The organism is Streptomyces sp. NPDC090445 (genome assembly GCF_044769385.1).
Taxonomy (GTDB): domain Bacteria; phylum Actinomycetota; class Actinomycetes; order Streptomycetales; family Streptomycetaceae; genus Streptomyces.
Window position 1 is genome coordinate 302,206 of record NZ_JBIVXV010000007.1, and the last position, 56,237, is coordinate 358,442.

The 56,237-nt window shown below is 72.5% G+C and carries 49 protein-coding genes and 1 pseudogene (2 of these 50 only partly in view); 25 read left to right on the plus strand and 25 right to left on the minus strand.

The window, feature by feature from the left end:
* A protein-coding gene (locus ACIQUT_RS18265) for an MMPL family transporter (protein WP_403563912.1) crosses the window boundary here: on the plus strand, positions 1–2,148 show its 3' portion. Its footprint begins 132 nt before the window's first position; only the last 2,148 of its 2,280 coding nucleotides appear in the window; its start codon lies beyond the left edge, outside the window; its stop codon occupies positions 2,146–2,148.
* A gap of 39 nt (positions 2,149–2,187) precedes the next feature.
* Here ACIQUT_RS18265 and ACIQUT_RS18270 read toward each other — a convergent pair.
* Positions 2,188–2,469 (minus strand): annotated as a pseudogene (locus tag ACIQUT_RS18270) (hypothetical protein); the annotation flags it as partial.
* 76 nt (positions 2,470–2,545) lie between these two features.
* The gene (locus ACIQUT_RS18275) at positions 2,546–3,781 is read right to left on the minus strand and encodes a DUF1266 domain-containing protein (RefSeq protein ID WP_403563913.1); all 1,236 of its coding nucleotides are present in this window, start codon (positions 3,779–3,781) and stop codon (positions 2,546–2,548) included.
* 453 nt (positions 3,782–4,234) lie between these two features.
* Here ACIQUT_RS18275 and ACIQUT_RS18280 point away from each other — a divergent pair, with 453 nt between their 5' ends.
* Positions 4,235–5,392: an IS701 family transposase gene (locus ACIQUT_RS18280; protein WP_403563914.1), complete on the plus strand. Its 1,158-nt coding sequence runs from the start codon at positions 4,235–4,237 to the stop codon at positions 5,390–5,392.
* A gap of 37 nt (positions 5,393–5,429) precedes the next feature.
* Here ACIQUT_RS18280 and ACIQUT_RS18285 read toward each other — a convergent pair whose 3' ends face one another.
* A complete protein-coding gene (locus ACIQUT_RS18285) occupies positions 5,430–7,340 on the minus strand; it encodes a helix-turn-helix domain-containing protein (RefSeq protein ID WP_403563915.1) in 1,911 nt (636 codons plus the stop codon).
* 316 nt (positions 7,341–7,656) lie between these two features.
* Here ACIQUT_RS18285 and ACIQUT_RS18290 point away from each other — a divergent pair, with 316 nt between their 5' ends.
* Both ACIQUT_RS18290 and pabB read left to right on the plus strand, forming a co-directional pair.
* On the plus strand, positions 7,657–8,397 hold the full coding sequence (locus tag ACIQUT_RS18290; RefSeq protein ID WP_403563916.1) for a methyltransferase domain-containing protein: 741 nt from the start codon (positions 7,657–7,659) through the stop codon (positions 8,395–8,397).
* A 23-nt stretch (positions 8,398–8,420) separates the two neighbouring features.
* Positions 8,421–10,610: an aminodeoxychorismate synthase component I gene (gene pabB, locus ACIQUT_RS18295; protein WP_403563917.1), complete on the plus strand. Its 2,190-nt coding sequence runs from the start codon at positions 8,421–8,423 to the stop codon at positions 10,608–10,610.
* On the opposite strand, the gene ACIQUT_RS18300 is transcribed toward pabB, so the two are convergent.
* Complete coding sequence (locus tag ACIQUT_RS18300) at positions 10,537–11,565, minus strand: transaldolase family protein (RefSeq protein ID WP_403563918.1); 1,029 nt, start codon at positions 11,563–11,565, stop codon at positions 10,537–10,539. The genes pabB and ACIQUT_RS18300 overlap by 74 nt on opposite strands.
* Before the next feature lie 297 nt (positions 11,566–11,862).
* Between ACIQUT_RS18300 and ACIQUT_RS18305 the strand changes: the two genes are divergently transcribed.
* The 5 genes from ACIQUT_RS18305 to ACIQUT_RS18325 are packed head-to-tail and all read left to right on the plus strand — an operon-like array spanning position 11,863 to position 16,776.
* The gene (locus ACIQUT_RS18305) at positions 11,863–13,032 is read left to right on the plus strand and encodes a 3-deoxy-7-phosphoheptulonate synthase (protein WP_403563919.1); all 1,170 of its coding nucleotides are present in this window, start codon (positions 11,863–11,865) and stop codon (positions 13,030–13,032) included.
* A gap of 28 nt (positions 13,033–13,060) precedes the next feature.
* The gene (locus tag ACIQUT_RS18310; RefSeq protein ID WP_403563920.1) at positions 13,061–13,834 is read left to right on the plus strand and encodes a 2,3-dihydro-2,3-dihydroxybenzoate dehydrogenase; all 774 of its coding nucleotides are present in this window, start codon (positions 13,061–13,063) and stop codon (positions 13,832–13,834) included.
* Between the two features lie 58 nt (positions 13,835–13,892).
* On the plus strand, positions 13,893–14,567 hold the full coding sequence (locus tag ACIQUT_RS18315; protein WP_403563921.1) for an isochorismatase family protein: 675 nt from the start codon (positions 13,893–13,895) through the stop codon (positions 14,565–14,567).
* Positions 14,564–16,447, plus strand: coding sequence for an anthranilate synthase family protein (locus ACIQUT_RS18320; RefSeq protein WP_403563922.1), 1,884 nt, complete (start codon positions 14,564–14,566; stop codon positions 16,445–16,447). Before ACIQUT_RS18315 ends, ACIQUT_RS18320 begins: the two co-directional genes overlap by 4 nt.
* On the plus strand, positions 16,444–16,776 hold the full coding sequence (locus ACIQUT_RS18325; RefSeq protein WP_403563923.1) for a hypothetical protein: 333 nt from the start codon (positions 16,444–16,446) through the stop codon (positions 16,774–16,776). Before ACIQUT_RS18320 ends, ACIQUT_RS18325 begins: the two co-directional genes overlap by 4 nt.
* 19 nt (positions 16,777–16,795) lie before the next feature.
* Here ACIQUT_RS18325 and ACIQUT_RS18330 read toward each other — a convergent pair whose 3' ends face one another.
* The gene (locus tag ACIQUT_RS18330; RefSeq protein ID WP_403563924.1) at positions 16,796–17,296 is read right to left on the minus strand and encodes an AtaL-like protein; all 501 of its coding nucleotides are present in this window, start codon (positions 17,294–17,296) and stop codon (positions 16,796–16,798) included.
* 221 nt (positions 17,297–17,517) lie between these two features.
* On the opposite strand from ACIQUT_RS18330, the gene ACIQUT_RS18335 reads away from it, so the two are divergent.
* The 5 genes from ACIQUT_RS18335 to ACIQUT_RS18355 all read left to right on the plus strand — a co-directional run bounded on the left by ACIQUT_RS18335 (position 17,518) and on the right by ACIQUT_RS18355 (position 22,176).
* The gene (locus ACIQUT_RS18335; protein WP_403563925.1) at positions 17,518–18,222 is read left to right on the plus strand and encodes an SDR family NAD(P)-dependent oxidoreductase; all 705 of its coding nucleotides are present in this window, start codon (positions 17,518–17,520) and stop codon (positions 18,220–18,222) included.
* A 127-nt stretch (positions 18,223–18,349) separates the two neighbouring features.
* Positions 18,350–18,913: a transketolase-like TK C-terminal-containing protein gene (locus tag ACIQUT_RS18340; RefSeq protein ID WP_403563926.1), complete on the plus strand. Its 564-nt coding sequence runs from the start codon at positions 18,350–18,352 to the stop codon at positions 18,911–18,913.
* The gene (aroA, locus tag ACIQUT_RS18345) at positions 18,910–20,205 is read left to right on the plus strand and encodes a 3-phosphoshikimate 1-carboxyvinyltransferase (protein ID WP_403563927.1); all 1,296 of its coding nucleotides are present in this window, start codon (positions 18,910–18,912) and stop codon (positions 20,203–20,205) included. The genes ACIQUT_RS18340 and aroA overlap by 4 nt, the downstream gene beginning before the upstream one ends.
* A 25-nt stretch (positions 20,206–20,230) precedes the next feature.
* Positions 20,231–21,424: a 3-hydroxybenzoate 6-monooxygenase gene (locus ACIQUT_RS18350; RefSeq protein WP_403563928.1), complete on the plus strand. Its 1,194-nt coding sequence runs from the start codon at positions 20,231–20,233 to the stop codon at positions 21,422–21,424.
* A gap of 191 nt (positions 21,425–21,615) precedes the next feature.
* Positions 21,616–22,176, plus strand: a complete 561-nt coding sequence (locus ACIQUT_RS18355) for a DUF4291 domain-containing protein (RefSeq protein ID WP_403563929.1) — start codon at positions 21,616–21,618, stop codon at positions 22,174–22,176.
* Here ACIQUT_RS18355 and ACIQUT_RS18360 read toward each other — a convergent pair.
* Positions 22,166–23,095 carry an NADP-dependent oxidoreductase gene (locus ACIQUT_RS18360; RefSeq protein ID WP_403563930.1) on the minus strand — a complete coding sequence of 310 codons (930 nt, stop codon included), beginning with the start codon at positions 23,093–23,095 and terminating at the stop codon, positions 22,166–22,168. The genes ACIQUT_RS18355 and ACIQUT_RS18360 overlap by 11 nt on opposite strands.
* 151 nt (positions 23,096–23,246) lie before the next feature.
* On the opposite strand from ACIQUT_RS18360, the gene ACIQUT_RS18365 reads away from it, so the two are divergent.
* Positions 23,247–24,272, plus strand: coding sequence for an aldo/keto reductase (locus ACIQUT_RS18365; RefSeq protein ID WP_403563931.1), 1,026 nt, complete (start codon positions 23,247–23,249; stop codon positions 24,270–24,272).
* A 2-nt stretch (positions 24,273–24,274) separates the two neighbouring features.
* Positions 24,275–25,132: an arylamine N-acetyltransferase gene (locus ACIQUT_RS18370; protein WP_403563932.1), complete on the plus strand. Its 858-nt coding sequence runs from the start codon at positions 24,275–24,277 to the stop codon at positions 25,130–25,132.
* A gap of 255 nt (positions 25,133–25,387) precedes the next feature.
* On the opposite strand, the gene ACIQUT_RS18375 is transcribed toward ACIQUT_RS18370, so the two are convergent.
* From ACIQUT_RS18375 to ACIQUT_RS18395, 5 genes are all read right to left on the minus strand, one after another.
* The gene (locus tag ACIQUT_RS18375; RefSeq protein WP_403563933.1) at positions 25,388–25,873 is read right to left on the minus strand and encodes a hypothetical protein; all 486 of its coding nucleotides are present in this window, start codon (positions 25,871–25,873) and stop codon (positions 25,388–25,390) included.
* Positions 25,874–26,101: 228 nt separating this feature from the next.
* Positions 26,102–26,914, minus strand: a complete 813-nt coding sequence (locus ACIQUT_RS18380) for an arylamine N-acetyltransferase (RefSeq protein ID WP_403563934.1) — start codon at positions 26,912–26,914, stop codon at positions 26,102–26,104.
* Between the two features lie 35 nt (positions 26,915–26,949).
* Positions 26,950–28,341 carry an FAD-binding oxidoreductase gene (locus ACIQUT_RS18385; RefSeq protein ID WP_403563935.1) on the minus strand — a complete coding sequence of 464 codons (1,392 nt, stop codon included), beginning with the start codon at positions 28,339–28,341 and terminating at the stop codon, positions 26,950–26,952.
* 26 nt (positions 28,342–28,367) lie between these two features.
* Positions 28,368–29,627 (minus strand): MFS transporter, encoded by a 1,260-nt coding sequence (locus ACIQUT_RS18390; protein WP_403563936.1) that lies wholly within the window; start codon positions 29,625–29,627, stop codon positions 28,368–28,370.
* A 71-nt stretch (positions 29,628–29,698) separates the two neighbouring features.
* Entirely contained in the window at positions 29,699–31,318 is a 1,620-nt protein-coding gene (locus ACIQUT_RS18395; RefSeq protein WP_403563937.1) for a carboxylesterase/lipase family protein, read from the minus strand.
* Positions 31,319–31,551: 233 nt separating this feature from the next.
* Between ACIQUT_RS18395 and ACIQUT_RS18400 the strand changes: the two genes are divergently transcribed.
* The 6 genes from ACIQUT_RS18400 (at position 31,552) to ACIQUT_RS18425 (ending at position 37,223) form a co-directional block, all read left to right on the plus strand.
* Positions 31,552–32,355: an arylamine N-acetyltransferase gene (locus tag ACIQUT_RS18400; RefSeq protein ID WP_403563938.1), complete on the plus strand. Its 804-nt coding sequence runs from the start codon at positions 31,552–31,554 to the stop codon at positions 32,353–32,355.
* 111 nt (positions 32,356–32,466) lie between these two features.
* Positions 32,467–33,570: a phenazine antibiotic biosynthesis protein gene (locus tag ACIQUT_RS18405; protein WP_403563939.1), complete on the plus strand. Its 1,104-nt coding sequence runs from the start codon at positions 32,467–32,469 to the stop codon at positions 33,568–33,570.
* Positions 33,570–34,943, plus strand: coding sequence for an aldehyde dehydrogenase family protein (locus tag ACIQUT_RS18410; protein WP_403563940.1), 1,374 nt, complete (start codon positions 33,570–33,572; stop codon positions 34,941–34,943). Before ACIQUT_RS18405 ends, ACIQUT_RS18410 begins: the two co-directional genes overlap by 1 nt.
* Before the next feature lie 137 nt (positions 34,944–35,080).
* Positions 35,081–36,271 (plus strand): acyltransferase family protein, encoded by a 1,191-nt coding sequence (locus ACIQUT_RS18415; protein WP_403563941.1) that lies wholly within the window; start codon positions 35,081–35,083, stop codon positions 36,269–36,271.
* Between the two features lie 260 nt (positions 36,272–36,531).
* Positions 36,532–36,831: a hypothetical protein gene (locus ACIQUT_RS18420; RefSeq protein ID WP_403563942.1), complete on the plus strand. Its 300-nt coding sequence runs from the start codon at positions 36,532–36,534 to the stop codon at positions 36,829–36,831.
* Positions 36,828–37,223: a fic family toxin-antitoxin system, toxin component gene (locus ACIQUT_RS18425; protein WP_403563943.1), complete on the plus strand. Its 396-nt coding sequence runs from the start codon at positions 36,828–36,830 to the stop codon at positions 37,221–37,223. The genes ACIQUT_RS18420 and ACIQUT_RS18425 overlap by 4 nt, the downstream gene beginning before the upstream one ends.
* 136 nt (positions 37,224–37,359) lie before the next feature.
* On the opposite strand, the gene ACIQUT_RS18430 is transcribed toward ACIQUT_RS18425, so the two are convergent.
* From ACIQUT_RS18430 to ACIQUT_RS18450, 5 genes are all read right to left on the minus strand, one after another.
* Entirely contained in the window at positions 37,360–37,779 is a 420-nt protein-coding gene (locus ACIQUT_RS18430; RefSeq protein ID WP_403563945.1) for a hypothetical protein, read from the minus strand.
* Between the two features lie 31 nt (positions 37,780–37,810).
* Positions 37,811–38,701: a S41 family peptidase gene (locus tag ACIQUT_RS18435; protein ID WP_403563946.1), complete on the minus strand. Its 891-nt coding sequence runs from the start codon at positions 38,699–38,701 to the stop codon at positions 37,811–37,813.
* 72 nt (positions 38,702–38,773) lie between these two features.
* The gene (locus tag ACIQUT_RS18440; protein WP_403563947.1) at positions 38,774–39,241 is read right to left on the minus strand and encodes an NUDIX domain-containing protein; all 468 of its coding nucleotides are present in this window, start codon (positions 39,239–39,241) and stop codon (positions 38,774–38,776) included.
* Positions 39,228–39,923: a YdcF family protein gene (locus tag ACIQUT_RS18445; RefSeq protein ID WP_403563948.1), complete on the minus strand. Its 696-nt coding sequence runs from the start codon at positions 39,921–39,923 to the stop codon at positions 39,228–39,230. Before ACIQUT_RS18445 ends, ACIQUT_RS18440 begins: the two co-directional genes overlap by 14 nt.
* Positions 39,924–39,970: 47 nt before the next feature.
* Positions 39,971–40,285 (minus strand): 4a-hydroxytetrahydrobiopterin dehydratase, encoded by a 315-nt coding sequence (locus tag ACIQUT_RS18450; RefSeq protein WP_403563949.1) that lies wholly within the window; start codon positions 40,283–40,285, stop codon positions 39,971–39,973.
* Positions 40,286–40,389: 104 nt separating this feature from the next.
* Between ACIQUT_RS18450 and ACIQUT_RS18455 the strand changes: the two genes are divergently transcribed.
* Both ACIQUT_RS18455 and ACIQUT_RS18460 read left to right on the plus strand, forming a co-directional pair.
* Positions 40,390–41,613 (plus strand): helix-turn-helix domain-containing protein, encoded by a 1,224-nt coding sequence (locus ACIQUT_RS18455; RefSeq protein WP_403563950.1) that lies wholly within the window; start codon positions 40,390–40,392, stop codon positions 41,611–41,613.
* Between the two features lie 118 nt (positions 41,614–41,731).
* Positions 41,732–42,043 carry a DUF6415 family natural product biosynthesis protein gene (locus ACIQUT_RS18460; protein ID WP_403563951.1) on the plus strand — a complete coding sequence of 104 codons (312 nt, stop codon included), beginning with the start codon at positions 41,732–41,734 and terminating at the stop codon, positions 42,041–42,043.
* Between the two features lie 145 nt (positions 42,044–42,188).
* Here ACIQUT_RS18460 and ACIQUT_RS18465 read toward each other — a convergent pair whose 3' ends face one another.
* The 9 genes from ACIQUT_RS18465 to ACIQUT_RS18505 form a co-directional block, all read right to left on the minus strand.
* The gene (locus tag ACIQUT_RS18465; RefSeq protein WP_403563952.1) at positions 42,189–43,424 is read right to left on the minus strand and encodes an FAD-dependent oxidoreductase; all 1,236 of its coding nucleotides are present in this window, start codon (positions 43,422–43,424) and stop codon (positions 42,189–42,191) included.
* Positions 43,421–44,839, minus strand: coding sequence for an FAD-dependent oxidoreductase (locus tag ACIQUT_RS18470; RefSeq protein ID WP_403563953.1), 1,419 nt, complete (start codon positions 44,837–44,839; stop codon positions 43,421–43,423). Before ACIQUT_RS18470 ends, ACIQUT_RS18465 begins: the two co-directional genes overlap by 4 nt.
* On the minus strand, positions 44,836–46,938 hold the full coding sequence (locus tag ACIQUT_RS18475) for a molybdopterin oxidoreductase family protein (protein WP_403563983.1): 2,103 nt from the start codon (positions 46,936–46,938) through the stop codon (positions 44,836–44,838). Before ACIQUT_RS18475 ends, ACIQUT_RS18470 begins: the two co-directional genes overlap by 4 nt.
* Before the next feature lie 73 nt (positions 46,939–47,011).
* Positions 47,012–48,445: an MFS transporter gene (locus tag ACIQUT_RS18480; RefSeq protein ID WP_403563954.1), complete on the minus strand. Its 1,434-nt coding sequence runs from the start codon at positions 48,443–48,445 to the stop codon at positions 47,012–47,014.
* 81 nt (positions 48,446–48,526) lie between these two features.
* Positions 48,527–49,969, minus strand: coding sequence for a 3-carboxy-cis,cis-muconate cycloisomerase (gene pcaB, locus ACIQUT_RS18485; protein ID WP_403563955.1), 1,443 nt, complete (start codon positions 49,967–49,969; stop codon positions 48,527–48,529).
* Entirely contained in the window at positions 49,966–51,975 is a 2,010-nt protein-coding gene (locus tag ACIQUT_RS18490) for an FAD/NAD(P)-binding protein (RefSeq protein WP_403563956.1), read from the minus strand. Before ACIQUT_RS18490 ends, pcaB begins: the two co-directional genes overlap by 4 nt.
* The gene (locus tag ACIQUT_RS18495) at positions 51,975–53,237 is read right to left on the minus strand and encodes an FAD-dependent oxidoreductase (RefSeq protein ID WP_403563957.1); all 1,263 of its coding nucleotides are present in this window, start codon (positions 53,235–53,237) and stop codon (positions 51,975–51,977) included. Before ACIQUT_RS18495 ends, ACIQUT_RS18490 begins: the two co-directional genes overlap by 1 nt.
* Positions 53,237–54,826 carry a class I adenylate-forming enzyme family protein gene (locus tag ACIQUT_RS18500; RefSeq protein ID WP_403563958.1) on the minus strand — a complete coding sequence of 530 codons (1,590 nt, stop codon included), beginning with the start codon at positions 54,824–54,826 and terminating at the stop codon, positions 53,237–53,239. The genes ACIQUT_RS18495 and ACIQUT_RS18500 overlap by 1 nt, the downstream gene beginning before the upstream one ends.
* A 108-nt stretch (positions 54,827–54,934) precedes the next feature.
* Positions 54,935–55,489 carry an SRPBCC family protein gene (locus ACIQUT_RS18505; RefSeq protein ID WP_403563960.1) on the minus strand — a complete coding sequence of 185 codons (555 nt, stop codon included), beginning with the start codon at positions 55,487–55,489 and terminating at the stop codon, positions 54,935–54,937.
* Between the two features lie 182 nt (positions 55,490–55,671).
* On the opposite strand from ACIQUT_RS18505, the gene ACIQUT_RS18510 reads away from it, so the two are divergent.
* On the plus strand, positions 55,672–56,237 hold the 5' portion of the coding sequence (locus tag ACIQUT_RS18510) for a TetR/AcrR family transcriptional regulator (RefSeq protein WP_403563961.1). The gene runs 115 nt beyond the window's last position; 566 of the gene's 681 nt are visible here — the first part of the coding sequence; it begins with the start codon at positions 55,672–55,674; its stop codon lies beyond the right edge, outside the window.

The following is a 56,237-nucleotide window of genomic DNA, read 5'->3' on the forward strand; positions in this document are numbered from 1 at the left end:
TCGATGACCGCTCCGGGACTGGACTCCCAGCGGGCCGCGGAACTGATCGAGCGGGCAGGCACCGGCCAGGAGGGGATGACCGCCCAAGTGGTCGTCACCCCCCTCGACGGCGGTGCGACGTTCTTCGACGACGACGGCGCGCGCACCGCTCTCACGCGGCTGCGGGCCGAGGTGAAGCGTCTGCCGCACGTGCTCGGCACGAGCGACCCGGCGGGGGCGCTCGACGCGGGCGGGGACACCGCCGTGCGCGGCGGCCTCGTTTCGGCCGACGGGCGGATCGCGGTCGTCCGGGTGCAGTACCCCGACCAGAGCCGGCTGTCGGCCGAGGACCTCGACGCCCTCGTCGAACTCGGCGACCGGCTGCGCGCCGAGCTGCCGCTGCGCATCGAGATGGGCGGGAGCCTCTTCTACGCCTTCTCCGACCCCGACGGCGGCGTGAGCGAGCTGATCGGCCTCCTCGCCGCGGCCGCGATCCTGTTCCTGGCGTTCGGTTCGCTCGTCGCCGCCGCGCTGCCGATCGGCATGGCGGTCTTCGGGCTGACCGTCGGGGTCGCCACGATGACGGTACTGGCGGGGGTGACGGACGTCCCCGCCTTCGCACCGGTCCTGGGCAGCATGGTCGGGCTCGGAGTGGGCATCGACTACGCGCTGTTCGTGCTCGCCAGGCACCGGGAGTACCTCGCGTGCGGGCTCGATCCGCAGGCGGCGGCCGGACGAGCGGTGGCCACGGCGGGGCGGCCGGTGGTCTTCGCCGGCGGCATCGTCGTCGTGTCGATCCTCGGCCTGGCGGTCGCGAACGTGCCGTTCATGACGGTGGGCGGGGTTGCCGTCTCGATCGTCGTCCTGACGATGGTGCTCGCGTCGGTGACGCTGCTGCCGGCCTTCCTCGGCGCGGCGGGCCCGCGCCTGGCCCGGGCCGGCCGGATCGGCCGGATCGGCCGGGCTCTGCAGACCAGGAAGCCGGGCCGGCTCGCACGGCGGCGGGACCCGGCGGCAGGCGCCGCCCACGCCGCCGGGTGGCGTCGCTGGATCGGGCACGTCAGCCGGCACCCGGTGCCGTACGCGATCGGCGCGGCGGGGCTGCTGCTGACCGCGACGCTGCCCGTGCTCGGCCTGCGCGTCGGCCTGCCCGACGACGGCTCACTGCCCCACAGCCGTACCGAGCGCCGCGCCTACGACCTCGTCGCCGAGGGGTTCGGCCCGGGCACCAACGGTCCCCTCGTCATCGCCGCGGACCCCACCGGTGATCCGGGAGTGCTGGACCGACTCGTCGGGGCGGTCGCGGCGGATCCGGGCATCGCATCCGTCGCGCCGACGCACATCGATCGGGCCACCGGCATCGCGACCCTCGTGGTGTTCCCGACCACCAGCCCTCAGGACAAGGCCACGGCCGACACCATCGCCCGGCTGCGCACCGACGTGCTGCCCACGGCGATCGGGCACGGCCCGGCCAGGGCCCACGTCGGCGGCGCCGCCGCGAGCCTGTCCGATGTGGGCCAACGCACCAGCCAACGCCTGCCGGTGTTCGTCGCCGCCGTGCTGGCGATGTCGTTCCTGCTGCTGATGCTGGTCTTCCGCTCGATACTCGTACCGCTCAAGGCGGTACTGCTGAATCTGCTGAGCATCGGCGCGGCCTACGGCATCATGGTCGCGGTCTTCCAGTGGGGCTGGGGAGGCGCACTCATCGGGCTGGAAGCGACGGTTCCGATCGTGTCGTTCATCCCGATGTTCCTGTTCGCCATCCTGTTCGGCCTGTCGATGGACTACGAGGTGTTCCTCCTGTCCCACGTACGCGAGGAGTACCTGCGCACCGGCGACAACGGCACGGCGATCGTCGAGGGCATCTCGCGCACCGCCCGGATCATCACCTCGGCCGCCCTCATCATGGTGGCGGTCTTCCTGTCCTTCGCCGTCGCCGACGACCCCTCCGCCAAAATGTTCGGGCTCGGCCTGGCCGCCGCGATCTTCATCGACGCCACGGTCGTACGCATGGTGCTGGTACCGGCGACCATGACACTCCTCGGCCGGACCAACTGGTGGCTGCCGAAGTGGCTGGACCGGATGCTTCCCCGCGGCCCGGTCGGCACCGACGACACCGACGCGGAATCCACGGGTGAGGCCCCGCGTCCACGGCTGGCTGACCGTTGACTCAACTCCTGCCCGCCCTTGGCGTCCGGCACCTCAGCGCCGGATGCGGGGTCGGCCGACGGGCCCGCGTACCCGTACCTTCTTCAGGACGGGGATGAACCGCGGGCCGTCCGCTGCCTGGTCTGTGGCCAGGATGAACGCCGGCGGGCGGCACTTGCGGTCGGCGGCGAGGTGGACCTTGCCGGTCCGCCCGCCTCTGGAACGTCCGAGGAGGGCGGCCTTCAGCCGGAGTTTCCGCCGGCGCCGGATGCGTCGTCGTTCTTCCAGCGCGGGATCACTTTCGGTCTCCTGCCCGTTTTGCTCTTCGAGGCCGCCCCCTTTGACCTGGCCGTCTCCGTCGGCATCTCCCGCCACTGCCCGCCCGTCTTGAACCTTTGGTCACGACTCGATGCGCGCACTAGCGGTCGGTCTGGTTCCAGGGGAGGTTCAGCCAGGGGCTGCCGGGGTCGGTGGTGAGGGCCTGGTGGACGGCGGCCATGTCCGTGTACCAGTGCCCGTACTCCTCCTCGTCGAACTGGAGGCAGCGCCCCAGGATGAAGCCCGCCGAGAGGTCCTCCCAGGAGCGGTAGGCGAGCCGGCACACGCGGCCGGCGCGGACGACGGCGTCCTCGGTCTCCTCGACCGTGCCGAAGCGGGCGCCGAGGCCCCAGCGGGCCATCTGGGAGGCGCGTCCGTAGTCCCAGGCCTCGACGGAGCGGACGTACTTGCCCTCGCCGAGGATCCCGTCGGCGCGGAAGCGCTGCTCGTAGCGGGCGATCCGGCCGATGACCCGCTGGACGCCCGCGATCTCGCCCTCGATCTCCGCGGCCGAGCGCGGCCGGGCGGTGGTGACGCCGTCGGGGGTGATGCGGGGTTCGGCGGCGCGTTCGGCGTTGGCGCGGAGGGTGGCCTCGGTGGCGTGGCGCCAGTGCTCGATGTCGACGGGGCCGGCGAACTCCTTCGCGAGTGCGACGCGGATCCGCAGCGTGAATTCCCACACCGAGCTGACCATGTCGGCGGCCAGCAGCCGCTCGGTGGTGGCGAGCCACTGCTCGCGGGTGGTGACCCCCCACCAGTCCCGGAGCTTCTCGCGCTCCTTGAGGTAGCCCTCGCCGTGGTAGCCGAGGGCGTTCCAGAACAGGCCGTTGTGCACGGAGAGGTGGGCGCCGCAGGCGAGCCCGAAGGCGGCGGCCCCGTGCAGCGGGCCGCCGACGTGCAGGGCGTGGACGGTGTTCTGCTTCAGGCCGTACTCGGTGGACCGGTTCCAGTGGAACTTCCACACCTCGCGGTCGGCGGGCGAGGACGGGAGGAACGCCTCGCACGGGCTGCCCGGGTTGATCGCCAGGTACGGGGGGTCGCCGGGGTCGATGCGGTGCGCGAACCAGCTGAGGCTGTGGCGCGAGAACACCTGGTCGCCGGCGGGGGCGGGGAGCATGCCGGCCGTGTAGGCGACGTAGCAGGGGGCGGCCCCGGCCTGCGGGAAGCGGACGGGCTGGAGGTACACGGCGTTCGGCTGCTGGTCCAGCCGGGCGCGGGACTGCGGGACGAACAGCTCGGCGCGGGCGAGGGCGTCGAAGTAGGCGGGCCAGTCGTTGGCGGTCTTGGCCTCGTACAGCTGTCGTTCGATGATGCTCGGCGCGTTCCAGGTGCCCATGTGGGAGAACCCTAACGGGGGCCTCCACCGCCCGCGGACCGGCCCGTACCGCCCGGTCGGCGGACCGCGTGCGGGTGTGGGCCTACGCAGGAGAGGGGCCTTCCGCTTGGGCTGTGCGCGACGGTGCGGGTGGTGGTCCCGCCACCGTGCGCGGACGCGGCGGTGGTGGTGGGGTCACCATCCCGTGGCGCATCAGGCCTGGTGGGGCGGTCGGGCCGGTGGTCCACCGCGCCCCCAGCCCCCTTCCTGGAGCATGCGGTCCGCCTCTCCCCTGGCCAAGGGCACCGGGGGCACGCCACCCGGTGGCCACGCGGCCGGTCCGGTCCGCTCGGCGTGATGGTCCGCCCTGCACGTGCGGGCGAATGTGTGTGACGGCTCCACCTGTTCCGGCAACTCCCCCAGCCCCAGGGTTGAAGCGATGAGGAGGAAGCCGGGGGAAGGGATGGATGCATCATGAGCGCACCAAGTCTCGAACGACTGGAGACGCTGAGCAGCCGGTTCGTACCGGACCTGGTCGTCGACGAGCTCTGCGCCGAGCTGTTCGCCTCGCTGCCGCGCAGCGACCAGCGCCGCAAGGGCGAGGTGTACCTGCGCGGGCTGCTCAAGGCCGAGGGCCGCAAGTCGATACGGAACATCGCGGCCCATGTCGGCGACCGGGCGGCCGAGCAGAGCCTCCACCACTTCGTCGTGTCCTCCACCTGGGACTGGGGCCCCGTACGGGCCGCCCTCGCCCGGTACCTCGAACGCGCCCTGCGGCCCCGCGCCTGGGTGGTCCAGCCGGTGGTCATCTCCAAGGCCGGGACCGAGTCGGTGGGCGTCGCCCGCCGCTTCGTCCCGGAGCGCGGGCAGATGGTCAACAGCCAGGTGGCGTTCGGGGTGTGGTCCGTCGCGGAGGAGCAGGGCTTCCCCGTCAACTGGCGGCTGGCGCTCACCGAGAAGTGGCGCGACAGCGTCGGACCGCTGTCCCCGAACGTGCACCGGTCGGAGCTGGACACGAGCCCGCTGGAATGCGCCGCCGGGGCCGTGGAGGAGCTGCGGGACTGGGTGGGGCAGCCGCACCGGCCGGTGGTGTTCGACCTGCCCGACGTCGATCCGGCGGCGGTGGCCCGGCGCTTCGGCCCGGCCGGCCTGCACTTCGTGGCCACGGCCCGCGGCTCGATGCGGGTGCGGTGCGCCGACCCGGTGCTGCCGAGCAGCGGGAACCGCGAACTGGCCGCGCACCAGCTGCTGCTGATGGCCCGTACGCTGCGCCGGCCGGTGACCTGGCCGGACCCGGTGACCCTGCGGCCGCGCACCTCGCTGGTCGTCGGGGTGCGGGTGGAGCTGCCGCAGGCACCGTCTCCGGTGCTGCTGTTCGGCGAGTGGACCGACCCGCGCGGCTGGCCCGAGCGGTGCTGGGTCAGCGACATGATCCAGGCGCCTCCCGGGGCGCTGCTGCGGCTGGCGAAGCGGTCCCGGAACGTGGAGCACGACTTCGCGACCGTCTCGCAGAAGGTGGGGATGACCGACTTCGGCGGGAGGTCCTTCGGCGGCTGGCACCGGCACACCACACTGGCGTCGGCCGCGCACGCGGTGCGGATGCTCACGGAGCGCAGGGGCGGCGAGCGGTAGCTCTCCGCCCCTGCGGCGCCGGATCGGCCCGCCCGGCTCAGCCGATCGCGTGGCGGGGCGGTGCGGTGCGGCGGCCCGGACGGAGGGCCTGGCGGGTCCGCTGGAGCTGGAGGGCGAGCTGCACCTGGAGGGCCTGGGCGGGCTTCTGCCAGTCCTCGCCGAGGATCTCGGTGATCCGCTCCAGCCTGCGGGAGACCGTGTTGGGGTGGACGTGCAGGGACTCGGCGGCCCGGGAGGGGCTGTTGGCGGAGGCGAAGTACGCCTCCATGGTGCGGATCAGCTCGGTGTACTGCTGGTCGTCGTAGTCGAGGACCGGGCCGATGGTGTCGCTGATGAACCGGTCGATGTTCGGCTTCTCGGAGAGGAGGACGCCGAGGAACCCCAGCTCCTCGGGGGAGGCGGTGCTCCCGGCACCGTTGAGCGCGGTCACCGCGTCCAGGCAGCGGCGGGCCTCCTGGTGCATGCGGGCGACGTCCGACGGGTTGTCGACCGGTCCGGCCGAGCCGGCGGTGACGGGCCGGCCGAGTACCTCGGTGAGCTCCCTGGCCGCCGCGCGGGCGATGGCGCCGGCCCCGGTGCCGGGGAGCAGCAGCACCACGCCGTCGCCGTCGACGCTCTTGAGGCCGTGGTGGCGGTTGGCGTACGAGGCGGCCCAGGCGGCGACGCGGCCCTGGACCCCGCCCTCGGGCCGGGCGATGACGAGGACGTGGGGTTCGTCGAGGTTGAGGGCGAGGCGGCGGCTCTGCTCGGCGGTCTGCACCGGGGACAGGGAGGTGCCGCGCAGCAGGTCCTGGAAGAACTCGTCCCGCATGTGGCCCTCGGCGGCGGCCATGCCCTGCTCCATCAGCAGGACCACGGCCGTCACCTGGGCGGTGAGGGCGAGGAGCTGGACCTGGAGGTAGGAGGCCGGCTCCCGGGTGGTGAGGATGAGGGTGCCCAGCATCGCGTCGCCGGCGGCGATCGAGGCGACCCATATGCCGCCCGAGGTGCTGCGGGGCTGGCGGTCGGTGTGCGCGTCGAGCAGGACGGTGCGGATCTCCGCCTCGTCCAGGTCGGGGGGTTCGCCGGCGGGGCAGGCCAGGGTCCGGCCGGCGGCGTCGCGGACGACGAGGGTGCCGTCGAGTCCCTTGACGGCCTCGGCGGCGAGGCTGCCGAGGCCCACGCCCTGGAGGACGAGGTCGAGGAGGCGGCCGTGGGTCTCCCGCAGCTGGCGGGCGGTGGTGGAGGAGTCCAGGGCGCGCGAGGTGTCCTGCTCCAGCTCCTCGACCTCGTACCGGGTCTGCTCCAGCAGGCGCGCCTTCTCGATTGCAACGGTTGCGAGGTCGGCGAGCGAACTCATCAGCGAGACCTCGTCCGGGGTGAAGTGCCGGACGTTGCGGTCGGCGACGTAGAGGGCGCCGAGGCTGGCGCCGGCGTGCCTCAGCGGGACGGCCATGACGGCGTGCAGCCCCTCCGCCTGCACCACCTCGTCGATGATCGGGCTGTGGTGGAAGCTCGCGTCGTTCATGTAGTCGGCCGACCAGAACGGGGCCGAGCCCTCGGCGGCGCGCCGGCCGACGCCGCCGCCGGTGAGGGGGATGGCGAAGCCGATGGTCAGGGCGGAGGCGTGGCCGTCGGCCGAGCGCACCCGCGAACAGCCCTCCTCCAGGTCGTCGAAGCTCACCCAGGCCATGTCGAGGCCGAGCAGGAGCCGGGCCCGGCGGGTGATGACCTTCAGCAGTTCGTCGAGGTCGTAGGGAAGGGTGAGGTCGCGGGCGGTGTCGACGAGGGCGGCAAGTCCCGCCTCGCGCTGCTGGCGTCGTACGAAGAGGGCGCGGATGCCGAGGCTCTGGTCCCGGGCCCTGGTGAGCTGGACGAGTTCTTCTCCGGACAGGCCTGACTCGCGCGCTTTGCGGACCACCTCGTCGAAGGCGGCTGCGGGCGCCTCTCTGTTCAGCAGTTCCAGCATTTCGTAAGCGTGGTCGACCACGATTTTCCCCCCGACCCCCATTAAAGCCGTTCAGTTTTCACGAACTTGGGTGCAAGCAATCCCACATGGCCCGCCAGAAAGTATCTCTTGGGGCAAGAACCGGTCAAGAATCGCTCGAGATTCGCTCCAGGTCAGACGCCCCGAGGGTGGCCCGATCACCACGCCCCGAGAGGGACGCTGTCATCTGGGCACCTTCTGGTCGGGGTCCACTCAAGGGCAGGCTGATCACCGAGCGTCCCGGTGGCGTCACCACCACGGGGCGCCCTCAGCCACGGTGCTTCCTTGAGGAGTTCGCATGACCCAGCTGACCCAGCTGTCTCAGCTCCAGAGCTACGAGCGGTCGCTGCTGCGCAGCAGGCTGTCCCTGACCAGGTCGGACCGTCCGCGGGTGTTCACCCTGGCGGGTCGCGAGTGGGACCTGTTCGACGAGGTCTTCGCACCGGTGTACTCCCCCTCGACGACGGTGGCCCTGGAGCTCCTCGGCCTCAACGTCGGTGACGCGGCGGCCCGTTCGGGCTCGTTCCTGGAGATCGGCTGCGGCACGGGCGTGATCGCCGTGACCGCCGCCCTGGCCGGATACGACCGGGTCGTCGCGGCGGATATCAGCCCCTCGGCCGTGGAGAACGCGGCTGTCAACGCGGAGCGGCACGGGGTGACGGGCCGCCTGCAGGCCTTCCACAGCGACCTGTTCTCGGGCCTGCGCGAGCAGGAACGTTTCGACACGGTCTTCTGGAGCTCCAACTACGTGATGGGGCCCGCGAGTTACGAGTACAAATCGGTACACGAGCGGGCGTACGTGGACACCGGATACCAGGCGCACCGCCGGTTCCTGGAGCAGTCCGTGCACTGGACCGAGCCCGGGGGCCGGGTCCTGCTCCACTTCAGCGACCGCGGCGACACGGAGGCGCTGTACCGGATCGCCGACGCCTGCGGGCGCGAGCTGGAGACGGTGGCCAGCCGGCGGGTGCGCGAGGGGGAGTACGGAGAAGACATGGTCGAGCACATGCTGATCGAAATCAGGCCAGTCTCGGCTTGATTTGAACGGGGGGATATTTCGTCGTGCGTACGCTACTTGTCGACAATTACGACTCGTTTACGTATAACCTCTTCCACTATCTGGCCGAGGTGAATGGGCGGGAGCCGGAGGTCGTCCGAAATGACGACCCGAACTGGAAGATCGCACAACTCTCGGCGTTCGACAACGTCGTCGTCTCACCCGGCCCCGGAACCCCGCGCCGGTCGGCCGACTTCGGCCTCTGCGCGGAGCTCATCGAGCGCTCTGACCTGCCCTTGTTCGGCATCTGCCTCGGCCACCAGGGAATCGGCCACGTCCACGGCGCCACGGTCGACCGGGCCCCCGAGCCCCGCCACGGCCGCACCTCGCCGGTCCTGCACGACGGAACCGGCCTGTTCGCCGGACTGCCCTCGCCGCTGGAGGCGGTCCGCTACCACTCGCTCACCGTGACGGACCTGCCCGCCGCCCTCGAGGCCACCGCGTGGACCCCGGACGGCGTCCTGATGGGCCTGCGGCACCGCACCCGGCCGCAGTGGGGGGTGCAGTTCCACCCCGAGTCGATTTGCAGTCAGTACGGAATCCAGCTGTTTGCAAACTTCGCCGACCTGACCCGCGCCCACCAGGCCGGGCAGCACTCCGGGCAGCGCTCCGGGCACCCCGCGGCCCGCCGCCGCACGCCCGCCGCACACCCCGAAACCGCCGCGCAGCCCGCGCCCGCCGCGCCCGCCACGCCCGCCGCGGAGCCCGCCGCCGAGGCGCCGGTGCGCCGGCTCCGGCTCGTCGCCCGCACGCTGCCCACCCGCTGGGACGCCGAGACCGTCTACGACCGGCTCTTCCGCGGCAACGACCACGCCTACTGGCTGGACAGCAGCCTGCCCGGGGACGACCGCGGCCGCTTCTCGGTCATGGGCGACGCCACCGGCCCGCTCGCCCGGGTCGCCTCGGCCGACGTGTGGAGCAAGGTCGTCACCGTCGACTCGACGGACGGCCGCAGCGAGCTCGTCGCCGCCCCCTTCCTGGAGTGGATCGACCGGGACCTGCGCTCCCTGCACACCGTGTTCCCCGAGCTGCCCGAACACCGTGCCCTCCCCTTCGACTTCACCCTCGGCTGGGTCGGCTACCTCGGCTACGAGCTCAAGGCCGAGTGCGGCGGCGACCTCGTGCACCGCTCGCCCGCCGCCGACGCCACGATGGTCTTCGCCGACCGCGCCCTGGTCTTCGACCACACCGAGCGGACCACCTGGCTGCTCGCCCTCGTCGAGGACGGCGCGGAGGCGTCCGCCGCCGCGGCCGACGCCTGGCTGGCCGGCACCGCCGAACGCCTCGCCGGCCTCGCCGGGTTCAAGCTGCCGGCCCCGCGCCCGCAGGAGGGCGGCGGCGAGATCCGGCTGCGCCACGACCGCCGCGCCTACCTGGACCTGATCGACACCTGCCTGGAGGAGATCGCCGCCGGGGAGACGTACGAGGTCTGCCTCACCAACATGGCCGAGGCCGACACCGCCCTCGACCCCTGGGCGGCGTACCGCACCCTGCGCCGCACCAGCCCGGCGCCGTTCGGCGCGCTCCTGCAGTTCGGCGGGCTGAACGTGCTCAGCACCTCGCCCGAGCGGTTCCTGCGCGTCTCCCCGGACGGCGTGGTCGAGTCCTCGCCGATCAAGGGCACCCGGCCGCGCGGCGCCACCGCCGAGGAGGACGCGGCCCTCGCCGAGGACCTGCGGGGCGACGAGAAGGACCGCTCCGAGAACCTCATGATCGTCGACCTGGTCCGCAACGACCTCGGCCGCTGCGCGGTCCCCGGCACCGTCGAGGCCGAGGAGCTGTTCCGGATCGAGAGCTACGCCACCGTCCACCAGCTCGTGAGCACCGTACGGGCCCGGCTGCGCCCGGAGCTGACGGCCGTGGACTGCGTCCGCGCCGCCTTCCCCGGCGGGTCGATGACCGGCGCCCCGAAGATCCGCACCATGCAGATCATCGACCGGCTCGAAGCGGGCCCGCGCGGGGTCTACTCCGGCGCGATCGGCTACTTCTCGCTCTCCGGCGCCGCGGACCTGAGCATCGTGATCCGCACCGCCACCATCACCGCCGACCGCGTCGCCTACGGGGTCGGCGGGGCCGTGGTCGCCCTGTCCGACCCGGACGCCGAGTACGAGGAGACCGCCGTCAAGGCTGCTCCGCTGCTGGCGCTGACGCGAACCCGGTTCCCGGATCGGAGGCCGGCACGGATCCCGTCCTGACCGCCCGGCGGCCGTGCCGGAGGCGCGTGAGCTCCGCCACCTCCAGCACGGCCGCCACCTCACCGGCGTGCACCCCCAGCCGCTCCAGCGCGCGCAGCGCGCACGCCGCCTCGGCGTCGGCGTTCAGCAGGGTGTCGCCGGTCAGCGCCGGTTCCCGGGCGGCGGTCTCCAGCGTCTCCACGGACAGCGCGAGCGCCGTGTTCCAGCCCACGAGGGCGCCCACGCCGCCGTCCGCACCGGCGCCCCACAGCAGCCGCGGCTGCAGCGCGCCGTTGGCCCGCAGCACCCGCCACCAGTCCCCGGACAACCGCTCCTCGCGCAGCCGGTACATCCGCCGGGCCACCGCCACGCCCGCGGCGCCGCGCACCTCGTCGTCCGCGGGCACCCCCAGCCGGTCCAGCCGGGCCGCGACCTCCCGGTCGAACAGGCCCACCGGGAACGAGGCCACCATCGGGGCGCCGTCCAGCGGCCGGCCCGACGCCAGGGACCGCTCCAGCCCGGCCACGTACGCGTCGAGGACCTCGGCGTACCGCTCGGCCGAGAAGACCAGCGCCGCGTGCACCCCGACCCCGTCGGCGAGGCAGCCGGCCAGCGCCTCGACCCCCGCCGGGGTCATCGGCATGCGCATCAGCGCGTTGGGCCGCTCCACCGCACCGTGCAGGGCGCGGGCCGCCGCGGCCAGCGCCTCCGCGTCGTGCGCCCAGCGGGGCGGCACCGGCACGGAGACATGGCCCACCGTGCCCTTGCTCGCCTCGAACACGGGCATCAGCAGATCGCAGGCACGCCGCGCCTGGGACGGCGTACTGCCCGCCGGGGCGAGGGCGTTGTGGAAGTGGCCTCCCAGCGTGGGATACCGGGCCCCGGTGGCGAACTCGGCGGGATCCCGCGCGCTCAGCCACGGGGACACACCCTCCGACACCAGCTGCCTCAGCAGCGCTCCAGCTCCTTGACTCACCACGCTTCGCACCTTAGAACGTCCCGGCATATCCCGGAAACAAAGCGGTGATGGTGTGTCAAGTACTCGCCGCCGACCGCCCCGCCGAGGGTGCGGACCTTAAATGATTCACGGTCGGCCGCCTTTGTGTCGGCGGTTGATGCGTCAGGTTTGTTTCGGAATCATCTATTCGACCTGACCGAATGTGCGCCACATGACGAAGTGAGAAATGTCTGGTGGTTCACGTGATTCCCTGTTTCACAGACTTCTCGCGCATCCGATGTCACGGCAGGTACGTACAGCACTGGGAGGTGCCGCATGCACGGTGTTGCACGCTGGAATAGATTGCCCGCGGGCCAGCAGCCCGTATGGCCGGACGAAGAAGCCCTGGCGAACGCCAGGGCCGAACTCGCGGGATCCCCCGCGCTGGTACGCCGTGAGGACGTCGACCGCCTGCGGACCCTGCTCGCCGCGGCGGCCCGGGGCGAACTGCAGATCATCCAGAGCGGCGACTGCGCCGAGGACCCGGCCGAGTGCACCCCCGGCTACGTGGCCCGCAAGGCGGCGCTCCTGGACGTCCTGGCCGGTGTCATGAAGGCCCGCTCCCTCAAGCCCGTCATCCGCGTGGGCCGGCTCGCCGGGCAGTTCGGCAAGCCCCGGTCCAGCCCGACCGAGACCGTGGCCGGCATGGAGCTCCCGGTGTACCGCGGGCACATGGTCAACAGCCCGGAGCCCGACCCCGAGCTGCGCCGTCCCGACCCGCAGCGCCTGGTCACGGGCTACCGGGCGGCCGCCGGCGCCATGACCGCCCTCGGCTGGCACGGCGAGGGCCGCCCGTCCCCGGCCGAGGCGCCGGTGTGGACCAGCCACGAGGCCCTGCTCCTCGACTACGAGGGCCCGATGCTGCGCACCCAGGACGACGGCTCGGTGCTGCTCGCCTCCACCCACTGGCCGTGGATGGGCGAACGCACCCGCGCCCTCGACGGCGCCCACGTCGAGCTGTTCTCGGCCATCGCCAACCCGGTCGCCACCAAGGTCGGCCCGACCGTGACCCCGGAGGGCCTCGTCGAGCTGTGCGGCCGGCTCGACCCGCGGCAGGAGCCGGGCCGGCTCACCCTCATATCCCGGATGGGCCAGGGCACGGCCGCCGAGAAGCTGCCCGCGCTGGTCCGCGCGGTCCGCGAGGCCGGCCACCCGGTGCTGTGGATGTGCGACCCGATGCACGGAAACACCGTCACCGCGCCCGGCGGTGTCAAGACCCGTTATATCGAAACCGTCGTGCGCGAGGTCGAGGAATTCCAGCGGGCCGTCGTGGAAAACGGCGGAATCGCGGCCGGACTCCACCTGGAGACCACCCCCGACCAGGTGCACGAATGTGTCACCGACGAATTCCACGTCGACGAGCTCGGCGAGAAGTACACCTCGTTCTGCGACCCGCGCCTCAATTCCGGCCAGGCAATCGAAGTCGCCTCGGCCTGGCGCGGCTGAGGCTGACACCCAAGGGGGTTTCTCCATCATGGAAGGAAAGATCGCTCTGGTCACCGGAGCGGCCGGCGGCATAGGCGAGGCCATCGTGCGCGCGCTGGCCTCCCGGGGCGTCCGCGTGGCCGCGGTCGACCGGGACGCCGACCGCCTGCGCAAGCTGGCCAAGGCCGTCGAGGAGGACGGCGGGGCCCGCGTGGAGCCGTTCCCCGGGGACGTCACCGCCAGCGTGGACGTCGAGGCCCTCGTCGACGACGTCGAGGCCCTCGTCGGCCCGCTCGACTTCCTCGTCAACGCCGCCGGCGTGCTGCGGCTCGGCGAGGCGCGCATGCTGACCGACCAGGAGTGGAGCACGACGTTCGCGGTCAACACCACGGGGGTCTTCTTCGTCTCCCGGGCCGTCGTCAACCGCATGGTGCCGCGCCGCCGGGGCGCGATCGTCACGATCGCCTCCAACGCCGCGGGCACCGCCCGTACCGAGATGTCCGCGTACGCCGCCTCCAAGGCGGCCGCGACCATGTTCACCAAGTGCCTGGGCCTGGAGGTCGCCAAGTACGGCATCCGCGCGAACCTCGTCGCGCCCGGCTCCACCGACACCCCGATGCTCAACTCCATGTGGCAGGACGAGAGCAGCGCGCGGGCCTCCATCGACGGCGTCCCGGACTCCTACCGGGTCGGCATCCCGCTGGGCAAGCTGGCCCGCCCCGAGGACGTCGCCGAGGCGGTCGTCTTCCTCCTCTCCGACAAGGCGTCCCACATCACCATGCACGACCTCACCGTGGACGGCGGTGCGGCGCTCGGTGTCTGAGACCGGTGCAACCAGCCAGCGAACCGTGAACGAGACCGTGAACGAGAGGAAGGAAGGAATGGCAGGCATACCTGCGATCACCCCCTACCCGATGCCGGCGGCGGCCGACCTGCCCGCCTCCGCCGTCGACTGGGACGTCGATCCCGACCGCGCCGTCCTGCTGGTGCACGACCTGCAGAAGTACTTCCTGGCCGCGTTCCCGCAGGACGAGCAGCCCGTCGTGGACCTGGCCCGCAACGCCGGCGCGCTGCGCACCCGCGCGGCCGAGCTCGGCATCCCGGTCGCCTACACCGCCCAGCCCGGCGGCATGACCCCCCAGGAGCGGGGCCTGCTGAAGGACTTCTGGGGCCCGGGCATGCGGCCCAGCGCCGAGCACCGCCAGGTCATCGACCCCGTGGCGCCCGCCGACGGCGACTGGATGCTGACCAAGTGGCGCTACAGCGCCTTCTTCAAGACCGACCTGCTGGAGCGGATGCGCGCCGCCGGCCGCGACCAGCTGATCGTCTGCGGTGTCTACGCCCACGTCGGCGTCCTGATGACCGCCGTCGACGCGTTCACCAACGACATCCAGCCCTTCCTGGTCGCCGACGCCGTCGCCGACTTCAGCTGGGAGGAGCACCGGATGGCGCTGGAGTACGCCGCCGGCCGCTGCGCGCGCCTGACCACCACCAAGGAACTGCTGACGGCCCTCCCGGACCGGGTGGCCGCGTACGCGGGAAGGGAATCCGCATGACCGAGGACCTGCTGGGCCGGATCCTCGCCGACCGGCCCCCGGCCTTCGCCCTGATCCACCGCCCGGAGACCACCACCGGCCGCAGCCTCGACCTGTTCACGGGCGAGTTCACCGAGGCGGCCGCCCTCGCCGACATCCCCCTCGCCGACGTCGAGGCCGGCGCCGGCGCCCGCCAGGACGTACTGGCCCTCGTCCCGTACCGGCAGCTCGCCGAGCGCGGCTTCGCCGCGCCCGACGACGGCACCCCGCTGCTCGCCATGACCATCGCCGAGCAGGCGCAGGTGCCGCTCCAGGCGGTGCTGGACCGGATCCCCGACGGGCCCGTGCAGCTCGTGCCGGGCGGCGACTTCGACATCGACGACGACACCTATGCGGAAACGGTTCGCCGCGTCATCGCGGACGAGATCGGCACCGGCGAGGGCGCGAACTTCGTGATGAAGCGCTCCTTCGTCGCCGACATCGGCGACTGGTCGGTCGGCGCGGCCCTGCGCTTCTTCCGCCGGCTGCTGGAACGCGAGACCGGCGCCTACTGGACGTTCATCGTCCACACCGGCGACCGCACCCTCGTCGGGGCCTCCCCCGAGCGGCACGTGAGCCTTTCCGGCGGCCGCGCCGTGATGAACCCCATCAGCGGCACCTACCGCTTCCCACCCTCGGGCCCGGAACTGCCCGGCGTCATGGACTTCCTCGCCGACCGCAAGGAGGCCGACGAGCTGTACATGGTCGTCGACGAGGAACTGAAGATGATGGCCCGGATCTGCGAGTCCGGCGGCCGCGTCGTGGGCCCCTACCTCAAGGAGATGGCCCGCCTCGCCCACACCGAGTACTTCATCGAGGGCCGCACCTCCCGCGACCCCCGCGACATCCTCCACGAGACCCTCTTCGCCCCGACCGTGACCGGCTCCCCCCTGGAGAGCGCCGGCAAGGTCATCAAGAAGTACGAGCCCCGGGGCCGCGGCTACTACAGCGGCGTCCTGGCCCTGATCGGCCAGGACGAGCAGAGCGAGCGCACCCTGGACTCGGCGATCCTCATCCGCACCGCCGACATCGACAGCCGCGGCCGCATGAGCATCGGCGTCGGCGCCACCCTCGTACGCCACTCCGACCCGCTGTCCGAAGTGGCCGAGACCCGGGCCAAGGCCTCCGGCCTGCTCGCCGTGTTCGAGCAGCCGGGGCCGCGCCGCTTCGGCGACCACCCCGAGGTGCGGGCGGCCCTGAGCCGGCGCAACGCCACCATCGCCGGCTTCTGGCTGGACGACGACTCCGCCCGGACCCGGCCCGTGCCGCTGCTCGTCGGCCGCAAGGTGCTCGTCGTCGATGCGGAGGACACCTTCACCGCGATGATCGAGCACCAGCTGCGGGCCATGGAGGCCGACGTCACCGTCTGCCGCTTCGACGAGCCGTACAGCTTCGCCCCGTACGACCTCGTCGTGATGGGGCCGGGGCCGGGCGACCCGCGCGAGCCGGGCCACCCGAAGATCGCACACCTGCACGCGGCCATCGACACCCTCCTCGCGGAGCGGCGGCCCTTCCTCGCCGTGTGCCTGAGCCACCAGGTGCTCAGCACCAAGCTCGGCTTCCCCCTCAAGCGCCGCGAACACCCCAACCAGGGCGTGCAGCGCGAGATCGAGCTGTTCGGGCGGCGCGAACGCGTCGGCTTCTACAACACCTTCGCCGCGCAGAGCGGCGCGGACGCCGTCGACGTGCCCGGCACCGGCACCGTCGAGGTGTGCCGCGAGGCGGAGACCGGCGAGGTGCACGCACTGCGCGGGCCCGGCTTCCGGTCGATGCAGTTCCACGCCGAGTCGGTGCTCACCGAGGACGGCATCCGCATCGTCGGCGAGGCACTGTCCGGCCTGCTCAGCGAGTCCCTCGTATGAAGGCGACCGTGGCCTGGTGGGAGCTGGAAGGGTCCGGGCACAGCATCGAGTCGCTCCGCGCGTACCTGCGCGACGAGGCGGCGGATCGGTTCGCCGCGGTCGAGGGACTGCGGCTGAAGTTCTGGATCGCGGACCCGGCGACCGAGCGGTGGGGCGCGGTCATGCTGTGGGAGTCCGCGGAGGCGGCGGCGCAGCCGCTGGCTCCGCGGGCCGCCGAGCTCATCGGGCGGACCCCCGTGCAGTACACGGTGTTCGATGTCGAGGCGACGGTCGAGGGCGCGCACGGCATGCCCGAACTGCCGGGCCTCGGCCTGATCCCGGCAGTCTGAGCGGCACGCGTACGGTCCCTCACGGCCCTTCGGGGGCGTGGGGGGCCGTCGTCGTGCCCGAGCGGGTGCTCACGCGGTGCAGGACCTCCGTCATGGCGTCGAGCGTGCCGTGGAAGTCGGTGTCCAGGTCCCGCAGCCAGGGGTTCTGTGCGAGGACCGCCTCCGCCGGGCGGTCGGTGAGCGTGATGCTCAGCGTGAGCGTGAGCCGGCCCTCGCCGTCCTCGCCGATCTCATTGCGTATCTCCGCGATGTCGGTGTCGTCCAAGTGCCGGTAGGTAATGCGCCCGGTGCTCTCCTGCGGCGTCACCCGCTGCAGGAATGTCAGGTCGCCGCGCCGGATTTCCCGAAGGAATCCATCGCCGTAGCGCTCTTTGATCCGGCATTCGGTAATGGCCGGAACATAACCCGTGGGGAACTCCGCCTTGTGGAGCAGAGCCTGCCACAGACTCCCCCGCGTGGGAGCCAGACACCCCTTCTGACCTGCATCGACAACCGGGCGTGTCCATGAAAGCGTCAACATTGATCTCCCTTTTCCGCCGGTGGGCCGGCGTGCAGCATCGGCCGGGCGGCCGGCCGTGTCAAAGCCGGTCGGGTAATTACGTCAACTGCCCCGATGACCTGACGGAGTGAACCGGACGAACTGCCGGAAGAGAGCCTTCTCTTGCAGGGTGAGGGTTGGTCGGTGGCGTTCCGTGGAGCGCCTTCCCGATAAACCCGATGCCGAGAATCAGGAGAACGCTGATGTCTGAACGGTTCGACGGCCAGGTCGTCCTCGTCACCGGAGGAGGCGAAGGCATCGGCCGGGCAGCGGCGGTTGCCTTCGCCCGGCTCGGCGCCCTCGTGGTGGTCGCGGGCCGCCACCAGGAGACGCTGGAGGGGACGGCCAAGCTGATCCGTGACGCGGGCGGGCAGGCCGACTGCATCGTCGCCGACGTCTCCGACACCACGGGCGACGACACCCGCGGCACCGGCGCCGCGTACGTCGTCGCCGAGACGGTCCGCCGCCACGGCGCCCTGAACGTGGCCTTCAACAACACCACCGAACTGGGCCCCCACCAGCCCGTCGCCGACATCGACGAGACGGTCTGGGCCCACACGCTGACCTCGAACCTGACGGGCGTCTGGCTCTCGATGAAGCACGAGATCGCCCACATGGAGGGCGCCGGCGGCGGCGTCATCGTCAACACCGCCAGCAACATCGGCGCGCAGGGCATGCTGCCGGGGCTCGGCGCCTATGCCGCGTCCACGGCTGCGGTCTCCGCGCTGACCCGTACCGCGGCCCGCGAGTACGTCGCGCGGTCCATCCGCATCAACGCCATCAGCCCTTGTCCGCTCGGGCGGGGTGCCGGTGTGGAGGAGATCGCCGACACCGTCGTCTGGCTGTGCTCCGACGCCGCCGCGTACATCGTCGGGCATGACCTCGTGCTCGACCGCAAGACCGGCTGACCGGTGCGCTCCGCGGGGAGTCCGGTCTTGACACCGCGGGCCGGTGGGGGCTGGTCGCGCAGTTCCCCGCGCCCCTGCGGGGCGCGGCCCCGTACATCGGCCGAGCAGAGGAGCCCTGAGGAGAACGGTGAGTAGCCTGCGTCCCGCCCCCAGCCCCGTCCCCGTCGCCACCCCCACCCCCACCCCCAGCCCCAGCCCCAGCCCCAGCCCCGGCACGGTCCCCGGCCCCGTCCCCGGCCCCGTCGCCAGCCCCGACCCCGGGCGGTCTCACCTCGGCGGCTACGTCCTCGCCGAGGCCGAGGGCGGGGAGCCCGACGTCCTGCTGATCGCCGCCGGGGGTGGCGAGGTGGAGGTTGCCCTCGGGGCTCGGGCCATTCTTCAGCGGGACGGGATCTCCGCCCGGGTGGTGGCGATGCCCCGCCTCGAACGGTTCCGGCAGCAGCCCGCCGCCTACCGCGAGCAGGTGCTGCCGGGCCGGGTCCGCGCCCGGGTCTCCGTGACGGCCGGCGCGGCTCTCGGCTGGTACGAGCTCCTCGGCGACGCCGGGATCCCCGTGGGCCTCGACCGGTCCGGGACCGGCAGCCCGTACACCGCCCTGCTCCGGCAGCACGGCTTCACCGCCGAGCGGGTGGCCGCCACCGCCCGGGCCGTCCTGGCCCGCGCCGGACACCGACACCGGGAGCACGTGTGACCGCCCTGAATGCCGACGCCGTACTGACCGCCCGGATCCCGGGTTCCAAGAGCATCACCAACCGGGCCCTGCTGCTGGCCGCGGCCGCCGACGGGGTCTCGCTGTTGCGGGCCCCGCTGGTCAGCGACGACACCCTCGCCTTCCGCGCGGCCCTGACCGGCCTCGGCGTGCACATCGAGGCCGAGCCCGGCGACGCCGCCTGGAAGGTCACCGGCGCCGGCCGCACGCCCGTCCCGCCCGCCGCGGGCGCCCCGGTGTGGTGCGAGGACGCCGGCACCGCGGCCCGCTTCCTGCCCCCGTTCGCGGCGACCGGCCGCGGCCGCTTCACCTTCGACGGCACCGGCCAGCTGCGCGCCCGCCCGCTGCGGCCGCTCGCCGACGCGCTGGGCCGGCTCGGTGTCCGTGCCCGCGTCACCGAGCCGGCCGGCGGGCTGCCGATGACCGTCGACGCCGACGGCCTGCGGGGCGGGGAGCTGACCGTCGACGCCGGCCTGAGCAGCCAGTACCTCTCGGGGCTGCTGATGGCCGGACCGCTGATGCGGGAGCCGCTGACCGTACGCGGCCGGGGCCTGGTCAGCCGCCCGTACATCACGATGACCCAGGACCTGATGCGCCACTTCGGGGCGTACGCGGACGAGTTCGAGGGAGGGGCCGTCCAGGTGCTGCCCGGCGGCTACCGGGCCGCCGACCTCGACATCGAGCCGGACGCCTCCACTGCCTCGTACGTCTTCGCGGCGGCCGCCGTCACCGGCACCACCGTCAGCGTGCCGGGCCTCGGCCGTTCCAGCGTCCAGGGCGACCTCGGCTTCGTCGAGGTGCTGCGCCGGGCCGGGGCCCGCGTCGAGGTCGGCGAGCGGGAGACCACGGTCACCGGTGCCGCCGGCGGGGTGCTGCGCGGAGGCTTCGACGTCGACATGGGCGACATCTCCGACACCTTCATGACCCTCGCGGCCGTCGCCCCCCTCGCCGACGCCCCGATCACCGTGCACGGCATCGGCCACGCGCGGCTGAAGGAGTCCGACCGGATCGCCGCCGTCGAGGAGAACCTGCACGCCCTCGGGATCCGCACCGAGTCCGGCCCGGACCGGATCACCGTCCACCCCGGCCTGCCCGCGGCCGCCCGGATCGCCTGCCGCCGGGACCACCGGATCGCGATGGCGTTCTCCGTGCTGGGCCTGCGCGTCCCCGGCATCACCCTCGACGACCCGTCCTGCGTCGGCAAGACCTTCCCCGGCTTCCACGCCGAACTGGCGCGGCTCTTCCCGGACCGCCCGGGCACCAACCGTCACTGACAACGAAAGGATGTGAGACACCCCCATGGCCGACATACTCATCGCCGGCGGTGGCATCGGCGGCCTTGCCGCGGCGCTCGGGCTCGCGAAGCGCGGACACCGGGTCACCGTGCTGGAGCGCCGGGACGTCTTCACCGAGGTCGGCGCCGGCATCCAGCTCGGCCCGAACGCCTTCCACGCCCTCGACCTGCTCGGGGTGGGGCAGGAGGTCCGCGACCGGGCCGTTTTCATCGACGAGCTGCGGTTCATGGACGGCACCACCGGCGAGAAGGTCGCCGCGATGCCGGTCAAGGAGAACTACCGGGTCCGGTTCGGCAACCCGTACGCCGTCGTCCACCGCGTCGACCTGTACCTGCCCCTGCTGGAGGCCGCCCGCCGGCACCCCGGCGTCGCACTCCGGGGCCGCCACCACGTCGTCGGCTACGAGCAGAAGGCGGGCGAGGCCACGGCGCTCCTCGCCGACGGCCGCCGCATCACCGGCGACGCGCTGATCGGCGCCGACGGCCTGCACTCGGCGATCCGGCAGCAGCTCGTCGGCGACGGGTCCCCGCGGGTGTCCGGCCACACCATCTACCGGGCGGTCGTCCCGATGTCGGAGGTGCCCGAGGAGCTGCGGTGGAACACCGTCACCCTGTGGGCCGGCCCGAAGTGGCACTTCGTCCACTACCCGATCGCCGGCGGCGAGCACTTCAACCTGGCCGCGACCCGCGACGACGGCGCCACCGAGGCCGTGGCCGGCGTCCCCGCCGGCCGCGAGCACGTCGTGAAATCCTTCCCCGAGCTGTCGGGCGCCGCGCGCCGGCTGCTGGAGCTGGGCCGCGACTGGAAGGCCTGGGTGCTGTGCGACCGCGACCCGGTCGACCGCTGGACCGAGGGCCGCGTCGCCCTCCTCGGCGACGCCGCGCACCCGATGCTCCAGTACGCCGCCCAGGGCGCCTGCCAGGCCGTCGAGGACGCGGTGCTGCTGAGCGGGCTGCTGGACGGCTGCCCGGCCGACTACGAGCAGCGGCTGGAGAAGTACGGTGCGGCGCGCCGCGAGCGCACCGCGCAGGTGCAGCTGGTGGCCCGCGAGATGGGGCGGCAGCTGTACCACGCGGCCGGCGAGGCCCGCGTCGAGCGGAACGCGATGCTCGCCTCGCTGTCGGACGACGACATGTACGACAAGGTGGCGTGGCTGCACGGCGCCTTCGACTTCGAGACCGGAACGGCGTCCGGCTGAGCCGGCTCCGCCGGCCGCCCGACGCCGGCCGCCCGACGCCGGCCGCCCGACGCCGGCCGCCCGACGCCGGCCGCCCGCCCGCTGGTCGTCTGCGGCCCGGTTGCGGCCGGTCGCGCAGTTCCCCGCGCCCCTGCGGGGCGCTGCCGAAAACGGCTCGCGTGCGCCTCCGGCCGGCTGGCAGTGTGCGGCAGATGCCGCCGCTCCACGAGATCCGCGCCCGCTACGACGACCGGACGATCACCGTCTACCAGGCGTACGGGCCCGCCGTCGCCGAACCGGCCCTGCGCGCCGGCCGGTTCGTGCCGCCGTTCTCCTTCGGCCGCATGACGTGGATCAAGCCGTCGTTCCTGTGGCTGATGCACCGCAGCAACTGGGCCGCCAAGCCCGGGCAGGAGCGCGTGCTGGCCGTGCGGATCACCCGCGAGGGCTGGGAAGCGGCCCTGTCCCGGGCGGTGTTGACGACCGCCGACCCGGCGGACGTCGACACCGCCGCGGTCCATCTGCAGTGGGATCCGGAGCGTTCCCTGCGCGGCGCGGCGCTGAACCACTACAGCATCCAGGTCGGGATCGGCCGCGGGCTGATCCGGACCTTCGCCGAGGAGTGGGTGGTCGGCCTCGACGACCTGACCGGCCCGGCCCGCAAGGCCGCCGCCCTGGTCCGGGCGGGCCACGGCGCCCGGGCGCAGCGTCTGCTGCCGCCCGAGCGCCCGTACCCGCTCCCCCCGGACCTGGCCCGGCGGATCAGACCGTGAGGACGATCTTTCCGGTGGCGTGCTGGGACTCGCTCAGCTCGTGGGCCTTGCGGACGTCCTGCAGCGGGAAGGTCCCGGCGATCAGCGGGCGGAGCTTCCCGGCCTCGGCGAGGCCGGCCAGCTCCTCCAGGACGGCGTGGTCGGGGGCCACGTTGACCGTGATGCCGCGCAGGCCGAGGGCCTCCGCCTTCGCCTGGATCTCCGGGAGGGCGAGCGGGTTGATCACGCCGATGTAGGTGCCGCCGGGGCGCAGGGTGCGCAGGGAGCGGTCCTCGTAGTCGCCGCCGATCAGGTCGAGGACGACGTCCACGTCCTTGACGGCTTCGGTGAAGTCCTCGGCGGTGTAGTCGACCAGCTCGTCGGCGCCGAGCTCGCGCAGCACCTCGTGCTTGGCCGCGCTGGCCGTGCCGATGACGTACGCGCCGCGGGCCTTGGCGATCTGCACGGCGAGGTGGCCGACGCCGCCGGCCGCCGCGTGGATCAGCACGCGCTGGCCGGGCCGGATGTCCGCGCCGTCCACCAGCGCCTGCCAGGCCGTCAGGCCGGCCATGGGCAGGGCGGCCGCCTTGACGTGGTCCAGGGCCTGCGGCTTGCGCGCGAAGTGGCGGGCGGGCGCGGCGACGTACTCGGAGTAGCCGGCGGCCTCGTTCGGGAACGAGGGGAGGCCGAACACCTCGTCGCCGACCTTGAAGCGGTTCTCGCCGGGGGAGACGGCGACGACGGTCCCGGAGACGTCCCAGCCGACACCGAACGGCGGGGTCAGCCACAGGCCGAATTCGCGGATCTTCCAGTCGATCGGATTCACACCGGCGGCGTGCGTCTTTACCAGGATTTCCGTGGCATCGGGAGCCGGAATCGGGGAATCTGTCAGGTTGAGGACTTCATTGCCGCCGAGGGTTTCCTGACGGACTGTACGCATGGTTTCTGTCATGCATTCCATGATCTGTGTGCGCCGATCCGAATGTAAAGCCGGGCCCCCGTCGATATCCGGCCATTTGTGGGGCGCGGAACCTGACAGAGCGGCCGGGAATTTCTTCTGCCGCGCGGGGCGTTACCCGATGCTGGGCCATATGACTCAGCTGCGTTCACTTGGTTCGGCCGGCCCCGAGGTTTCCGCTCTCGGCCTCGGCCTGATGTCCATGTCCGACTTCTACGGGCCCGCCGACCGGGCCGAGGGCGTCGCCACCGCACACGCCGCCATCGAGGCCGGCATCACGCTCCTCGACACCGGCGACTTCTACGGCAGCGGCCACAACGAGCTGCTGGTGCGCGAGGTGCTGCAGAGCCACGACCGCGAGCAGCTCACCCTCAGCGTCAAGTTCGGCGTCCTGCGCGACCCGGCCGGCGGCATCCTCGGGGTCGACAACCGCCCCGAGGCCGTCAAGAACTCCCTGGCGCAGACCCTCCAGCGGCTCGGCGTCGACCACGTCGACGTGTACCGCCCGGCGCGCCTCGACCCGGCCGTGCCGATCGAGGAGACCATCGGCGCCATCAAGGAGATGATCGACGCCGGCTACGTCCGCCACATCGGCCTGTCCGAGATCGGTGCGGAGACCCTGCGCCGCGCCTCCGCGGTGCACCCGATCGCCGACCTGCAGATCGAGTACTCCCTGCTCTCCCGCTCCATCGAGGACGAGATCCTGCCGACGGCGCGCGAGCTGGGCACGGCGGTCACCGCGTACGGCGTCCTCGCCCGCGGCCTGCTCTCGGGCCGCTGGAACCACCAGCGGGCCACCGCCGCGGACGACGGCCGCAGCAGCTTCCCGCGCTTCAGCGGCGAGAACCTCGACCGCAACCTGCAGCTGGTCGCCGCCCTCGGCAAGGTGGCCGAGGCCAAGGGCGTCACCACCTCGCAGCTCGCCATCGCCTGGGCCATGGCCCAGGGCCCGGACGTCGTCCCCGTCGTCGGCTCCCGCCGCCGCGACCAGCTCACCGAGGCGCTCGGCGCCCTCGACATCGAGCTGACCGCCGAGGACGTCGCCGAGATCGAGCGGGCCGTCCCCGCCGACGAGGTCGCCGGCACCCGCTTCGACGCCGAGGGCATGGCCATGCTCGACAGCGAGAAGAAGTCCGCCGCGGCCGGGCGGGCGGGCTGAGCATGGTCGCCATCGGCAGCCCCGCCCAGTGGCAGGCCGACCGGCTCGACGTCCGGGCGTACCTCGACCGCCTGGGCGTCACCGGGCGCCTGGAGCCGGACGCGGAGACCCTGCGCCGGCTGCACCGGGCGCACGCCCTGACCATTCCGTTCGAGAACCTCGACATCCTCCTCGGGCGGGGCATCGACCTCGACGTCGACGTGATGCAGGACAAGCTGCTGCGCCGGCGGCGGGGCGGCTACTGCTACGAGCACAACATGCTCTTCGCGCTCCTGCTGGAGCGGCTCGGCTACGAGGTGACCCGCCTGTACGCCCGGCCCGTCCTGGACGCGCCCAAGCCGCTGCCGCGGACCCACCTCATGCTGAACGTGGCCGTCGGCGACGAGACGTGGCTGGCCGACGTCGGCTTCGGCGACGAGGGCCCGCTGGAGCCCGTTCTCGTCGCCGACGGCACGGTGGTGGACCAGGGCGGCTGGGTGTACAAGCTGGAGCGCGAGGCGGGCACCGACAAGGAGTGGGTGCTCTCGCTGCGGCGGGAGGACGGCTGGTTCCCGCTGTACTGGTACGCCACGGAGGCCCACCACCACATCGACTGCGTGGTGGCGAATTACTTCATCTCCACCCACTCCAGGTCGCCGTTCACCGGCCGGGTCTTCCTGGAGCGGATCGCGGAGGACCGGCGGCTCAACCTCAACCACCGCAAGCTCACGCTGACCCGGGCCGACGGCACCGTCGAGGTCCGGTACGTGGCCGACGGGGAGGTGCGGGAGCTGCTGGACGAGCAGTTCGAGATCGAGCTCACGGAGGACGAGGCCAAGGTGGTCGTGGCGGCGCTGCCGGCGCCGTCCGAAGCCCCCTGAGGCCCGTCACCACCGCTGCGGGGCCCGCGGCGCGCACACGGCCGGTGTGTGCGCGGCGGGCCCCGCTCCGTCGTGGGGCGCGGGCGCACGGGAAGGCGTACGGGCCGACGGGAAATGCGTACGGGAATCCGCGCGGGAAAGCCGTACGTACAGGAAAAGCCGGGCGGGAAAAGCCGTACGGGCCCGGCGGGGGGATCGCCGGGCCCGTACGGGCGCCACAGGGGGGACGGAGACGTGGCGGGGTGGAGCGGTGGGTCAGCGGGGCTGGACGTTGATGCGGTAGCCCTTGCCGGTGGAGGCGCCGCCGGTGACGAGGGTGCCGTCCAGCTGGTGGATCTGGTAGGCGAAGTCGAAGTTGGCGGTGGTGCGGCCGGTGACGGTGACGTTGGCCTTGAAGGTGATGGTGGAGTTGGCCTTGCCGTCGGTGCCGATGAGCAGCGCGGTGTCGGTGTCGGAGTAGGTGCCGCAGCCGGTCAGCTTCCACTCGCCGTGCGAGGCGGTCGTGGTGTTGTTGGGCGAGGAGAAGTTCACCGTGCCGTACGAGGCGGTGGCGCTGCCGTGGTAGCTGCCGAGGAAGGTCTCCTTGGTGTTGTCGTCCACGACCCGCCAGCTGCCCGGCAGGGTCAGGCAGCCGCTGCCGCCCTCGACGGCGGCGTTCGCCGAGCCCGTGACGGCCGTCGCGGCGGCCAGCGCGGCGATACCCGCGAATACCGCGGCCTTGATCCGGGTGCTCTTGCGCATGTGATTCTCTCCAATGGAATGGAAGCGGGGGTTTTCGGTGCCGGGCCGGCGGTGAACGCAGCGGCTTCAATTCCCATGATGGCCTGCCGAATTCCTGTGCGGTATGGACCAGTGCCCGATCCGTCAGGTCGTATTTCCGGCCGTGCAGGGGCCCGAAAAAGCCCCTGTGCCGCACCCGGAAATACGGGATGCGGCACAGGGGCGGCCGGCCGTTCGGAAGGAAAGGGTTCAGTCGATCTGCATGATGATGCGGACCGCCGGGTCGACGTCCGGCTGCTTCGGCATGGTGTCGACGACGATGCCGAAGTGCTCCTCGTACGCGGCGCGCAGCGCGGCGTCGTCGGCCAGCAGGACGGTCTCCCTGCCGTCCGCGGTGGTGCGGGTCAGCTCGCGGCCGTTGACGGTGACGCGGCCGTCCTCGTTCTGCCGGCAGGCGATGAGGTTGTGCAGGAACACCGAGTCCGGGGCCGTGCGGTACCACCACAGCGTCGGGTAGAAGTCGGCGATCCGCACCGGCCGCTGGTCGAGCCGGTACTGGATGTGCCCGTCCAGCTCGACCTGGAGGCCGCCGTCCGCCGGCTGCAGCACGCGGAAGTCGCCGTGCGGGTCCTTCTGCACCTCGTCCGTGCCGAGGGGCAGCGGGAACCGGCTGCCCTTGCCGAAGCCCACGTCGACCAGCCAGTCCTGGCCGTCGGCGTGGACGCGGAGCGCCAGGTGGCACAGCGGCGCGCCGAACTCGCCGCCGAGGAAGACCGCACCGGGGAGGATCTCCACCCGGAAGCCGAGCGCCTCCAGCAGGTGGCCGAAGGCCGGGTTCAGCTCGTAGCAGCCGCCGCCGCGCCGCCGGGTGACGATCTTCTCGTGGAGGAAGTCGCGCTCCAGGCTCAGCTCGGCGCCCTCCACGTGGTAGTCGAGGTTCTCGAACGGCACCGACAGCACGTGCCGCTCCTGGAGGTGCCGCAGCGCGTGGACGTCGGCCTGCTCCGGCCGGCGCGCGCCGATGCGCTCCAGGTAGGCGTCCACCATCGCTTCGCTGAACATGTCGTCTCTTCTCTCCTCGGTCGCGGCGCCGCCCGTCATCGGGAACGCCAGCCGGTCGGCGGGATGTTGTGGTTCACCCGGAACAGGTTCTGCGGGTCGTGGGCGTCCTTGACGGCCACGAGCCGGGCGTAGGTCTCCGCGTCGTACGCCGAGCGCAGGTGCTCGGGGGAGGACTCCAGGGCGCTGATGAAGCTGAGGAACGGGCCGCCGATGCGCCACGGCTCCATGGCCTCCATGAGCCGTTCCTGGAACTCCCGTACGTCCTGGATGTGTTCGGGCCACACCGGGGCGCCCGCGAACAGCGTGTACGCGGTGTCGCGGTGCGGCAGCGCGTTGGGGTGCTCGGGCTGCCGGCCCAGCGCGCCGCCCAGGTGGCGCAGCTCGACGCCGGGGCGGACCGCGTCCGCACCCTCCTTGATCAGCGGGATCAGGGTGGCGATGGCGGCGTCGTCCAGCTCGCGGATGCGGGTGGAGCGCTCGTAGTACACGGCGGGGACGGTCGGGTCCATGTTGATCTCGGCGACCCGGGTGTACGGCAGGTCGCCGACGGTGTCGAGGACGGGCGGGACGATCTCCCGCAGGGGGCGGACGAGTTCCTCGCCCTCCTCGTTCGAGCCGTTGAACGCGATCCGGATGTGCGCGAGGAAGCGGCCTCGGACCGGCTCCGGCAGCACGTCGATGTCGGGGAAGCGCATCACGGCGATCGAGGACTGCATCGCGTCCGGCAGGGTCCGCGTCCAGTCCCGCCACGTCGGCAGGATCTGCTCGATGTGCTCGCCGGGCAGGAACAGGCCGCCGCCGTACAGCCGGGAGACGGGGAAGAGGCCGATCTCGATGGAGGTGACCACACCGAAGTTGCCCTTGCCGCCGCGCAGCGCCCAGAACAGGTCGGGGTGGTCCTCGGGGGAGACGTGGCGCAGTTCGCCGTCGGCGGTGACCAGGTCGATGTTCCTGACGTGGTCGGCGGAGAACCCGTACGAGCGGCCCAGCGGGCCGAGGCCGCCGCCCAGCGTGTACGAGACCACGCCGACGCCCGGGGAGGCGCCGTTGAGGGGGGCCAGGCCGAAGGCCGCGGCCTCCTCGATGACGCGGCGCCACTGGGCGCCGGGCTCGATGCGGGCGGTGCGGGCGCGCGGGTCGATCCGTACGCCGGTCAGGTTGCGGGTGTTGATGAGGATCGCGCCGTCGGCGGGCAGTGACGTGCCGTGGCCGGTCGCCTGGACCGCGACGGCGAGGCCGGCCCGGGCGGCGAAGCGCACGGTGGTGATGATGTCGGCGGTGCCGTCGGCGAGGACCACGGCGGCGGGCCGGTTCTCCGGCAGGATCCGGTTGAAGCCGAGCGTCTCCTCCTTGTACGCGTCGGTGCCGGGCAGCAGCAGCGGCCCGTGCAGCTCGGCGCCGAAAGCGGACAGGTCGGTGGCGGACACGGAGGTTCCTTCCTGTAACGGGTGGTTCACTGCGCGGCCTTGGCGGGGGCGCGCAGGCTCGGGAGGGTGAGGGCGGTCAGCAGGACCACGGCGCCGCCGATCCAGGCGACGGTGGTCAGCTGCACGTTGTCGACGATCAGGCCGCCGACGAGGGCGCCGAGCGCGATGGACAGGTTGAAGACGGACACCCACAGGGCGGAGGCCGCCTCCATCGCGTCCGGCGCGTACTTCAGCATCCAGGTCTGCAGGCTGACGGAGACGCCGCCGAAGGCCAGGCCCCACAGGACCAGCAGGGCGATGCCGCCGGCCTGGCTCTCGCCGAGCAGCGGGAACAGCAGCATCGCGGCGGCCAGCGCCACGATGATCACCGTCATGGTGCGGCCCAGGTTCTTCGCGACGGCCGCGCCGGCGACGAAGTTGCCGATGATGCCGGCGACGCCGAAGCCCAGCAGCAGGACGCTGATCAGGTCCTCGTCGATGCCGGAGACCTGCTGGAGCATGGGGCTGACGTACGTGTACGCGGCCAGGTGGCCGGTGACGATCAGGCCGGTGGCGATGATGCCGGCGCGGACGCCGCCGTTGCGGAACTGGCCGATCAGCTCGCCCACGCTGACGGGCTTGGTCGCGGGCAGCTTCGGCAGCAGCACCAGCAGGGCGACGAGGACGGCGAAGGCGAGCACGCCGAGCGTGGCGAACGCGGTACGCCAGCCGGCGAGGCCGCCGATCAGCGTGCCGATGGGGACGCCGAGGACGTTGGCGGCGGCGACACCGCCGAAGATGAGCGCGGTGGCCCGGGGCACCGCGGCGGGCTGGACCAGGCGGAAGGCGAGGCCGCCCGCGATGGCCCAGAAGCCGCCGATGGTGACGCCGACGAGCACGCGGGAGGCGAGGAGCACCCCGAAGTTCGGCGCGAGCACGGTGATCAGGTTGGCGGCGGCCATCACCGTCATCAGCCCGACCAGCAGGAAACGGCGGTCCATCCGCCCGACGACCACCGGGATCAGCGGCGCGGACAGCGCGGCGACCAGGCCGGGCACGGTCACCATCAGGCCGGCGGTGCCCTCGGAGACGCTCAGGGCGGAGCCGACCGAGGTGAGCAGGCCGATCGGCAGCTGCTCGGCGGTGACCAGGGTGAAGATGCCGACCGCGACGGAGACGACGGCGAGCCAGCTCTTCAGCGAGGTGGCCTCCGCTGCCTGCGGCGGCGCACCGGAGGCTGTGGTGTCGGCGGTGTCGGCGGTGTCGGTGGTGTCCGCAGTGTCGGCGGGTGTTTCGAGTGTTGCCATGGCAAGAACCTCATTCGTGTAACCGGGGGCTGGGGCCGCCCTGCGGGGAGGCGTCGGGCGGCCGCGGGCAATCAGGTGCGGGGGACCCAGCCGGACTCGTCCCAGAACCGCAGCTGCCGGGCCTTCGACGTGTCGGCGACCTCGGTGATCCGCTCACCGCCGAGGACCAGCGTGCTCGGCGTGCCCGGGTCGAAGACCGGCCACTCGGGCAGGCCGGGACCGGCGGGCACGCCGTCGCGGGCGAAGGCGGCGACCAGGTCCATGAAGGTCTCGGACACGGTGCGCTCGACGGGCCCGTCGTGGAACAGGGGAGTCGTCTCCGGCACCGGGTAGGTGGCGGCGATCGCGGCGGTGTCGGCGTACGTGCCGAACAGGAACGGCGAGGTCGCCTCGTGCGGGGTGCCGTGGTGCGGGGCGCGGACGGGGTGGGCGAACTCCATGACGTACTGCGGGGTCCTCCCGTGCCGGGCGTGCCGCTCGGACAGCCGCACGATCTGGTAGCGGAACAGCGCGTCGCCCCAGATCTCCGTCCACAGCGACAGCGGGTCCTGCGGGAGCCCGCCTGCCTCGGCGGCGTCCCGGTACGCGGCGAGGCAGGCGTCCACCAGCTCGTCGTCCACCTTGGCCGCACCCTTGTCCAGGACGCCGCGCACGGCCTCGCGCAGCCCGGCGGCGTCGGCGGGCGGCGGGGTCGGGGTGGGCTGCGGCGGGCAGGGGCCGGTGTAGAAGGAGCCCTCGGTGCGGGTGTGGACCGCCATCACCGGCACCTCGGGGGTGGGGAGTTCCCAGTCGAAGGCGCTCATCCAGCGGCCGTCGACGACGGGGCCGCGGAACTCGCGGCCGCTGTCGATCCCGCGGTCGCCGGGCAGCCCGCCGAACAGCTCCTCCCAGGCGTGCATGAGGTCGGCGGCGGGGACCTCGCGCAGCCCCGGCACCGTCGTCCCGAACCGGCGCGCGAGGGACGCGTACGCGGTGCGGGCGTCGGCCGGGGTCAGCGAGGTGGACGGGTCCCACACGTGGCAGGCGCTGATCGGGACGATCCGGCGGATGATGCCGCGCAGTTCGGGCAGGAGGGCCAGCTGCCAGGTGCTCGCCCCGCCGGCCGAGGTGCCGGCGACGGTGATGTTGCCGGGGTCGCCGCCGAACGCGGCCGCGTTGGCGTGCACCCAGTGCAGCAGCGCCGCCTGGTCCTGCAGCCCCCAGTTGGCGAAGCCGCCCGTCTCGGGGTCGGTGAAGTCCTCGTGGAGCCCGAACCCGAGGGCGGCGAGGCGGTAGTTGAAGGTGATGACGACCAGGTCGCCGCGGTCGGCGAGGCGCGCGCCGTCGTACACGGGCAGGCTGCCGCCGCCGACCATCCAGCCGCCGCCGTGGATGTAGACCAGCACCGGCCGGGCGTCCCCGTCGCCGGTGCCCGGCGTCCAGACGTTGGCGTACAGGGAGTCCTCGGAGCTGCCGGGGATGATCGGCTGGAGGGATTCGGGTGCGAAGGCGCCGGCGTCGCGGACCCCGCTCCAGGGGACGGGCGGGCGCGGCGAGGCGAAGCGCAGCTCCCCGACCGGCGGCCGGGCGTACGGGACGCCCCGGAAGACGGAAAGCCGTCCGGCGCGCTCACCGGCGACCAGGCCGGCGGTGGTGCGGGCCAGCACGTCCCCGGTCTCCGGCGAAGGGCTGTGGGCGGCGGAAGGTGCCATGGCCGTGAGTTCTCCATCGTCATCGGCGGGCGGGCAGTCACACCGACTCATCAAATGCCGCGTCGGATGACTCTGGACCATCCGATGCTGGTAAACGCGCGAGAGGTCGGCAACAAGGGGGAGGGCACTCTGTCAGGTGCCGCGTTGTCCGTCAGCTCGACGGGACGGCTCCGGGTGGCCGTGTATTTTCATTCGGCGTACGCTGCCCGGTTCGAATGGTCGAGGAGAATGCGATGCGGGACGACGCAGAAGTGGCCGGATATCTCGATCGGATAGGCGCGAAGAGGCCGGGGAAAGCCGACCTGGAGGGCCTCGCCCACCTCCAGGAACGGCACGTCCTGTCGGTTCCGTTCGAAAACATCGACTACCACCTCGGGCGGGAGATCCACCTGGGCTACAGGGCCGTCGACAAGATCGTGCGGCAGCGCCGCGGCGGCGGCTGCTACGAGGTCAACTCCGCCTTCGGCGTGCTCCTGGCCTCCCTCGGCTACGCCGTCGAGATCCTCCCGGGCCGGGTGTACCGGCCGGACGGGCTGGGCCCCGCCATGTGCCACCTGGCGCTGCGCGTGACCCTGGACGGCGAGCCCTGGCTGGTGGACGCCGGCTTCGGCCGCAACAGCCGCCACCCCCTCCGCCTGCACAGCTCCGACCTGCAGAAAGACCCGCACGGCGAGTACCTCGTCGGGCCGGCGGAGGACGGCGGCTTCGACGTGTCCCTCGACGGCAGGCCGCTCTACCGGGTCGACGACCGGCCCTGCCGGCTCGCCGACTTCGGGCCGACCCTGTGGTGGTGGCGCACCGGCCCGGACTCGCCGTTCCTGCAGGAGCTGTTCTGCTCCCTGCCGCTGGCCGACGGCGGCCGGGTCACGCTGAAGGACAAGCGCCTGGTCAGGATCGAGGGCGGCGCGCGCACGGTCGAGCAGCTCGACACCGGCGAGGCCCTCCTGGAGGCGTACCGCACGCACTTCCGGATGGAAATCGACGAGCTTCCCGAAGGTGACGGAGTGAACCTGACCGCGGGGATCCGGCTGGCCTGAGAGCCTTGCCCCGGGCAGTTGACGGACTCGGCCGAATTGCGTGGACCGGCTCCGGCCGACCGGCGCACGATGCGAAGAGTGCGGCGTTACTCCGTACCCGGAAGGAGCATTGTGTCCACCGTTGACCCCCTGCTGGAATTTCCGCTCGATACCCGGCCGGACCCCGACGAATTCCTGCGCGCCGCTCTGCGGTGGCATTTCTCCCCGGAAACGGGTTCGCCGTTCTGGCTGGAACGCGCAGGAACTCTCGGGTTCGACCCGCTGACCGACATCGGCGGGTTCGGCGACCTGAAGCGGTTCCCGAACCTTGCGAACGAGCTGCGCGACGTGCGGGCCGAGGACCTCATACCCCGCGGCTACGGGGCGCGGCCCGACGTCGTCGGCGTCTACGAGAGCGGCGGCACCACCGGCGCCCCCAAGCGCATCGTCCTGCTCAAGGAGTGGCTGGACCGGCTGCTCGCCTGGAGCAGCGGCCAGCTCGACCGCCACGGCGTCCCGCAGGACGTGAACTGGCTCGTCGTCGCCCCGACCGGCCCGCACATGGTCGGTGACGTGATCAAGCGGCAGACCGCCTTCCGCGGCGGTCTCGCCTTCACCGTCGACCTCGACCCGCGCTGGGTGAAGAAGCTCATCGCCGACGGCAAGACCGCCGAGGCCGGCGCCTACGCCGAGCACATCGTCGACCAGGTGGCGTTCCTGCTGCAGACCCAGGACATCGGCGTCCTGATGTGCACCCCGCCGGTGCTGGAGCGCCTCGCGCGCCGCCCCGACCTGGCCAAGCTCATCGACGAGAAGGTCAAGGCGATCAACTGGGTCGGCACCCAGATGGACGCCGACACCCGCTACCTGTACCGCACCGAGGTCTTCCCGAAGGCCCACCTGTACAGCGGCTACGGCTCGACGATGATCCTCGGCAACGCGAGCGAGCGCCCGGGCCTGACCGACGACGACCCGTGCATCTACGACCCGTTCGCCCCGCACATGGTCTTCGACGTCGTCGACCCCGGGACCCGCGAGACCGTCGCGTACGGCGAGCGCGGCCAGGTCGTCATGCACCACATCAGCAAGAGCCTGTTCATGCCGAACAACCTGGAGCGCGACCACGCGACCCGCGTGCCGGCCCCCGAGGGCGTCTGGCAGATCGGCGACTCGGTGGCGGACATCGCCCCGGTCCAGGAGTTCGACAACGAGACCGTCATCGAAGGGGTCTATTAATGAACGCCGGCCTGATCACGCTCGACGCGCTCGGGCCCGCCGGAACCTTCCGCGCCCGCAAGCGCATGACCGTCACCGACGTGACGGGTGCACCGGTCGCCGAACTCAGCCTGGTCCCCAAGCTGTTCGTGACCCGCGCCATGGACGCCCTGCGCAAGGCCCGGACGATGCCGGCCGCCGAGCGGACCGCCGCGCTGGCCCGGGCGGGGCGCATCTTCGCCGAGGAGACCATCGACGGCCTCACGTTCGCCGAGTACGAGCGCACCGTCGCCCGCGTCTCCGGCGTGCCGATCGGCGTCGTGCAGGCGGCGACCGCCGCCATCATCGAGGCCACGGAGGTGGCGCCGGTCGCCGCCTACCAGGCCCGGCCGACCGGCGCCGTGGACGACTGGCGGGCCGACGAGACCCGCGCCGGCAGCGCCGTGTGGACCCGCAAGGGCGACGTCTTCGCGGTGCACGCCGCCGGCAACCACCCCGGCCCGCACTCGCTGTGGGTCGAGGCCCTCGCCATGGGCTACCGGGTGGCCGTACGCCCCTCGCGGCGCGAGCCGTTCACCCCGCACCGCCTGATCTCCGCCCTGCGGGCCGCCGGCTTCGGCAACGACCAGGTCGTGCTGCTGCCCACGGACTACGAGGCGGCGGACGAGATCCTGCGCAGCGCCGACTACGGGCTCGTGTACGGCGGGGACGAGGTCGTCCGCAAGTACGCGGGCACCCGGGTGCTGCCGCAGGGCCCGGGCCGCTCGAAGATGCTGGTCCCGGCCGGCGTCGACTGGCGCGACCACCTCGACGTCATCGTGGACTCCATCAGCCACCAGGGCGGCGTGGCCTGCATCAACGCCACCACCGTGCTGATCGACGGGGACCCGGCGCCGCTCGCGCGGGCCATCGCCGAGCGGCTGGCGGAGATCCCGAGCCTGCCGCCGGAGGACGAGAAGGCGGTCCTGGCGGTGCAGCCGGTGGAGGGCGCCCGCAAGCTGGAGCAGTTCGTGCTCGCCCGGGCCGCGGGGACCACCGCGCACCTCGGCGGCGACGGCATCGTGGAGGAGCTCGGTGACGGCAGCGCCGTACTGCGCCCCGCGGTGCACCAGCTCGACCGGCCGGACGCCGACCAGGCCGGCATCGAGCTGCCGTTCCCCTGCGTGTGGGTGGCCCCGTGGACGCCGGCGGACGGGATCGGCCCGCTGCGCAACTCGCTGGTGCTGACCGCGTTCACGCAGGACGAGGAGCTCATCGACGAGCTGCTGCAGGAGCCCACCATCAGCAACCTCTACCTGGGCGACCACCCGACGTACTGGATCCGCCCGGGCGTCCCGCACGACGGCTACCTCGGCGAGTTCCTGATGCGGACCAAGACCGTCATCCGCGACTGAGGCAGCCCGCGCAACGCACCTGCGGGTCCGGGCCGGCCGCGCGGCCGGCCCGGACCGGCACACCCCGCCTGCACCGCCCATGTCCCGAGAAGGAGCCAGTTGTCATGCCCATGAACGGAATGGAGGGTTCCAGACCTGTGAGACTGCCCAGACTCGACTCCCTGACCGGTCTCCGCTTCCCCGCGGCCCTCCTGGTCTTCCTCTACCACGCCTCCCTCGGCGTGCCGTGGATCCGGCTCTTCGAGAGCGACACCGCGAACGACACCTTCGCCAAGTACGCCTCCCAGGCCGGCGCCCTCGGCGTCACGTTCTTCTTCGTGCTCAGCGGCTTCGTCCTGACCTGGTCGGCCCGCGAGAAGGACACCTTCCGCGCGTTCTGGCGCCGCCGCTTCGTCAAGATCTACCCGAACTACGTGATCACCTGGGCCCTCGCCCTCGTCACGTTCGCCGCGGTCATGACCGAGCCCTGGCAGGCCGTCGTCAACCTGCTCATGCTCCAGGTGTGGGTGCCCGACTTCGCGACCAACTTCAGCGTGAACCCGCCCAGTTGGTCCCTCGGCGCCGAGGCGATCTTCTACCTCGCCTTCCCGCTGCTCATCCTGCTCATCAGGAAGATCGACCCGGCGAAGCTGAAGTACTGGATCGCGGGCGTCATGGTCGCCGTCTTCCTCACCCCGACACTGACCTACGCGGTGATACCCGGCGGCGGCATGCAGATGCCCGGCGCCGACGGCACCTCCACCGTCCAGTACTGGTTCGCGTACGTCCTGCCGCCCGTCCGCCTGCTCGACTTCGCACTCGGCATCCTCGTCGCCCGCGCCGTCATGACCGGCCGCTGGCGCAACATCGGCATGACCGCGTCGACCGTCCTGCTCGCCGTCAGCTACGCGATCGCCCTGAACGTGGAGCACCTGTACGCGCAGCGCGCCGTCACCCTCATCCCGATCGTCCTGATGATCGCGGCCTTCGCCATGCGCGACGCCCAGAGCAAGCCGACACCGTTCAACGGCCGCTTCATGATCTGGCTCGGCGAGATCTCCTTCGCCTTCTACCTCGTCCACTACATCGTCCTGGCCTACTCCCGGAAGCTGCTCGGCGAGGAGTTCTTCTCGACCCCGACCGGCATCGCCCTGATCGCCGCGCAGTGCGTGGTCTCGGTGCTGCTCTCCTGGGCCCTGTACGCCTGGGTGGAGGCGCCCATCACCCGCCGCTTCTCCAGCTCCCGCAAGGCCAAGGCCGCCAAGGCCGCCGCCGCGGCAGCCGGGGCCGGGGTCGCCACCGGTGCCTCCACGGGCTCGGAAGACCGCAAGGTAGCCGAGACCGTCTGACCCGACTTCGCACGGCACACTCCGCCCACCGGCACCGCACCGCCCCCACCGGTGCACCGCACCCCGCCGCCCCCACCGGAGCCCCGCCGCGCACCCCCGGCCGGAATTCAGGCCCGGCCGGCCCACCCCGCCGCCCTTCGGGTTCCCGCCGAACCCGAAGGGCGCCGCCGCGCCCGAGACGGGCATCACGAGCGATCTGTGCCGCCGAGGGACCGCCTACCCTTGCGGGCAGCGGTGGTACCGCTGGTACCGTGGCTACCATGTCGGATTCTTCCAAGGCGATGAACCTGCGGTTCCGCGATCCCAAGCAGCGTGAGGCCATTGCGGCAGCCGCCAGACAGGCCGGCGTCAGCATGCAGGAGTACGTGCTCTCCGCCGCATACGAACGGGCGACCGCCGTCGAGGCACGCTTCCTGACCGGGTTCAAGGAGTCCATGGCCCGCAGTGGCGAGGCATTCGCGGCCGAGGCAGGCGCACTCGACCCCGCCCCCGAGCAGCGGGCCGCAGAGCGTGCCGCACGCGCGGAGCTGGAGACCACCGAAAGGGACCACGCGGCGTGACCCAGCCCGAACCGCAGCACGCCATCGACGTGCCGTTCCTTCTGCACGCCGCTGAACTGCTTCCCAACGATCCCCAGGTCGACGACCTCGGCCCCCTCTACGCTGCCGTCGCCCGCGTCAACGCCCGGGCCATGGAGCAGGACATCTACGGCTCCCTGTACCTGAAGGCGGCCGCCCTGCTGGAGACCCTGGCCCGGATGTCGTGCCTGGAGCACTCCAACGACGCGTTCGCCTGGCACTCCTGCGAGGCGTACCTGGCCCTGAACGGCCACGCGCTCGACTACCCGCCGAAGCATGCCGTCGCCTTGGTGCGGGACTCCGCCTCCCGACAGATCGGGGTCTTTCAGATCGCACGGCAACTGCGCGCCTGGTCGACTCCCGCCCCGGGCTGACAGCGTCACCTTCCACCCACGTGAGTGCCTGCGGCCGGAGCCCAGGCCCGGCCTCGCCGTCCTTCAGGTTCCGGCCGAACCCGAAGGGCGCCGAACCATCCGCATGGGGGCCGAACTCCGACTCTGAGCCGAGCCGCTAGTCAGCGTCCGGCTCGAACCGGGCGAGCGCAGTCCAGTCCAGCGGTCGCACGATCTCGGCCAGCCGGCCGAAGGGGTCCTCAGCCGGCTGTTGGAACCACACCACGGACAGCTCGCTGTGGCCGGGACCGGTCACTCCCGCAGGGCACCAGGACGCGCTCAGCCGGGCCTGCACCCCGGCCCGCGGCAGCCAGGTGTCCACCCGCGCGGCCGCATCGGCCCGGATGCCGTCCAGGTCATGGACGTACAGACCGGACGCACCGGCGAGCTGCTTCTCCCACTGCATGACCCTGAACCGGCGATGCAGGGAGGGCGTCCCCTCGATCATCCCTTCGAGGTCGTCCCACATGCGCAGCTCACGCAACTCCGCGCAGATGTCCCGCACCCGAAACGTCCGCAGCTCAAGATCCCCAGTCACGGCACGCAGCTTAGAGGCCGTCGCACGCTGCTCAGCCGATCCGCGTGCGCAGGTGCTCCAGCGCCGCTTTCAGCGCGTCCCCGGCCGTGACGGCCAGGTCGGGCTCGACACCGACGCCTTCCCAGTTGGTGCCGGTGACCGGGTTGATCGAGCGGGCGGCGGGAACGGTCACGGCAACGTGCGGGGCGACCGGAATGCGGTCCGTAGGGTGGGCGCCACCGCGGGTGGTCTGGCCGATCAAGGTGGCGCGCCCCAACACCTTCAGGTTGTACGCCAGCTCCTCTCCGCCGGAGAAGGTGAAGTCGCTGGTCAGCACGGTGACCGGGCGGTCCAGGTAGCGCGGTGCGGCGAGGTGCCCGAGGGTCCAGTACTGGCGGGTCGAGTCGGTGGCCCGCTGGTAGATGTCGTTCAGGTGCACCCCGTCGTCAGCGAAGAAGTAGCTGCACCACAACTGCACGCCTTCAGGCGAGCCGCCCCGGCACTGCCGCAGGTCGATGACCAATGCTTCGGTGGGAGCGAGCAGTTGCATGGCGGCAGCGATCGCGGGACCACCCGGATCGGCGGGGGCGATCATGCGCAGGTCGAGGTAGCCGATGTTGTCGTCGAGCTGTTCCACCCGCCGGATGCCGTAGTTGCTCTCCCTCGCATACTGCGCGAAACGGGCGCGAGCGACGTCCTCCGGCTCCTCGTCCATCGACTGTGGCTCCTCGGCCCACAACAGCCGCAAATGCTTGTCCGGACAGACGTTCTGGAGGTCGTCCGTGACTCGCTCGCACAGCTCCCGCACGTCCAGGTCCTGATACGCGCCTTCGTCCAGTCGGCGCCGGATCGCCGCGTCGATGGCAGCCGTCTTCTCGGGGAACACGTAACCGGCGGTGATCCGGGCCAGCGCGGCTTCGAGTATCTCGTGATGAGTCGTCATGCGCGCGATGGTAGGTACGGGTCGGACGGGTGCCCAACGGATTTCACGGCCGCGCGCTGCTGTCCATGCCTGTCAGCGCACGGCAGGGCCGTTCGCCGCACGCCAGTCGTCGAGGCGCTTGCGGATGCTCGCCACCATGGGGAGCCCGTCCACCTCCTCGGGGGCGAACCACGCAACCTCAAGGGACTCGTCCGAGATCCGGAGGGTGCCGCCGGTCGGCCGGGCCAGCAGGCAGATGGAGAACTCCTGCCGCACCTCGCCGTCGTCGTACACGAACACGTGCCCCGGGTTGCTGTACGTCCCGACGATGCCGGTGACCTCAACCCGGATCCCGGTCTCCTCCCACGTCTCCCTGACCGCGCACTCCGCGAGGGACTCGCCCAGCTCCATCTGTCCGCCCGGCAGTGCCCACATCCCGTTGTCGGTGCGCCGCTGCAACAGCACCCGGCCCTCGTCGTCCACGACGACCGCCGACGCCGCCGGCACCAGGCTGTTCGCCTTCGGGGCGTTCGGGTCGTCCTCGTAGTCACGCCTGGGCATTTCGTCCCCCTGGGCAGGTGCTGATGAGACTGCCGGTGAAGCCGTCGCGGATGAGGGACGCGTATGCGGCGTGCACGTCCTCCGGGACATCCTGGGCGATGGCGAAGCCCTGCTTCGGATACTCGATCACCCGTTGCAGGTCGCCCACCATCATGCTGATCACGGACTCCTCGTCGCCCATGCCCTTGAGGTAGGCGTCGAAGGACAACGGGTCGGAAGCGCACACCGCTTCGACCTCGGGCCACTGCTCGCGGCACGTGGCGAAGGCCCGTCGCTCCATGTACGGCATGGTGATCAGCAGTACGGAACGGGGCCGGACCCCGGCCGCGGTGAGCGCCTCCCGCGCGTACGCGATGTTCTGCCCGGTGTTGGCTGCCTTCGGCTCCGGCAGCATCGCGTGGGCGGGTACGCCGAGCGCGAGGGCGTGTTCGTGAAAGTGCATGGCTTCGCCACAGGGGAACACGCTGCTGGTGGCCGCGCTGTTGCCGCCGGTGAACACGAGGGTGGGGAAGAGCCCGGTCTCGTACAGGTGGGCGGCGTAGGTGCTGACGCCGAGGTCGTTGCAGCCCAATGCAATGGCCGCGTCGCACGGGCGGAGATCGTGACGCATGTGGTGGTATTCCCAGATCAGCTGGGCGGCCTGCCGCTGATCCTCGGTGATGGTCTGCCGGTCGTTGCCCATGCCTGTTCTCTCCCTGATCGCATGTCCCGGGCGGGGCTTCGCCGTGCTCAGTCCAGGGGGATGGCCTGGTGTGCGGCGACGATCTCGTCGATCCGGCGGGCGAGGTCGAAGTCGGCGGCGGTCAGGCGGTGGCCCGCGTCGTGGGTCGTGATCGCCGCCCGCAGGTGGTCGATTCGGAGGTCGAGGTCCGCGTGGTGCTGGATCCGCCGGGACCTGTCGGCGATCGTGACGATCGCGGCAACCGCGGCGTGGTAGCGGATCTCGTAGGTGCGGGTGATCTCGTTGCCCTCCCGCTTCCACCCCGGCAGGCCCGACAGCTCCTGTGTGATCGCTTCGTCGGACAGCGGCTGCGGTACACCCATGTCAGCTCCCCTCGTCACCGTTCGGGGGAAGACATTTTGCCAACACCCCGCTACCTCAGGGGAGTAGCGTTTTCAGCGCCGAGGCCAGAAACGGAGTGTCCAGCATGCCCGAGCAGCATGACACCGCACCCGCCGTCCAGACGTTCGCTCACCGTGCCAGAGCGGCCCGCGATCACGCAGGCCTGACCAGGGCCGTCGTCGGCGGCCTCGTCGGCCGCTCCGCCGAGTGGGTCAAGGGAATCGAGACAGGCGCCATCGGAACGCCCCGCCTCCCCATGCTGATCCGCATGGCCACGGTCTACGAGTGCGACATCGCGGACCTGATCGGGGACGAGCGAATCTCCGCGGCCACGTACTCGAAGGCCGTCCATGCCGCCCTGCCTGCGGTCAAGCGAGCACTGACGTCCTACCAGCTTGCTCGCAGTGATGCCGAGCCTGAGTCGGCTGAGGTGCTTGCCGCCCGCGTCCGGCAGGCCTGGCGGCTGTGGCACGGCGACGGGGACCACCGTTCTCGTGTGTCCGCGCTGTTGCCGGATCTGCTGGCCGACGCGCAGTACTCCGTCCGCACTCTGGAGGGCGCGGACCGCCGAAAGGCCCTTGCCGTGCAGGCGCAGGTGTACCACCTGGCCCAGCTCTTCCTCGCGTTCCAGCCCGAGCCGGAGCTGATCGTGATGGTCGGAGACCGGTCGATGGCCGCTGCGCAGGACGCCGATAGCCCCCGTGCGATCGCTGGAGCGGCCTGGTACATGAACCACATCTACAGGGACGCCAACACAGCTGCTGAGTCCCGTGTTGAGCTGGCTGAGCAGGCGGCCGCGCTGCTCAGCCAGGAGAATCCGGACGGCTTGGCACGGTGGGGGCTGCTCCAGCTGGCGGCTGCCCTGTCGTACGCCAAGGTCGGCCGGAACGGACTGGCGTGGCGGTACTGGGACCGCGCGAAGGACGCCGCTCGGCGGCTCGGTGAAGGGTACGCCCATCCGTGGCTGATCTTCGGGCACGGCATCGTGGACGCGTACGTCCTGGACATTCACCTGAGCCTCGTCCAGCCGGGGAAGGCCGTCGAGGCCGCGGCCGCGCTGGACTTGAGTGCGGTGCCGTCTGCTACCCGGCGCGCCAGGCACCTCGTCGAGGCGGCACGGGCCTACGGCATGCAGGGCGAAGGCGTCGCCGCGGTGGCTCTCCTGGGCAAGGCACACCGGACGTCCCCGGAGACCGTCCGCTACAGCACGCATGCGCGGATGGTTCTGCCTGAGCTGGCGAAGACTGGCCCGCGCATGGTGCGCGAGGACGCGCGGGAACTGGCCCTCGCACTCGGCCTGAACGCTTGATCGGCTGACGGGTAGGAACCCTGCCTCCCCACGAAGGGGTAGGGAACCCACCCCACGTTGTGCCCGCTCGCTCCTACCGTCGGCTCATCACCCGGTGACGACGGTAAGGAGCGACGGTATGGCCATCGAGCAGGCGGAGCTGGATGCGGGGGCGCGGTTGATCGCGCGGGCCCTCGTGCCGTTCGAGCAGAAGCCGGCGGACGGCGAGATCGCCGGGATCGCGGTCGATCTGCAGGTGTACGGAGACCTGTGGTTTCCCGAGGTCGCCGCCCTCGACAGCGCGGACGCGGTGCGGGTGCTGGACGACTGGAACGCCATCCTGCGCGAGGGGCCGTCCGAGTCGCCGTTCGGCCGGTGGACCCACACGCGGGCCATGGCCCGCGTGCTCCGCCGGCTCCACGCGCTGCTGTCCCGGGTCGCGGCCGCGTGAGCGGCGGCCGGGTCTGTGCGCGCTGTCAGCGCACGATCCGCAGCACCGTGTACGTGAAGGTCATCCCGTTCTCGGCGTCCGGTGCCCGGCCCGATCAGTACCTCCACGCGTACGGCGATCCCGACTGCGGCTCCGGCCCCGCAGGTCAGGACGCCGGGGACAGGAGCAGGTGGGCTGCTGAGGGGGCCGGGCGGCCCACGAAGGGGAGGAGGTCGCCGTAGGCACGGGCGTCGCCCACGAGGATGCCGCCCAGGAGGGTGCGGCCGTCCGCGTCGAGGACGAGCTTCGCGTACGTGCCCTGCGTCTCGTCCAGGCGGCTCAGTTCCAGGGAGCCCGCCGCGCCGGCGTGGGCGTCGCCGAAGCTCGCCACCTCCACGCCGAGCAGTTTCAGCTTCGTTGACATGTCGGCCTGCTCGAAGGGTTCGCCGCCCAGGCCGAGGAGTTGGCGGGCCACCGATTCGGCCATGCGGTAGCCGGGTGCGGCGAGGCCGTAGCAGCGGCCCGACACGGCCGCGCATTCGCCGATCGCCCAGATGCGACTGTCCTCCGTGCGGCACAACGCGTCCACCAGGTAGCCGCCGCGTTCGCCGCGCTCCAAGCCCGCCGGGGCGGCCAGTTCGTCGCGGGGGCGTACGCCTGCCGAGAAGATCACCACGGATGCTTCCAGGGCGGTGCCGTCCGCCAGGGCGACGCCCGAGGCGCGGCCGTCCGGGCCCGCCTGGACCGATGCGGTCGCGACCCCGCAGTGGGCCTGGAGTCCGCGTTCCGCGATCCGTTGTCCGAGTACGGTGCCGCCGGCGGCGTCGACCTGGAGCGGCATCAGCCGTGGGGCGAGTTCCACCACGTGCGGTTCCATGCCGAGCAGTCGGAGTGCGTTGGCCGCCTCCAGGCCGAGGAGGCCGCCGCCGATGACCACGCCGGGGCGGCCCGGTACGGCCGCCGCGCGGATCGCGTCGAGGTCGGTGAGGGTGCGGTAGGCGAAGCAGCCGGGCAGGTCGTGGCCCGGTACGGGAGGGATGAAGGGCTTGGAGCCGGTGGCCAGGACCAGGGCGTCGTAGCCGATCGTGTCGCCGGCGGTGGTGGTCACCGTACGGGTCGTGCGGTCGATCGTGGCGACGGCCGTGGCGAGCCGCAGTTCTACGCGTGGGTCCGTCGCGAGGCCCGGGGCGGGCAGGCCGAGGTCGGCGGCGGTGCCGCCGTCCAGGTAGGAGGAGAGCGCGACCCGGTCGTATGCGGGATGGGGTTCTTCGGCCAAGATCACCACCCGCCAGGTCCCGGCCGGGTCCAGGGCGCGCAGTTCCTCCACGAGGCGGTGGCCGGCCATGCCGTGTCCGGCGAGGACGAGGGTGCGGGTGCGGGGGGTGCGGGGGGTGCGGGTCATGACGGGGTGCCTCCGGTTCGGACCAGGCCGCACAGTGAGCGCACGGCGCTCGTGCAGCCGCCGCAGCCGGTGGTGGCGCGGGTCGCCGCGGCGACCTCCTCCACGTCGGCGGCGCCGGCCCGGCAGGCCTCGGTGATGGCGTGCTTGGTGACGTTGTTGCAGCGGCAGACGACGGCGTCGTCGGGAAGCTCGTCTGCGCCGGGCGCGGCGGGCGGGATGCCGAGCAGGAACTCCAGCCGCCCGGCGGACGGTACGGGCAGGCCGCGCTCGTACAGCCGGCTCACGGCGGCGATGGCGCGCGGCAGGCCGAGCAGGACCGCGCCGGTGATGCGCTGGTCGTGCAGGGTGAGGCGGGCATAGCGGCCGCGGGCCGGGTCGGCGAAGGTGACCACCTCGGCGCCGCCGGGGCCGCCGGCGTCCCCGGAGCCGCCCAGGCGGACCAGGTCGGTGCCGGGCAGTCGCAGGCGGGTGATGTGGGGGGTGCCGTGGTGTTCCCGGGCGCCGTCGGTCCCGGTGAGCTGCCGGGCCAGGGACTCCGCTTGTTCCCAGGCGGGTTCGAGGTGTCCGGTGGTGTCTCCGGGGTGTTCGGCGCAGTCGCCGATGGCGTGGATGTGCGGGTCGTCGGTGCGGAGCCGGCCGTCGACGACGATCCCGGAGCGGACCGTGAGGCCGGTCCGGCGGGCGAGTTCCGTTTCGGGTACGGCTCCGGTGCACAGCAGCAGGGTGTCGGCGGCCAGGACGCTGCCGTCGTCCAGGGTGAGCTTGCCGGAGCAGTACCCGGTGGCCCGCCGGCCGGTGTGGAGTTCCACGCCCAGCTCGGTCAGGCGCCGGCCGAGGAGGGCGCCGGCGGTGGCGTCGACGTGCCGGTGCAGGGGGTGCGGCCCGCGGTGGACGAGGGCCACCTCGTGCCCGGCCCGGCGCAGGGCGGCGGCGGCCTCGACGCCGAGCAGCCCGGCGCCCAGGACGACGGTGCGGCGCGCGTCGGGCGCGGCCCGCAGCACGTGTTCGGCGTCGGCGAGGGTGCGCAGGGCCAGGACCCCTTCGGTGCCGCCGGGCCGGGGCAGGGGCAGGCCCGGGATCCGGGGGATGCGGGGTCGGGAGCCGGTGGCGAGGACCAGGGTGTCGTAGCGGTGGACCGAGCCGTCGTCGGCGTACGCGAGGCGCCGGCGGCGGTCGATGCGGGTCACGGTGACCCCGGTGCGCAGCCGTACGCCCTCGGGCAGTTCGGGCAGGGCGAGGGCGGCGCCGGGCAGGGTGCCGTCGAGGACGGAGCCCAGCAGCACCCGGTGGTAGGGGGCCCGCGGTTCGGCGCCGAGTACGGTCACCCCGCCGCGGTGGCCGTGGTGGTGCAGCCGTTCCGCGAACCGGTGGGCGGCGCTGCCGCCGCCGACGACCAGCACCTCGCCCGCGTTCACAGCCCGGCTCCGGCGTTGTCGCGGGCGGCAGCCGAAGCGCGGGCGGGTCCGACGCGGACCGCGCACACCTTGAACTCGGGCATCCGGCTGCGCGGGTCGAGGGCCGCCGAGGTGATCAGGTTGGCGCGCCCGGCCCCGGCGAAGTGGAAGGGCAGGAACACCGTGTCGGTGCGCAGCGAGGGGACGAGCCGGACCCGGGCGGTGGTGCTGCCGCGGGCCGACGTGACCTCGGCGGCGGCGCCCTCGTCCAGCCCCAGCCGGGCGGCGGTGTCGGGGTGGATCTCGACGAAGGCCTCGGGGGCGGCGGCCGAGAGTTCGGGGATCCGGCGGGTCTGGGCGCCCGACTGGTACTGGGCGAGGACCCGGCCGGTGGTGGCGTACAGCGGGTAGTCGGGGTCGGGGGTTTCGGCGGCGTCGCGGTGCTCGACCTCGGCGAACCGGGCGAGGCCGTCGGGGTGGGCGAAGGAGTCGAGGAAGAGGCGCGGTGTCCCGGGGTGCGGGGCGGCGCCGTCGGGGGTGGCGGGGCAGGGCCAGTGCAGGGCTTCGCCGGCGTCGAGGCGTTCGTAGCTGATGCCGGAGTAGTCGGCGCGGCCGCCGCGGGAGGCGCGGCGCAACTCGTCGAAGACCTCGCGCGGTGCGGTGGGGAAGCGGGCGGGGTCCTGGCCGAGGCGGACGGCGAGGCCGCGGAGCACGTCGAGGTCGCTGCGGGCCTCGCCGGGCGGGGTGAGGAGCCGGCGGCGGCGCAGGACGCGCCCTTCGAGGCTGGTCATGGTGCCCTCCTCCTCGGCCCACTGGGTGACGGGGAGGACGACGTCGGCCATCTCGGCGGTCTCGGAGGGGACGAAGTCGGCGACGACGAGCAGGTCGAGCGAGGCCAGCCGGTCGGCGATGCGGGCGGCGCGGGGCGCGGAGACCACCGGGTTGGAGCCGAAGACGAGCAGGGCGCGCGGCCCGCCGCCGGTGCCGAGGGAGTCGAGGAGTTCGTACGCGCTGCGGCCGGGGCCGGGCAGGCTGTCGGGGTCGACGCCCCATACGGCGGCGACGTGGGCGCGGGCGCCGGGGTCGGTGAGCATCCGGTAGCCGGGCAGCTGGTCGGCCTTCTGGCCGTGTTCGCGGCCGCCCTGGCCGTTGCCCTGGCCGGTGAGGCAGCCGTAGCCGCTGCCCTCGCGGCCGGGCAGGCCGAGGGTGAGGGCGAGGTTGATGAACGCGGCGACGGTGTCGGTGCCCTTGCTGTGCTGTTCGGCGCCGCGCCCGGTCAGGACGTACGCCCGCTCGGCGCCGGCCAGGAGGGCGACCGCCTCGCGCATCTCGGCGACGGGGACGCCGGTGACGCGTTCGACCCGCTCGGGCCACCAGGCGGCGGCCCGCCGCCATGCGGCTTCGAAGCCGGTGGTGCGCTTGTCGAGGTACTCCCGGTCGGTGTGGCCCTCGGTGACGGCGAGGTGGAGCAGGCCGAGGGCGAGGGCGAGGTCGGTGCCGGGGGTGGGCTGGAGGTGCAGGGCGGCGGCCTCGGCGGTGGGGGTGCGGCGCGGGTCGATGACGATGAGCCGCGCGTGGTTGAGGTGGCGCATCAGCGGCGGCATCGTCTCGGCCGGGTTGGCGCCGGCGAGAAGGACGACGTCGGCGGAGGCGAGGTCGGTGACGGGGAAGGGCAGGCCGCGGTCGAGGCCGAAGGCGGCCGAACCGGCGGCGGCCGCCGAGGACATGCAGAACCGGCCGTTGTAGTCGATCTGGCTGGTGCCGAGGGCGACGCGGGCGAACTTGCCGAGCTGGTAGGCCTTTTCGTTGGTGAGGCCGCCTCCGCCGAACACGCCGACCGCGTCGGGGCCGTGCTCGTCGCGGATGGCCTTCAGCCGGTCGGCGATGAGGTCGAGGGCGGTGTCCCAGTCGGCGGGGGCGAGTCGGCCGTCGGCGCCGCGGACGAGGGGGCGGGTGATGCGGCCGGGGGTGTCGAGGAGGGCGGGGGCGGTCCAGCCCTTCTGGCAGAGGCCGCCCTGGTTGACGGGGAAGGCGGGGTCGGGGCGGACGGTCGTGCGGCCGGTGTCGTGGGTGAGCCGGGTGCCGCACTGGAGGGCGCAGTAGGGGCAGTGGGTGGCGATCTCGGAGGGGCGGGTCGCCGTCTCGGACGAGGGGGTCGCGGTCTCGGCCGGCCGGGTGGCGGTCGTGGCGGTCTCAGACACGGGTGGCCTCCGCTCGGGCCGGCTCGGCTGCGGTGGCCGTGGCGGCCGCGGTGGTCGCAGCGGCCGGGGCCGCCGGGGTGCCGGGGGTGCCGGTGCGGCGCAGGTAGACCGCCCAGACGACCAGGACGCAGACCACGTAGAAGCCGAGGAAGGCGAGGAAGGCCGGTTCGCCGGAGGGGTCGGGCCCGCTGTAGGCGCTGCGGAAGACCAGGTTGACGCCGACTCCGCCGAGGGCGCCGACCGCGCCGGCGATGCCGATGACCGCGCCGGAGAGCCGGCGGGCGCGGGCGAAGGCGGCCTCCGCGTCGTGCCCGGAGGTGACCTCGTCCTGGGCCTGCCGGGCGAAGACGGCCGGGATGAGCTTGTAGGTGGAGCCGTTGCCGATGCCGGTCAGGACGAACAGGGCGGTGAAGCCGGCGACGAACAGCCCGTACGAGCCGCTCGCGGAGGCGAGCAGGAGGGCGCCGGTGCCGGCGGCCATCGCCAGGAAGGTGGCCAGGGTGACGCGGGCGCCGCCCCACCGGTCGGACAGCAGTCCGCCGACGGGCCGGAAGAGGGAGCCGAGCAGCGGGCCGAGGAAGGTGTAGGAGGCGGACTGGAGGGGGGTGGCGCCGAACTGGCTCTGCAGGACGAGGCCGAAGGCGAAGCCGTAGCCGATGAAGGAGCCGAAGGTGCCGACGTAGAGGAGGGATATCCACCAGGTGTGCGGGTTGCGGGCGGCCTCGCGCTGGGCGCCGGGGGCGCTGCGTACGGCCGTGAAGTTGTCCATCTTCCAGGCGGCGAGGACCGAGGCCAGCACGATCAGCGGGATGTAGACGGCGATGACATACGCGGGGTGGGTGCTGCCGGCGGTGGCGATGACGAGGAGGCCGATGAGCTGGATGGCGGCGACGCCGAGGTTGCCGCCGCCCGCGTTGATGCCGAGGGCCCAGCCCTGGTGGCGTTGGGGGAAGAGGGCGGTGATGTTGGTCATCGAGGAGGCGAAGTTGCCTCCGCCGACTCCGCCGACGGCCCCGATCAGCAGGAACACCCACAGCGGGGTGCCGGGCCGCTGGATGAACCAGAGGGCTGCCAGGGCGGGGACGATCAGGATCCCGGAGGCGAAGACGGTCCAGTTGCGGCCGCCGAAGCGGGTCACCGCGTGGCTGTAGGGCAGCCGCAGGGCGGCGCCGACGAGGGTGGGGACGACGACCAGGAGGAACTTCTCGGCGGGGGTGAAGCCCAGGCCGATCGCGGGCGACATGAAGAGCACGAGGACGGACCACATGCTCCACACGGAGAAGCCGATGTGCTCGGAGAGGACCGAGAGGACCAGGTTGCGGCGTGCGATCCGCTTTCCGGTCCGCTGCCAGAACTCCTCGTTCTCGGGGTCCCAGTCCTCGATCCAGCGTCCGGTTGCGGGACGTGCGGGCGCGGGCGACGTCATGGCTCCTCGGCTTTCTGTTCGGTGGCTGACACTGTGAACTATACAGTTCAGTTCAGTTCGAACTCAAGCGTCAGCGCAGCCTCAACTGCCGACTCGGTTAGACCGCTTCAGCGCCCGGTCCACCAGCGCGCCCGCGCCCCCCGTGTACGCCGCCGGATCGCACAGCGCCGCCAACTCCTCACCGCTCCAGCGGCCTTGGAGCGCCGGCTCCCCGGCGAGCAGCTCGTGCAGCGGCCGGCCGCTCTCCTCCGCCGCCGCGGAGACCCGGGTCAGCAGCTGCTTCGCCGCCGCCTTCCCCAGCTCCGGCGCCAGCACCGCCGCGATCCGCTCGGACACCACCTGGCTGCCCGTCAGCATCAGGTTGGCGTGCATCCGTACGGGCCGGGCCGACAGCCCCTCGGCGAGCTCGACCGCGGTGTGCGCCGCGCCGCCGACCAGCCGCAGCGCCTCGCGCAGCAGCTGCCACTCCGCGTGCCAGACGCCGGCGGAGCGCTCGTCCTCCGAGACCAGGCACTGCACCAGCCCCGTCGCCAGCACCGGCACCTGGAGGGCGGCGCTGCGCAGCAGCGTGCTCAGCACCGGGTTGCGCTTGTGCGGCATCGCCGAGGAGCTGCCGCGGCCGGCCACGGCCGGCTCGGCGACCTCGCCGACCTCCGTACGGGACAGGTTCTGCACGTCGATCGCGATCTTCCCGAGGGCTCCGGCGGTGAAGGCGAGCGCGGCCGCGAGGTCGGCGACCGGGGTCCGCAGCACGTGCCAGGGCAGGGCCGGGCGGGCCAGCCCCGTCTCGGCGGCGTACGCCTCGACCAGCCGGTCCAGGTACGCGCCCGGGTCCTGCTCCCGCTCCCCCGCGCCGTCGATCCGGGCGTACTCCAGGTACCCGGCGAGGGTTCCGGCGGCCCCGCCGAGGGACACCGGCAGTCCGCCGTCGGCGATCCGGGCCAGGCGCTCGTCCGCGTCCAGGACCAGCTGCCGCCAGCCCGCCGCCTTCAGGCCGAAGGTGGTGGGCACGGCCTGCAGGGCGAGGGTGCGGCCGGCCATCGCCGTGTTCCGGTGCTCGGCGGCCAGCCGGGCCAGGGCGGCGGCGGTGCGGCCCAGGTCGGCGCGGATCAGGCGCAGGGTCCGGGCGGCCACCAGCATGGCGCCGGTGTCGAGGATGTCCTGGCTGGTGGAGCCGCGGTGCACGTACTCGGCGGCCCGCGCGTCCTCGGCGGCGACCACCCGGGTCAGCGCCTGCACCAGCCCGACCACCGGGTTCGCGGTCTCGCGGGCGGCCAGGGCGAGTTCCCGCAGGTCGAGGCGGTCCGCCCGGGCGGACCGGGTGATGGTGTCGGCGGCCGCCTCCGGGAGGGTGCCGAGCCCGGCCTGGGCGCGGGCCAGGGCGGCCTCGGCGTCCAGCATGGCCTGGAGCCAGGCGAGGTCGGAGACGGCTTCCTCGGCGGGGGTTCCGGCGCGCACCGGCGACAGCAGCCCCGCGTCGGTGAGCGCGCCCTGCGCCCCGCCGGGAGCGGCGGCGGTGCTCATACGAGGACGCCGGTCAGGTCGGTCTCGGCGGGCAGGGAGACCCCGGCCGGGACGACGGAGACGGGCGGCAGGGCGAGGACGGAGCGGGCGATGGAGTCGGAGTCGCCGAGTGTGACCGAGTCGACGCCCGGGCGGATGCCGGCCGCGGTGACCCAGTGCACGGACTCGGTGGGCACCCCGTACGCGAACCGGCGCGGGTGGGCGCGGCCGCGGGCGTCGAGGAGCCGGTACGGGCGCTCGGTGACGGCGAGGCCGCCGGACTCGTAGCCGGTGCCGTCGGGGCCGGAGATCCGGTACGTGGTGCACTGCTCGGTGTCGAGGAGGTGGCGCAGCAGCGGGTCGTCGGTGCGGCGCAGGTCGGGCTCGGGCAGCCGGGCCTCGATGAGCACGGTGGAGCGGACCGCGGGGCCGGGGACGCTGCGGGACCGGGCGATGAACGCGGCGTCGTCGCCGGCGGCCGTGTCGACGCGGATCTCGGTCCCGGGACCGGTCAGGACGAGCACCCCGGCGTCGATCAGGGCGATCATCTCCTCGATCCGGGAGGCCGGCGGGCCGATGGAGAGGAAGGCGTTGAGCGGGGTGTACCAGCCCTCCAGGTCGTCGCGGTGCGAGTCGCCGGTCAGGCCGCCGTGGTCGACGGCGAGGCGGATCTCGTTGCGCAGGTCGCGCAGGACGTCCAGGGCCGCCTTGAGGGGGCCGCTGAGGTTGCCGGCCCGGGCCTCGCGGACGTCGGCGGCCAGGTAGTCGACCAGCCAGGCCCGGAAGTCCTCGCGGCTGGTGAACTCGCGGTCGCCGTACGGGCGGGAGAGCTTCTCCCAGTTCCAGCGCCCGTCCGCGCCGATGCCGTACACGTCCAGGAGCGAGGACCGGTCCTCCTCGTCCGCCAGCGACAGGAAGCGGGCGGTGAACCCCTCGCGCTCGTCGCCGCGGCCGCGGGCCGCGAGCAGGGCCCCGTAGTAGACGCTCTCCGTCTCGCGGGAGATCAGCGGCCACAGGTCGGCGGTGAAGTCGATGCCCTCGCCGTCCTCGGAGCGGCGGCGCAGCTCCTCGATCCGGGCGGGGGTGAGCAGGCGCGGCAGGTAGCGGCCGTAGGCGCCCTTCTCGTTCTCGCCGCGGGCGTGGTACGGGATGCCCCGGCGCGAACTGGCGTACAGCACCGGCTCGTTGCCGGAGGCGCGGTAGGTGAGGCGGCCGTCGTCGCCGCGGACGAACTCCCCGCCGCGACCGGCGGTGAAGAGGGCCATGTGGTCGAAGAAGTTCAGGCCGAGGCCGCGCAGCAGGACGTTCTGGCCGGGCTTGACGGTGTTCAGGTCGAGGTCGGCCGGGTTGGCGGGGGTGATGTAGGTGAGGTGGTGGATGCGGGCGAGGCTCGCGGTCTTGGCCTCGCGGGGGGTGAGCCGGGCCGGTACGTGGCCCTGGGCCATGACGATGGCGTCGAGGTCGTTGAGCCGGGTGCCGTTCTCCAGGCGGACGCCCTGGAGGCTGCCCGGGGTGCCGTGGGTGTCGGCCATGGCCACGGCCCGGGAGCGGTGGACCTCGACGGTGACGTGGGCGGGGGCGAGGGAGACGACCCGCTCGAAGGTGGCGCGCAGGTAGCTGCCGTAGAAGGCGCGGGAGGGGTACGTGTTCGGGCCGAGGCGGCGGGCCTCGGCGACCGTGGCCGCGTCGCCCTCGTTCTCGTTCTTGCTGTCTCCCTCGCCGGACGCGGCGAGGCCTTGCGCCCACTCGTACAGGCTCGGGCCGGGCTCGATCGGGCCTTCGGTCTGCACGCTGTCGTCGGTGTAGACGGTGATCTGGGAGGCGACCGTGTTCATCAGCAGGTGCTGGGACTGGTCGGGCCGCCAGACCTGGCCGGCGCCGGGCGCCGAGGGGTCGACCACGTGGACGGTGACCGCTCCGTGCGAGGGGTTGCTGCGCTCGTTGGCGCACAGGCGCTCCAGGACGGAGAGACCGCGGGGGCCGGCTCCGATGATCGCCACCTGGACGTTGTCGCGGTACGTGGTCATCACTGCTCTCCGTTCGGGGCGGTCTGGGCGTTCGGGGCGGTCTGGGCGGTCTGGGCGGTCCGGGCGGCCGAGGCGGCCAGGGCATCCGGGGCGGGGACGCGGAAGCCGTGCATCCAGGCGACGTAGTCGTGGAGTTCGTCGCGGGAGAAGGAGCGCAGGACGGCGTTGCGGTCGGTGGCGGCCGCGCCGGAGGTGTGCCAGAGCTTGATGCTCTCCCGGGCCAGGAGCTGGATCCGGCCGGTGCGCTCCTGCCGCTCGGCGTTGAACTTCTCGAAGCGCTGTGGGAACTCGTCGGCGTCGCAGTCGAGGAGGTCGCCGAGGGTGACCGCGTCCTCCAGGCCCTGGCAGGCGCCCTGGGCCACGTAGTGGAGCATCGGGTGGGCGGCGTCGCCGAGGAGGGCGACCCGGCCGTCGACCCAGTTCGAGACCGGGTCGCGGTCGACGAGGACCCAGGACTTCCAGCCCTCGCCGAGGGCGAGCAGGCGCTGCGCGTCCTCGCCGAGCGCGGCGAACTCGCGCCGGATGTCGCCCGGGGTGGCGGGGACGCCGGCCACGGCCTCGGTGGCCTTGTTGTCGCTGCTGGCGGCGAGGTTGAGGTACTTGCCGCCGGCGATCGGGTAGTGCACGAAGTGGCAGCCGGGGCCGGTCCACCAGGTGACGGAGGTCAGGTGGCGCAGCTCCTCGGGGACCTGCTCCATCGGGATGATCGCCCGGTAGACGGTGATCCCGGAGTTGCGGGGGGCGCCGTCGCCGACGAGCTGGCCGCGGATCGCGGAGTGGATGCCGTCGGCGCCGATCAGGGCGTCGCCGGTGATGCGCTCGCCGTCCTCCAGGACGACGGTGGCGCTGGTGGCGTCCTGCTCGTAGCCGACCGCGGTGACGGCGCTGCGCAGCCGTATGGACTCGTCGGCCCGGCAGGCCTCCAGCAGCTTGGTGTGCAGTTCGGCGCGGTGGACGACCGCGTACGGGTTGCCGAACCGCTCCCGGTAGTGCTCGGTGAGGTCGAGGCCGGCCACGTGCTCGCCGGTGACGCCGTCCATGAAGGTGAGCGCGTCCATCTGCACGGCGGTGGAGCGGACGGCCTCGCCGAGGCCGAGCCGGTCGAGGGCGTGCAGTCCGTTGGGGGCGAGCTGGATGCCCGCGCCGATCTCGGCGAACTGGGGGGCGCGTTCCAGGACGAGGACCTCGTGGCCCTGCCGGGCGACCGAGAGGGCCGTGGCCAGGCCGCCGATTCCGCCGCCGACGATGATGAGCTTGGACATCAGATCTTCTCCTCGGTGAGCTGCGAGCCGGTGCCGGCGGCGATGAGACGGGCGAGTTCGAGACGCTTGATCTTGGTGGTGGCCGTCTGCGGCAGGTCGGACTGCCGCCACTGGACGGGGTCGGACATCGGGGGCAGGCCGGCGGTGGCGGCCTGCCAGGCGGCGGGGTCGAGCGGCTTGTCGTCCCGGGTGCAGACCACGGGGACGGCCCGGCCGTTCTCGTCGGGGATGATGATGACCTCGGCGAGGTCCTCCAGCCTGGTGAAGAGGGTGTCCTCGGCGGCGAGGGTGGAGCCGAAGCCCTCGATCAGGTCGACCTCGCGGTCCAGCAGGTGCACACAGCCCCACTTGGTGCGGTAGCCGACGTCGCCCATGCGCCACCAGCCGTCGTTGACCTGCTTGTCGTAACGTTCCTGCTCGCCGAGGTAGGTGACGATCCGGCCGTCGCTCCTGACCTCGATGAAGCCGGGGTTGGACTCCGAGACCGGCAGCCCGTTGCGGCTGACGACGCGGACGTCGGTCATGCCGGGGAAGGGCATCCCCACGCAGCGGCCGTCGGCGTCGAGCCCGCGGCGCTTGGAGAAGGACCGGGCCACGGCCGGGCCGATCTCGCTCTGCCCGTACAGCTGGCCGAAGATCGGGGCGGTGCGCTCGGTGGCGGCCAGCAGCCGCTGCACGGTGCGCGGGTGGATCGCGTCGAAGGTGCTGGAGAACAGCTTGACGTTGGCCAGGGGTTTGCGCGGGTCGTCCGCGAGCTCCTCCCACTCCATGAAGGAGTTGGGGTGGGCCTCCAGGATGCCGGGGCGCAGCTGTGCGAAGAGGTCGGCGGCCTTCTTCGGGTCGGAGTCGGCGAGGACGACGATCGGGTAGCCGCGGAAGAGGGAGATGGCCAGGGCGGTGATCAGGCGGGAGTGCACGAAGGAGACGTGCATCGCGATGGTCTCGCGGCCCGGGAGGAGCGGCCTGGTGATCGCGGCCTGGGGGCGGTAGCGCGCTTCGAGGGTGGCTCCGGTGTGGACGGCGAGCTTGGGGGTGCCGGTCGTGCCGGAGGTGTGGGTGATCAGGGTCGGGTGCTCGGGCGGCATCGTCACCGCCGGCACCCGGGGCGAGCCGGCCAGCGAGGCGAGCTCGGTGGCCTCCTTGTAGCTGCCGGAGGTGAGCAGGACCTGCTCGGCCTCCTCGAAGACCGAGGCGGGCAGCTCCGTCTCCAGCTTGTTCTGGTCGGTGAGCAGGTACGGCTGCTCGGTGCGGCGCACCAGCTCGGCCACGGTCTCGCCGTCGAGCTTCGGCGACAGCAGCACCGGTACCGCGCCGATGCGGACCGCGGCGCAGGCCAGCAGGGTGATGTCGAAGCCGTCGGACTTGTAGATCACCACGCGGCGGCCGGGGCGGACCTGCGCGGCCCAGAGCCGGGAGGCGAGGTCGTCGATCAGGTCGGCCACCTCGGCCACGGTCGCCCGGCGGCCGAGCGCCGGGGCGACGTCCAGGTCGTGGTCGAGGATCACGACGTTCGTCGGGTGCTTCTTTGCGGCCCGCTCGAAGAGGGTCCCGAGCCGTATGCCCTTGTTCCCGATGCGCTGCAGAATCATCGCCTTTGCCCTTCTCAAGTCACGTACGGATGGCGTCGGTTGCCGGTGCTCGCTGTTCGTTGCTCGCTGTTCGGAGGGAGTTGCAGGGGGGAGGGGAGAGAGGGGCGGTCAGGCGTCGCCGCGCGCGCCCTCTTCCTTCTCGATGACGGCCTTGATGCGGCCGAGGGTCTCGGCCAGGTCGCCGGCGACCTTGTCGCCCCACTCGGCGAAGAACTGCTGCTTCTGCTCGCCGTCCATCCCGGCGGTGATGCCGCGGATGCCCTCGGTGGCGGTGCCCATCCGGAAGTGGTGGGCCAGGAGGCTGCCCTCGCCGTCGGCCTCGATCGTGAAGCCCCAGACGCTGTCCTGCTTCTCGCCCTTGCTGTTGTGCATGGCCCACTGGAAGGTCCGGCCGGCCTCGGCCGCGACGACCTCGGCGTGCGTCGTCCACGTGCCGCGCACCACCGGCGCCCAGGCGACGACCTCCTCGCTGCGCTCGTTCTCGCCGCGGAAGACCGAGCCGACCGCGCCGGGCTCGCCGGTGGTCCACTCCCCGCCGAGGCACTCGGGGCTCCACTCGCCGCTGCGGGCGAGGTCGCTCACGACCGCGTACACCTCGGCCGGGGCGGCCGAGACGTGGATCTGGGCCCGGGACCGGAAGAGGGGGGTCTGGGTGCCGCTCATAGCGGGTGTCCTCCTGAGTGATGCAACGTCGGGTGTCTTCAACTTCCGCTTCTGCCGCCCCGCTTGGGCTGCTCAGCTAGATGAACCATACAGTTCAGTTCAATTGAACGCAACGGTTCAGTTCAGTTGGGATCTAGACTGGTTCCGAGCCGAGGAAGTCGAGGAAGTTGGGGACGAACGACATGACCGCACGGACCAGCACCGCAGAAACCCCCACGACCCCCACTGCCCCCGCGGCCCCCGCAGGCCCGTCCGGGGCGCGCGCCGCGCGCAAACGGCAGGCCATCCTGGCCGCAGCCCGGACGGTCTTCCTGCGCGAGGGGTTCGGCGCCGGAGTCGACCAGCTCGCCGCCGAGGCGGGCGTCTCCAAGGTCACCGTCTACAACCACTTCGGCAGCAAGGAGAACCTGTTCAACGCCGTCATCGGGCAGACCCTCGACGAGGCCCTGGACGTCGCCCAGTCGGTCATCCAGGCCAAGCTCGCCGAATCCGACGACGTCCGCGCCGACCTCCTCGAAGCCTGCCGGATCTGGGTCGCCGGCCTCACCACGCCCGACGTACTGGCCCTGCGCAACGTGATCGCGGGCGAGCGGCACCGCTTCCCCGAACTCGGCCGGACCTGGCAGGAGGAGGGCCCCGGCCGCCAGCACGCCGCCCTGGCCTCCGCCCTGGGCCGGCTGGACCAGCGCGGGCTGCTGCGCATCCCGGACATGGAACTGGCCGTGCTCCAGCTGTCGGGGCTGGTGCT

Coding starts and splice junctions, on each gene's coding strand:
- ACIQUT_RS18275 (WP_403563913.1), bottom strand. CDS start 3,781: ATGGGCACCTGGAACGCGCCGAGCATCATCGAACGACAGCTGTACGAG.
- ACIQUT_RS18280 (WP_403563914.1), top strand. CDS start 4,235: ATGAGCGCACCAAGTCTCGAACGACTGGAGACGCTGAGCAGCCGGTTC.
- ACIQUT_RS18285 (WP_403563915.1), bottom strand. CDS start 7,340: ATGCTGGAACTGCTGAACAGAGAGGCGCCCGCAGCCGCCTTCGACGAG.
- ACIQUT_RS18290 (WP_403563916.1), top strand. CDS start 7,657: ATGACCCAGCTGACCCAGCTGTCTCAGCTCCAGAGCTACGAGCGGTCG.
- ACIQUT_RS18305 (WP_403563919.1), top strand. CDS start 11,863: ATGCACGGTGTTGCACGCTGGAATAGATTGCCCGCGGGCCAGCAGCCC.
- ACIQUT_RS18310 (WP_403563920.1), top strand. CDS start 13,061: ATGGAAGGAAAGATCGCTCTGGTCACCGGAGCGGCCGGCGGCATAGGC.
- ACIQUT_RS18315 (WP_403563921.1), top strand. CDS start 13,893: ATGGCAGGCATACCTGCGATCACCCCCTACCCGATGCCGGCGGCGGCC.
- ACIQUT_RS18320 (WP_403563922.1), top strand. CDS start 14,564: ATGACCGAGGACCTGCTGGGCCGGATCCTCGCCGACCGGCCCCCGGCC.
- ACIQUT_RS18325 (WP_403563923.1), top strand. CDS start 16,444: ATGAAGGCGACCGTGGCCTGGTGGGAGCTGGAAGGGTCCGGGCACAGC.
- ACIQUT_RS18330 (WP_403563924.1), bottom strand. CDS start 17,296: ATGTTGACGCTTTCATGGACACGCCCGGTTGTCGATGCAGGTCAGAAG.
- ACIQUT_RS18335 (WP_403563925.1), top strand. CDS start 17,518: ATGTCTGAACGGTTCGACGGCCAGGTCGTCCTCGTCACCGGAGGAGGC.
- ACIQUT_RS18350 (WP_403563928.1), top strand. CDS start 20,231: ATGGCCGACATACTCATCGCCGGCGGTGGCATCGGCGGCCTTGCCGCG.
- ACIQUT_RS18355 (WP_403563929.1), top strand. CDS start 21,616: ATGCCGCCGCTCCACGAGATCCGCGCCCGCTACGACGACCGGACGATC.
- ACIQUT_RS18360 (WP_403563930.1), bottom strand. CDS start 23,095: ATGCGTACAGTCCGTCAGGAAACCCTCGGCGGCAATGAAGTCCTCAAC.
- ACIQUT_RS18365 (WP_403563931.1), top strand. CDS start 23,247: ATGACTCAGCTGCGTTCACTTGGTTCGGCCGGCCCCGAGGTTTCCGCT.
- ACIQUT_RS18370 (WP_403563932.1), top strand. CDS start 24,275: ATGGTCGCCATCGGCAGCCCCGCCCAGTGGCAGGCCGACCGGCTCGAC.
- ACIQUT_RS18375 (WP_403563933.1), bottom strand. CDS start 25,873: ATGCGCAAGAGCACCCGGATCAAGGCCGCGGTATTCGCGGGTATCGCC.
- ACIQUT_RS18380 (WP_403563934.1), bottom strand. CDS start 26,914: ATGTTCAGCGAAGCGATGGTGGACGCCTACCTGGAGCGCATCGGCGCG.
- ACIQUT_RS18390 (WP_403563936.1), bottom strand. CDS start 29,627: ATGGCAACACTCGAAACACCCGCCGACACTGCGGACACCACCGACACC.
- ACIQUT_RS18395 (WP_403563937.1), bottom strand. CDS start 31,318: ATGGCACCTTCCGCCGCCCACAGCCCTTCGCCGGAGACCGGGGACGTG.
- ACIQUT_RS18400 (WP_403563938.1), top strand. CDS start 31,552: ATGCGGGACGACGCAGAAGTGGCCGGATATCTCGATCGGATAGGCGCG.
- ACIQUT_RS18410 (WP_403563940.1), top strand. CDS start 33,570: ATGAACGCCGGCCTGATCACGCTCGACGCGCTCGGGCCCGCCGGAACC.
- ACIQUT_RS18420 (WP_403563942.1), top strand. CDS start 36,532: ATGTCGGATTCTTCCAAGGCGATGAACCTGCGGTTCCGCGATCCCAAG.
- ACIQUT_RS18435 (WP_403563946.1), bottom strand. CDS start 38,701: ATGACGACTCATCACGAGATACTCGAAGCCGCGCTGGCCCGGATCACC.
- ACIQUT_RS18440 (WP_403563947.1), bottom strand. CDS start 39,241: ATGCCCAGGCGTGACTACGAGGACGACCCGAACGCCCCGAAGGCGAAC.
- ACIQUT_RS18445 (WP_403563948.1), bottom strand. CDS start 39,923: ATGGGCAACGACCGGCAGACCATCACCGAGGATCAGCGGCAGGCCGCC.
- ACIQUT_RS18450 (WP_403563949.1), bottom strand. CDS start 40,285: ATGGGTGTACCGCAGCCGCTGTCCGACGAAGCGATCACACAGGAGCTG.
- ACIQUT_RS18455 (WP_403563950.1), top strand. CDS start 40,390: ATGCCCGAGCAGCATGACACCGCACCCGCCGTCCAGACGTTCGCTCAC.
- ACIQUT_RS18460 (WP_403563951.1), top strand. CDS start 41,732: ATGGCCATCGAGCAGGCGGAGCTGGATGCGGGGGCGCGGTTGATCGCG.
- ACIQUT_RS18465 (WP_403563952.1), bottom strand. CDS start 43,424: ATGACCCGCACCCCCCGCACCCCCCGCACCCGCACCCTCGTCCTCGCC.
- ACIQUT_RS18480 (WP_403563954.1), bottom strand. CDS start 48,445: ATGACGTCGCCCGCGCCCGCACGTCCCGCAACCGGACGCTGGATCGAG.
- pcaB (WP_403563955.1), bottom strand. CDS start 49,969: ATGAGCACCGCCGCCGCTCCCGGCGGGGCGCAGGGCGCGCTCACCGAC.
- ACIQUT_RS18490 (WP_403563956.1), bottom strand. CDS start 51,975: ATGACCACGTACCGCGACAACGTCCAGGTGGCGATCATCGGAGCCGGC.
- ACIQUT_RS18495 (WP_403563957.1), bottom strand. CDS start 53,237: ATGTCCAAGCTCATCATCGTCGGCGGCGGAATCGGCGGCCTGGCCACG.
- ACIQUT_RS18500 (WP_403563958.1), bottom strand. CDS start 54,826: ATGATTCTGCAGCGCATCGGGAACAAGGGCATACGGCTCGGGACCCTC.
- ACIQUT_RS18505 (WP_403563960.1), bottom strand. CDS start 55,489: ATGAGCGGCACCCAGACCCCCCTCTTCCGGTCCCGGGCCCAGATCCAC.